51 protein-coding genes and 1 tRNA gene (2 of these 52 only partly in view) are annotated in these 56,683 nt (G+C 60.1%); 34 read left to right on the top strand and 18 right to left on the bottom strand.

The genetic code is table 11. The features are described 5' to 3' along the window. Positions 1 to 2,026, top strand: the 3' portion of a protein-coding gene (locus tag P8K07_17145; protein ID MDG1960249.1) for a hypothetical protein. The gene continues 1,880 nt to the left of window position 1, outside the view; the window shows 2,026 of its 3,906 coding nt (coding positions 1,881-3,906); its start codon lies off the left edge, out of view; the stop codon is at positions 2,024 to 2,026. A 238-nt stretch (positions 2,027 to 2,264) separates the two neighbouring features. Further along, positions 2,265 to 2,726 carry a hypothetical protein gene (locus P8K07_17150; GenBank protein ID MDG1960250.1) on the top strand — a complete coding sequence of 154 codons (462 nt, stop codon included), beginning with the start codon at positions 2,265 to 2,267 and terminating at the stop codon, positions 2,724 to 2,726. An 88-nt stretch (positions 2,727 to 2,814) separates the two neighbouring features. Here the strand turns inward: P8K07_17150 and P8K07_17155 are convergent, their stop codons facing one another. From P8K07_17155 to P8K07_17165, 3 genes are all read right to left on the bottom strand, one after another. Further along, positions 2,815 to 4,710, bottom strand: a complete 1,896-nt coding sequence (locus P8K07_17155) for a KUP/HAK/KT family potassium transporter (protein MDG1960251.1) — start codon at positions 4,708 to 4,710, stop codon at positions 2,815 to 2,817. Between the two features lie 154 nt (positions 4,711 to 4,864). After that, positions 4,865 to 5,458, bottom strand: coding sequence for a hypothetical protein (locus P8K07_17160; protein MDG1960252.1), 594 nt, complete (start codon positions 5,456 to 5,458; stop codon positions 4,865 to 4,867). A 199-nt stretch (positions 5,459 to 5,657) separates the two neighbouring features. Then, positions 5,658 to 6,029 (bottom strand): hypothetical protein, encoded by a 372-nt coding sequence (locus P8K07_17165; GenBank protein MDG1960253.1) that lies wholly within the window; start codon positions 6,027 to 6,029, stop codon positions 5,658 to 5,660. A 54-nt stretch (positions 6,030 to 6,083) separates the two neighbouring features. Here P8K07_17165 and P8K07_17170 point away from each other — a divergent pair, with 54 nt between their 5' ends. From P8K07_17170 to P8K07_17190, 5 genes are all read left to right on the top strand, one after another. Beyond that, positions 6,084 to 6,446: a hypothetical protein gene (locus P8K07_17170; GenBank protein ID MDG1960254.1), complete on the top strand. Its 363-nt coding sequence runs from the start codon at positions 6,084 to 6,086 to the stop codon at positions 6,444 to 6,446. A 122-nt stretch (positions 6,447 to 6,568) separates the two neighbouring features. Continuing rightward, positions 6,569 to 7,351: a urate hydroxylase PuuD gene (locus P8K07_17175; GenBank protein ID MDG1960255.1), complete on the top strand. Its 783-nt coding sequence runs from the start codon at positions 6,569 to 6,571 to the stop codon at positions 7,349 to 7,351. A gap of 207 nt (positions 7,352 to 7,558) precedes the next feature. After that, positions 7,559 to 8,497: a right-handed parallel beta-helix repeat-containing protein gene (locus P8K07_17180; protein ID MDG1960256.1), complete on the top strand. Its 939-nt coding sequence runs from the start codon at positions 7,559 to 7,561 to the stop codon at positions 8,495 to 8,497. A gap of 114 nt (positions 8,498 to 8,611) precedes the next feature. Then, positions 8,612 to 10,030, top strand: a complete 1,419-nt coding sequence (locus P8K07_17185; GenBank protein ID MDG1960257.1) for an FAD-binding oxidoreductase — start codon at positions 8,612 to 8,614, stop codon at positions 10,028 to 10,030. A 28-nt stretch (positions 10,031 to 10,058) separates the two neighbouring features. Next, positions 10,059 to 10,424, top strand: a complete 366-nt coding sequence (locus P8K07_17190; GenBank protein MDG1960258.1) for a DUF423 domain-containing protein — start codon at positions 10,059 to 10,061, stop codon at positions 10,422 to 10,424. Here the strand turns inward: P8K07_17190 and P8K07_17195 are convergent. After that, positions 10,368 to 11,939, bottom strand: a complete 1,572-nt coding sequence (locus P8K07_17195; protein MDG1960259.1) for a class I adenylate-forming enzyme family protein — start codon at positions 11,937 to 11,939, stop codon at positions 10,368 to 10,370. The two genes, P8K07_17190 and P8K07_17195, sit on opposite strands and share 57 nt — an antisense overlap. Positions 11,940 to 11,995: 56 nt before the next feature. On the opposite strand from P8K07_17195, the gene P8K07_17200 reads away from it, so the two are divergent. Both P8K07_17200 and P8K07_17205 read left to right on the top strand, forming a co-directional pair. After that, complete coding sequence (locus P8K07_17200; protein MDG1960260.1) at positions 11,996 to 12,808, top strand: DUF547 domain-containing protein; 813 nt, start codon at positions 11,996 to 11,998, stop codon at positions 12,806 to 12,808. Between the two features lies 1 nt (position 12,809). Beyond that, the gene (locus P8K07_17205; protein ID MDG1960261.1) at positions 12,810 to 13,076 is read left to right on the top strand and encodes a hypothetical protein; all 267 of its coding nucleotides are present in this window, start codon (positions 12,810 to 12,812) and stop codon (positions 13,074 to 13,076) included. A gap of 44 nt (positions 13,077 to 13,120) precedes the next feature. Here the strand turns inward: P8K07_17205 and P8K07_17210 are convergent, their stop codons facing one another. Next, on the bottom strand, positions 13,121 to 14,065 hold the full coding sequence (locus P8K07_17210; GenBank protein ID MDG1960262.1) for a class I SAM-dependent methyltransferase: 945 nt from the start codon (positions 14,063 to 14,065) through the stop codon (positions 13,121 to 13,123). A 108-nt stretch (positions 14,066 to 14,173) separates the two neighbouring features. On the opposite strand from P8K07_17210, the gene P8K07_17215 reads away from it, so the two are divergent. From P8K07_17215 to P8K07_17225, 3 genes are all read left to right on the top strand, one after another. Continuing rightward, positions 14,174 to 14,749, top strand: coding sequence for a histidine phosphatase family protein (locus tag P8K07_17215; protein ID MDG1960263.1), 576 nt, complete (start codon positions 14,174 to 14,176; stop codon positions 14,747 to 14,749). 108 nt (positions 14,750 to 14,857) lie between these two features. Next, positions 14,858 to 15,832, top strand: coding sequence for a hypothetical protein (locus tag P8K07_17220; GenBank protein ID MDG1960264.1), 975 nt, complete (start codon positions 14,858 to 14,860; stop codon positions 15,830 to 15,832). A 44-nt stretch (positions 15,833 to 15,876) separates the two neighbouring features. Then, positions 15,877 to 17,211 carry an MATE family efflux transporter gene (locus tag P8K07_17225; protein ID MDG1960265.1) on the top strand — a complete coding sequence of 445 codons (1,335 nt, stop codon included), beginning with the start codon at positions 15,877 to 15,879 and terminating at the stop codon, positions 17,209 to 17,211. Here P8K07_17225 and P8K07_17230 read toward each other — a convergent pair. Next, positions 17,208 to 19,040 (bottom strand): cation:proton antiporter, encoded by a 1,833-nt coding sequence (locus P8K07_17230; GenBank protein ID MDG1960266.1) that lies wholly within the window; start codon positions 19,038 to 19,040, stop codon positions 17,208 to 17,210. The genes P8K07_17225 and P8K07_17230 overlap by 4 nt on opposite strands. 73 nt (positions 19,041 to 19,113) lie before the next feature. On the opposite strand from P8K07_17230, the gene P8K07_17235 reads away from it, so the two are divergent. Further along, positions 19,114 to 21,294, top strand: a complete 2,181-nt coding sequence (locus tag P8K07_17235; GenBank protein MDG1960267.1) for a bifunctional alpha,alpha-trehalose-phosphate synthase (UDP-forming)/trehalose-phosphatase — start codon at positions 19,114 to 19,116, stop codon at positions 21,292 to 21,294. Here the strand turns inward: P8K07_17235 and P8K07_17240 are convergent. Together P8K07_17240 and P8K07_17245 are read right to left on the bottom strand one after the other, a co-directional pair. Beyond that, positions 21,291 to 21,731: an OB-fold domain-containing protein gene (locus tag P8K07_17240; protein ID MDG1960268.1), complete on the bottom strand. Its 441-nt coding sequence runs from the start codon at positions 21,729 to 21,731 to the stop codon at positions 21,291 to 21,293. The genes P8K07_17235 and P8K07_17240 overlap by 4 nt on opposite strands. Further along, positions 21,728 to 22,933: a thiolase family protein gene (locus P8K07_17245; GenBank protein ID MDG1960269.1), complete on the bottom strand. Its 1,206-nt coding sequence runs from the start codon at positions 22,931 to 22,933 to the stop codon at positions 21,728 to 21,730. The genes P8K07_17240 and P8K07_17245 overlap by 4 nt, the downstream gene beginning before the upstream one ends. Before the next feature lie 119 nt (positions 22,934 to 23,052). Between P8K07_17245 and P8K07_17250 the strand changes: the two genes are divergently transcribed. Both P8K07_17250 and P8K07_17255 read left to right on the top strand, forming a co-directional pair. Continuing rightward, positions 23,053 to 24,198, top strand: a complete 1,146-nt coding sequence (locus P8K07_17250) for an acyl-CoA dehydrogenase family protein (protein ID MDG1960270.1) — start codon at positions 23,053 to 23,055, stop codon at positions 24,196 to 24,198. Positions 24,199 to 24,245: 47 nt separating this feature from the next. After that, positions 24,246 to 24,851 carry an HAD-IA family hydrolase gene (locus P8K07_17255; protein ID MDG1960271.1) on the top strand — a complete coding sequence of 202 codons (606 nt, stop codon included), beginning with the start codon at positions 24,246 to 24,248 and terminating at the stop codon, positions 24,849 to 24,851. Here P8K07_17255 and P8K07_17260 read toward each other — a convergent pair. After that, positions 24,848 to 25,384, bottom strand: coding sequence for a GNAT family N-acetyltransferase (locus P8K07_17260; GenBank protein ID MDG1960272.1), 537 nt, complete (start codon positions 25,382 to 25,384; stop codon positions 24,848 to 24,850). The genes P8K07_17255 and P8K07_17260 overlap by 4 nt on opposite strands. Positions 25,385 to 25,622: 238 nt before the next feature. On the opposite strand from P8K07_17260, the gene P8K07_17265 reads away from it, so the two are divergent. Continuing rightward, positions 25,623 to 27,440 carry a sodium/solute symporter gene (locus P8K07_17265; protein ID MDG1960273.1) on the top strand — a complete coding sequence of 606 codons (1,818 nt, stop codon included), beginning with the start codon at positions 25,623 to 25,625 and terminating at the stop codon, positions 27,438 to 27,440. Positions 27,441 to 27,452: 12 nt separating this feature from the next. On the opposite strand, the gene P8K07_17270 is transcribed toward P8K07_17265, so the two are convergent. The 4 genes from P8K07_17270 to P8K07_17285 form a co-directional block, all read right to left on the bottom strand. After that, positions 27,453 to 28,877 (bottom strand): sulfatase, encoded by a 1,425-nt coding sequence (locus P8K07_17270; protein ID MDG1960274.1) that lies wholly within the window; start codon positions 28,875 to 28,877, stop codon positions 27,453 to 27,455. Between the two features lie 135 nt (positions 28,878 to 29,012). After that, entirely contained in the window at positions 29,013 to 29,747 is a 735-nt protein-coding gene (locus tag P8K07_17275; GenBank protein MDG1960275.1) for an SDR family oxidoreductase, read from the bottom strand. Next, positions 29,744 to 30,577, bottom strand: a complete 834-nt coding sequence (locus tag P8K07_17280) for a dihydropteroate synthase (protein ID MDG1960276.1) — start codon at positions 30,575 to 30,577, stop codon at positions 29,744 to 29,746. Before P8K07_17280 ends, P8K07_17275 begins: the two co-directional genes overlap by 4 nt. Continuing rightward, entirely contained in the window at positions 30,564 to 31,067 is a 504-nt protein-coding gene (locus tag P8K07_17285; protein ID MDG1960277.1) for a 6-carboxytetrahydropterin synthase, read from the bottom strand. Before P8K07_17285 ends, P8K07_17280 begins: the two co-directional genes overlap by 14 nt. Positions 31,068 to 31,245: 178 nt before the next feature. Between P8K07_17285 and P8K07_17290 the strand changes: the two genes are divergently transcribed. The 7 genes from P8K07_17290 to P8K07_17320 all read left to right on the top strand — a co-directional run bounded on the left by P8K07_17290 (position 31,246) and on the right by P8K07_17320 (position 38,167). Continuing rightward, entirely contained in the window at positions 31,246 to 32,454 is a 1,209-nt protein-coding gene (locus P8K07_17290; GenBank protein ID MDG1960278.1) for a glycosyl transferase, read from the top strand. Positions 32,455 to 32,571: 117 nt separating this feature from the next. Further along, positions 32,572 to 33,171: a MarR family transcriptional regulator gene (locus P8K07_17295; protein MDG1960279.1), complete on the top strand. Its 600-nt coding sequence runs from the start codon at positions 32,572 to 32,574 to the stop codon at positions 33,169 to 33,171. Then, the gene (locus tag P8K07_17300; protein MDG1960280.1) at positions 33,168 to 34,901 is read left to right on the top strand and encodes an amidohydrolase family protein; all 1,734 of its coding nucleotides are present in this window, start codon (positions 33,168 to 33,170) and stop codon (positions 34,899 to 34,901) included. Before P8K07_17295 ends, P8K07_17300 begins: the two co-directional genes overlap by 4 nt. Before the next feature lie 95 nt (positions 34,902 to 34,996). Beyond that, positions 34,997 to 36,220, top strand: a complete 1,224-nt coding sequence (locus P8K07_17305) for an amidohydrolase family protein (GenBank protein ID MDG1960281.1) — start codon at positions 34,997 to 34,999, stop codon at positions 36,218 to 36,220. A 111-nt stretch (positions 36,221 to 36,331) separates the two neighbouring features. Then, complete coding sequence (locus P8K07_17310; protein ID MDG1960282.1) at positions 36,332 to 36,979, top strand: hypothetical protein; 648 nt, start codon at positions 36,332 to 36,334, stop codon at positions 36,977 to 36,979. Further along, positions 36,976 to 37,524, top strand: a complete 549-nt coding sequence (locus P8K07_17315) for a hypothetical protein (protein ID MDG1960283.1) — start codon at positions 36,976 to 36,978, stop codon at positions 37,522 to 37,524. Before P8K07_17310 ends, P8K07_17315 begins: the two co-directional genes overlap by 4 nt. 4 nt (positions 37,525 to 37,528) lie before the next feature. Further along, on the top strand, positions 37,529 to 38,167 hold the full coding sequence (locus P8K07_17320) for a hypothetical protein (protein MDG1960284.1): 639 nt from the start codon (positions 37,529 to 37,531) through the stop codon (positions 38,165 to 38,167). 4 nt (positions 38,168 to 38,171) lie between these two features. Here the strand turns inward: P8K07_17320 and P8K07_17325 are convergent, their stop codons facing one another. Further along, positions 38,172 to 39,374: a cytochrome P450 gene (locus tag P8K07_17325; protein MDG1960285.1), complete on the bottom strand. Its 1,203-nt coding sequence runs from the start codon at positions 39,372 to 39,374 to the stop codon at positions 38,172 to 38,174. 26 nt (positions 39,375 to 39,400) lie between these two features. Further along, entirely contained in the window at positions 39,401 to 41,302 is a 1,902-nt protein-coding gene (locus tag P8K07_17330; protein MDG1960286.1) for a DUF3604 domain-containing protein, read from the bottom strand. A gap of 141 nt (positions 41,303 to 41,443) precedes the next feature. Between P8K07_17330 and P8K07_17335 the strand changes: the two genes are divergently transcribed. The 4 genes from P8K07_17335 (at position 41,444) to P8K07_17350 (ending at position 44,992) form a co-directional block, all read left to right on the top strand. Next, complete coding sequence (locus P8K07_17335; protein MDG1960287.1) at positions 41,444 to 42,364, top strand: putative 2-dehydropantoate 2-reductase; 921 nt, start codon at positions 41,444 to 41,446, stop codon at positions 42,362 to 42,364. A gap of 129 nt (positions 42,365 to 42,493) precedes the next feature. Continuing rightward, positions 42,494 to 42,566, top strand: a tRNA-Ala gene (locus tag P8K07_17340). A gap of 90 nt (positions 42,567 to 42,656) precedes the next feature. Continuing rightward, a complete protein-coding gene (locus P8K07_17345) occupies positions 42,657 to 44,282 on the top strand; it encodes an acyl-CoA synthetase (protein MDG1960288.1) in 1,626 nt (541 codons plus the stop codon). Then, positions 44,282 to 44,992, top strand: a complete 711-nt coding sequence (locus P8K07_17350; protein ID MDG1960289.1) for an SOS response-associated peptidase — start codon at positions 44,282 to 44,284, stop codon at positions 44,990 to 44,992. The genes P8K07_17345 and P8K07_17350 overlap by 1 nt, the downstream gene beginning before the upstream one ends. Here P8K07_17350 and P8K07_17355 read toward each other — a convergent pair. The 3 genes from P8K07_17355 to aat form a co-directional block, all read right to left on the bottom strand. Continuing rightward, positions 44,989 to 46,974 carry a glycosyltransferase gene (locus tag P8K07_17355; GenBank protein MDG1960290.1) on the bottom strand — a complete coding sequence of 662 codons (1,986 nt, stop codon included), beginning with the start codon at positions 46,972 to 46,974 and terminating at the stop codon, positions 44,989 to 44,991. The two genes, P8K07_17350 and P8K07_17355, sit on opposite strands and share 4 nt — an antisense overlap. A 173-nt stretch (positions 46,975 to 47,147) precedes the next feature. Further along, positions 47,148 to 47,645, bottom strand: coding sequence for a hypothetical protein (locus tag P8K07_17360; protein MDG1960291.1), 498 nt, complete (start codon positions 47,643 to 47,645; stop codon positions 47,148 to 47,150). A 101-nt stretch (positions 47,646 to 47,746) separates the two neighbouring features. Further along, positions 47,747 to 48,373 carry a leucyl/phenylalanyl-tRNA--protein transferase gene (aat, locus tag P8K07_17365; GenBank protein MDG1960292.1) on the bottom strand — a complete coding sequence of 209 codons (627 nt, stop codon included), beginning with the start codon at positions 48,371 to 48,373 and terminating at the stop codon, positions 47,747 to 47,749. 79 nt (positions 48,374 to 48,452) lie between these two features. On the opposite strand from aat, the gene leuC reads away from it, so the two are divergent. From leuC to hpnD, 7 genes are all read left to right on the top strand, one after another. Beyond that, positions 48,453 to 49,862: a 3-isopropylmalate dehydratase large subunit gene (leuC, locus tag P8K07_17370; protein MDG1960293.1), complete on the top strand. Its 1,410-nt coding sequence runs from the start codon at positions 48,453 to 48,455 to the stop codon at positions 49,860 to 49,862. A gap of 5 nt (positions 49,863 to 49,867) precedes the next feature. Next, entirely contained in the window at positions 49,868 to 50,503 is a 636-nt protein-coding gene (gene leuD, locus P8K07_17375) for a 3-isopropylmalate dehydratase small subunit (protein MDG1960294.1), read from the top strand. A 41-nt stretch (positions 50,504 to 50,544) separates the two neighbouring features. Continuing rightward, on the top strand, positions 50,545 to 51,687 hold the full coding sequence (locus P8K07_17380) for a metallophosphoesterase (GenBank protein MDG1960295.1): 1,143 nt from the start codon (positions 50,545 to 50,547) through the stop codon (positions 51,685 to 51,687). A gap of 157 nt (positions 51,688 to 51,844) precedes the next feature. Next, positions 51,845 to 53,806, top strand: a complete 1,962-nt coding sequence (gene shc / locus P8K07_17385) for a squalene--hopene cyclase (GenBank protein ID MDG1960296.1) — start codon at positions 51,845 to 51,847, stop codon at positions 53,804 to 53,806. Continuing rightward, positions 53,803 to 55,068: a hydroxymethylglutaryl-CoA synthase family protein gene (locus tag P8K07_17390; GenBank protein MDG1960297.1), complete on the top strand. Its 1,266-nt coding sequence runs from the start codon at positions 53,803 to 53,805 to the stop codon at positions 55,066 to 55,068. Before shc ends, P8K07_17390 begins: the two co-directional genes overlap by 4 nt. A 3-nt stretch (positions 55,069 to 55,071) precedes the next feature. Continuing rightward, positions 55,072 to 55,965 carry a squalene synthase HpnC gene (hpnC, locus tag P8K07_17395; protein ID MDG1960298.1) on the top strand — a complete coding sequence of 298 codons (894 nt, stop codon included), beginning with the start codon at positions 55,072 to 55,074 and terminating at the stop codon, positions 55,963 to 55,965. Continuing rightward, a protein-coding gene (hpnD, locus tag P8K07_17400; GenBank protein MDG1960299.1) for a presqualene diphosphate synthase HpnD crosses the window boundary here: on the top strand, positions 55,959 to 56,683 show its 5' portion. Its footprint extends 178 nt past the window's final position; the window shows 725 of its 903 coding nt (coding positions 1-725); it begins with the start codon at positions 55,959 to 55,961; its stop codon lies off the right edge, out of view. The genes hpnC and hpnD overlap by 7 nt, the downstream gene beginning before the upstream one ends.

The raw sequence follows: 56,683 nt of genomic DNA on the forward strand, positions 1-56,683 counted from the left end.
ACTGGGCGATGTGGTTCTCGGCCTCGTGGATGAGCTCGGCAATACGAAGATCTTCTGCCCGGCAGGTCAGGTCGCGACCGCCAATGGTGCCGCCGTTTTCCTCCGTCCCGAAGATGGTGCGAGTGCCGGAACGCCCGACTGTATGGCCGGGCCGCTCAACGGCGATGGGGATACTGCCGATACGATTGTGCAGTTGTTGCGCCGCGATCCGGGCGATCTTTCCTGGCGGGTCAGGAATCTGGAGTTGGCGGCGACTGCAGTGGATTTGTCCAGCTCCTGGATCGCCGCGCTAGCCGACGAATCCGGCCAGTTCGGTGTGGGCAATGCGGACGGGGACTCGCTTGATCAGGTCGTCCATATCCGCTCTCTGGCCGAGCCGTTACAGGCGCAGCCCTGGATCAACCTCGGCTATGCGGCTGATCGTTTGCATCTTGATGATGATATCCTCGTCTTTCGTGTCCCGGAGGCAGACCACGGAGCAGACTTGAACGAGAATGAGGAATCCGAGTCACTGCTCTTTGTAGCTGTGGCGGGGGCGGGCGATCCGCTCATGCTCGAGCCAGCTGTTGATTTTGTTCTCGGCGAAGAGGAGACGCTTTGTCCGGGGACGGACGATCCTGTGCGATTGCTCGCATATACGACACCGACACAGGAATGGTCGCCGGGCGCCGTCGCGCTCCGTGTATTTAATGCGGCACACGTCGGGGGGCAGTTTCCTGCGGTGGTACCCGCCGTGACGGGGGAGTCCGTCTACGTCTGTGATTCGGATGCATGCCATCCCGACAAGCCATTCCACGTGGAGGGGCATGAGGTTCGGTTTCTGACCGACGAGGCCATCCAGCAGGAGGATCTCGACGGTGATGGCTCCATGGATGATCTGGTCCTGCAAATTTATGATTTTTGTGCCGATCGCCCTCGCACGGTGGGTGCAATCGACCTTGCGGCTCTGGATGTAAGAAACCCTCTGTCTGAACCGAATTCTCTGGTTTCCGGTGAAGTGCTGGTGCAGCGGACCGGGCGATGCATGCAGCCCGCCCCGAGTTGTTTGATCGGCGACCCGCAGTGCTGCCCCCGAGGTTCTTCCTTGAGCCGCGTGGATCAGGAGATGGCCTGTATTTATGCCTCTCCCAGCAACTGCTCGGTCGACGCCGATTGCGGGATTGTGGCCAACGCGACCGTGTCCTGTATTACCCGTGCGGTAACGGTAGCTGTTTCGGCGGAGGATACCGACGGAGATGGTGTGATCGATGCGGTCGATAGCTGTGACGAGAATGCGCTGCTGGGCAGCTGCATCGATGGTGCACAATGCCGCAAGGCTGCCGAAGCGCTGCGTGCCCCTCCGGGAGAGGCGACCCTGCGCGATGCGCTTGGCACGCACACCGTGCTCGTGAGCTCGATAGACGCCGCTTGTCGGACCGCCGGGCTCGCCGGAGCCTCCGTAAACGACCCAGCGGCGATGGCGACTCGTTGGCGGATTCGCGAGTCCGGTTTCGACAAGGTGCGGGGCGTCCGGATCAAGGATCGGTTCGGGGTGCATGAACTGACGATCCGTCGACCCTCGCGGCTTTTGCGAAGTGCCCAGAATGCGAAATCGAAGCACACACTCAGCTCGAACGATCATCTCTGCTACCGGGTCCGCGAGAACAAGCCTGAAGCCCGCGTCCGCAGTCTGACACTCGAGGGCGTTGGAGGGGAACGGGCTGCCTATCAGGTCCGTCGCCTCCGCCAGATATGTCTCCCGGCCACTTTCGATACACAGGGCAAGGTGCCTTCGTCCGCGGCATGGGCCTGCTACCAGACGAAGACGCCCAAGGGACGCGCCAACCGGCCCTGGAGTACCGATTCCGAGGAAGTTGTGGATGGCTTCGGATCCCATGATCTTCGTCTGGGCGCCGATCGGGAGATCTGCGTTCGCGCCCGAGTGAGCCAGGCGACTCTGGCACGAGGCGCTGCGGCACCGGAGGTCTCGATTGGCCCGGCAGGCAACTCTCCGGGTGCCTTGGCATCCGGCACCGCCGCGCCCTGAACCGCGGCTCGCCACGTCGTTGCCGGTTTGCGCAAACGACTGCGCAAATGACTGCGCAAACGACCGCCCAACCTGGCGATGCTCTGCGCAACTTCATCGATCGGGCCCGGCCATCTCCCTAAAAAGCTTTTAAATCCGGTCTCCTTCGTTTTGGCACGGCACCTGCAATGTCTGCTTGGCGTAACTCAAATACGACACGAATTGTCGTCAATCGCCCTCGCGGCAGAAGGAGCATTCCATGAAATCCCTCAACCAAATCATCGCAGGACTTACCCTCGGCGCTCTGGCCATTCTGGGCAACGCATTGGTGGCAGACGCCAAATTGCTTGATGACCATTTGGCTTGTTTCAAGATCAAGGATTCCGGCAAGGCGAAGGTGGCCCTTGATATGATCGCCAATGAAGCTCAGATCCAGTACTCGATTCATGGTTGCAAGATGAAGGCGAAGGCCGACAAATTTTGCGTACCTGCAACCAAGATCGTGACCTACGGGGATCATAAGCCTATCGGTGGTCAGCGCTTGGAGAACGACTTCCTCTGCTACAAGCTCCGTTGCGAGCCGCAGGATCTCCCGCAAAAGCAGGTCGTGATCGATCAGTTCGGGCGCCGCAAGGTTGGCGGGTTCCGACCGGTCGAGATCTGCACCCCGGCCTGGAAGCTGAATCTCGACGGCTCGGACATCATCCCGGTCAATCCCTAGCCGTTGGGGAGGCAGTCTGGGCGGAGATCGCCAGGGTGTGTGGGAAAGGCCCCGGTGCGAGAAGAACTCGCACCGGGGCTTTTCTGCGTCAAAGCTCTACGGGCAGCGTGATTTCAAAGGATCGGTCCATGGGGAGTTCGAGATAGCCGACGGCGGGGAAGGAATTCTTGACGAGAGCCGCGAAGATACGCATCCTCCACCGAGCCATGCCGCCGCGCCCGAAGGCCGCAATGCGGAAGGCGTTCTGAAAATAAAAGACCGTATCGACATCAATCTTCAGATCTCGTGCGGAACCCGCGGTCAGGGCGCGTTGCGGGTCGGGTTGCTCCATGAATCCAAAAAGCGCGACCACGCGCGTAAAGCCCTGCGTCATCTCCGTGACGGTCACCCGCTCTTCGTCATCGACGCGCGATGTGTCGATCGGAAGCAGAGAGAGGAGAATCACCCTCTCGTGGAGGGCCTGATTGGCGCGCAGGTTCCGGAGAAGAGTTACGGGAACCCCCCGAGTTTCGCCGGTGAGATAAATCGCTGTTCCGGGCGTCCGAAGAATCTCCTGATCCTGAATCCGGGCAAAGAAGGACTCGGTATCTTCGTTGCGCTGGTCCAGTGAGCGCAGCAGCAGAAAGAGGCCGCGCCGCCAGGTCATCATGAGCAGGAGTCCCAACAAGGCGAGGACCAGCGGCAGCCAGCCTCCTGTGGGAATCTTGGTCAGGTTCGCTGTCAGGAACGTCAGGTCGATGCAGAGAAATACGGCGGTCAGCGCCAGGGTCCCGATGAGGTTCCAGCGCCATCGTTGTCGGGCGACCTGAAAAAAGAGAATCGAAGTGATCAACATGGTGCCACTCACGGCAACGCCATAGGCGTCGGCCAGAGATGCCGAGTTCCGGAAGCCGAGTACGATCAGGATGCTGAGGACCATCAGGGAGCGGTTCAAGCCCGGGAGGTAGACCTGTCCTTGCTGAGAACCGGAGGTATGCACTATCTGCATCCGGGGGAGAAAGCCCAACTGGATCGCTTGCTTGGTCACGGAGAAGGCACCTGTGATCAGAGCTTGTGACGCGATAATCGTGGCAACGGTAGCCATTCCGATCAGTGGGTAAAGGCCCCAGGAAGGAGCCATTTCAAAAAAGGGCTGGTTGGTCATATGCCCGGTCGCGAGCAGGTGCGCTCCCTGCCCGAAGTAGTTCAGCAGGAGTGCGGGCAGGACCATCCCGTACCAGGCCATGCGAATCGACTTGACGCCGAAATGACCCATGTCGGCGTAGAGTGCTTCGCATCCGGTCACGGTGAGAACGACGGCACCCAGAATGGGGAAAGCATCGGAACCCTGACCAAGGATGAACCGGATTGCATATACTGGATTGAGAGCGGCGAGGACTCCGGGCTGGGCTTGCAAGGCCGAGACGCCGAGAACTCCGAGCAGCAGGAACCAGACAAACATGGTGGGTCCGAAAACCGAGGAGATCCGCTGCGTACCGAATCGTTGAACTGCGAAGAGGCCGATCAGAATCGATACGGTCAGGGGAAGGACGTAGGGCTCGAACCTCGGGGTGATGACCTGCAGTCCCTCGACGGCAGCCAGAACGGAAATCGCAGGCGTAATCACGCCGTCTCCGTAGAGCAGGGCGGCTCCAAACAAACCGATCACCACGGACAGGCGACCGACGCCGTGGAAGGATTCGCGGTGGGCAAGTTTTGTCCCCAGCGCCAGAAGCGCGAGAATGCCGCCCTCGCCTCGATTGTCGGCCCGCAGGATAAAAACGAGATATTTCAGACTGACAACAAGCAGGAGCGCCCAGGTGATCAAGGAAAGAATGCCCAGGACGTCCGCTTCGACGATCGGCTGCCCTGCTTCCTGACGAAAGCATTGCCGGAAAGCGTAGAGGGGCGAAGTGCCAATGTCCCCGAAGACAACCCCGAGCGTTGCCACTGTGAGCAAGGCGAGGGTGGGGTTTTCCCGAGTTTTCGCTTTTTCGCTATCCATCTCCTGCGTGGCCTGCGTGGTCTAGACTTCCCCGGCCGGCGGAGTTTGCGCGTCGAACCACCGCACGGTGTTCACGGTCCTCATGCACTTCCTAGAGCAGGCTCGGGCGTTCGCGTCCAGTGCCCGAAGGGCTGTCGTCCTCCGGAGAGGGGGACTAGTCGGTTGCTTGGGCGACGTCGACCATATGCGCTTCGTCGCTTCGACCCTGAGCACGCAGCAGATTCGCCAGCTCCCGATGAGCCGGAATAAAGGCCGGATCGAGCGAGATCGCGCGTCGTATCAGCGATTCAGCCCGATCATTATCGCCCCCGAGCATCCAGGGAAGCTGCCCCAGCATGGCGCCGTGGGCGACCAGAGCATCCACGTACGTGGGCTGCAGGGCGAGTGCTTTTTGTACCGCGCGATGGGCGCGGTGCACGAGAAATACCGAGCGAAGGTGGTTTTTGCTGGTTTCCAATTTGCGCCCGAGAGAGCAGAAAAGCGCGAATTGCGATCGCGGATCCTCGGGAAATCTCGCGATGGCTTTCTCCGCGGCAGCCACCGCTGACTCGATGCGCGAGGCCCGCTCCTCCGGAGGCGTCGAGTCGATGGACTCGCAAATGCGGATGGCGCGAATCGCGTCGGGGGGACCTCCCGGTGTTGCGGAGTAGAAAATGTTTTCGGCGTGGGCGGGTGAGGGGAAAACTCCCGGACTCAAGGCCAGGAAGAAGAGGGGGAAACAGGTTGCGGCGAGACGCTTTATTTTCATGGGACGCTCCGTTCGGTGACGTCCTGAAGATGCAACCCTGATGCCAGCGCGGGGCCTTCCCGCGATTCGCCAGCGAACCCGGGTGATTCTCGGAAAATCAGCGTTTTCCCGCAGGGCGGCTCAAGCGGGTCCGGGCCCCAAGCTCGTGCATTTATGCGATACCGGGGCGATTCCGCATGATTTCGGAAGCCTTTGGGCCTCAGGGCGACTGGTCGGTTTTTTTTCGAAAAAGTCCCAAAATACAGGTACTTCGGCCGGGTTCGAGGGTCTGGATAAATTGCCCCCGACAAAGACGATGGATGCTCGTGTCATATGTGAACCCGCGGTTGAAGCCCAGGCCGACGCAGGCGGCCGGCAGCTGATTGGTCCACTCCTCACCGCCATAGAGTCGGAAGACGATTTCGCGATTGCCTATCGCTCGCGTGCTATGGATCTGCGCGAGCAGGAGGCATTCGCGAGTATCGGGTGGCAAGGTTTCCCTGGCTGCGGGTCGGGCTCCAGCGCATCCCAGCAGCACCATCGATGCGAGCAGAAGACCGCCGCAGACTTGTTTATGGAAGTTCTTCGTCATGAATCTTTCATCCCGATTTCATTCTGGCTCATTTTGGCCTTGAAATGTAGCGTCGTGTCCCGCAGATTCGACTACGAGATGGCGGAAAACGGAACAGTGTTGCGCGGACCCTGGCGAAAATCGTCAGTGGACCCGGCCTTGCAGCGTCCGACCTTGGCGGAGGGAGATGCGCCGGTGCGGGTCCTCCTGGGCTTCCTGACCAAGGAGTGCGCGCTCGCACTCGGCCACAGCCCCGATGCGGGAGAGTTGGCGGATTGGGCCAACCATCAGCGCGACCAGCGAGGCGTGTACTGTTTGTTCGGGCGGAAAATCAGTCGCGCGGACGCAACGGTCATTCTCAAACATCCCAAGCGCGAGGTCACAGTCAGACGGGCAAGGTTTCGCCAGCGACACCCGGGGATCCTGGGCAGCGTTTGACCCGAGGCGTTTCAATCTACATCATCGAATAAAGGACGGCATCGGATTCCCCGAGGATGGATCAGGGTCTCCGCATGTCCTAAGGGCCGGGTCGCAGACTCCGGCAATAGGGGGGGAGTTCCATGGACGAGATTTCACCGATTTTACAGGCAATATTCCGGTGGGCACACATTATCGCAGGGATCACTTGGATCGGTCTTCTGTATTTCTTCAACTGGGTCAACGCTCCTTTGCAGGCGCAGCTGAGCGCTGAAACCAAGAAAGCCGTCAATCCGGAGCTTCTGCCGCGAGCCTTGTTTTGGTTCCGCTGGGGCGCCGCCTGGACATGGGCAACAGGAGTTCTCCTGCTGCTTTTGGTGTATTACCACGGTGGCATCGTGACCGAATCCGGGGAGTTCTCGACCGGCGCAATTGCCATGGTCGCTGTGACGTTCCTTGCGGTTTTCGTCTACGACCAGCTCGTCGGTTTGGCCGCACTCAAGGATATGAGGACCCTGTTTTTTGTGGGACTCATTCTCGTGGCGGGCCTGACCTATTTGTTCAGCAGTGTCGGCGGTTTCGGCTACCGGTCGATGAATATTCATCTGGGAGCCGCCTTTGGTACCGCGATGGCGTTTAACGTCTGGTTCCGAATCTGGCCTGCGCAGCAGAAAATTATTACCTGCGTCAAGGAAGGCACGGCACCCGATGGCGATCTGGTGGCTCTCGCCGGCACGCGGTCCAAGCATAATACCTATATGTCGATCCCGTTGGTCTGGACCATGATCGGCAGCCATTCGGTTGTGCCTTGGGCGTCTTTCCCGACAAGCCAGTTGAGCTTCCTCGGATTAACGCTGATGGTCGCCATTGGTTGGTGGTTCTGCTCGATGTTCTACCGACAAAGCGCCAAGGTGAAGGGTTTCTAGACTTTTCCCTCAGCAACGAGTCATGGGCCCGTTTCACTATGTGAAACGGGCCCTTTTTTTATGGCCTCGCAATGACCTCTTGCGTCATATTAGGGTCTATAACCCCTCAAGTAAGTATAAACCCCTACCGATACCCCAAGCGTATCCTGATTGGCCGGCATGGCCGCCCAGCGGGATGCAAATGGCCAAAGGCCGGAGGTAGGGACGATGAGGGTTTTATTGGGGCTTTTGGCCATTTTCATGATGTTTTCCGCTGTTTCGGTGGAGGCGAAGGTCTGTGGTGGTGAGGTCGAATGTGGTTGTGGCGACGTATTGGTGGGCGAATCGACTCTTGGAGGAGATTTGCTCAGTTGCCCGGGTGACGGCCTTCGGCTCCGGCGAACGGCGGTTCTGGATTGTGATGGCCATGCTCTGACGGGCAAGGGGCGCGGGAGCGGCCTCGTTCTCGACCGAACCACCGGCGCGGAGGTTCGCAATTGCCTGATCTCGGGTTTCCGTAATGGTTTTCGTATCCGCGGGGGCTCGGGAAATCGCATTGAAGATAATGAGATTCTGGATAACTCTCGCTACGGCATCGATCTTTCCCAGCAGACGACCGGAAACTGGATCGAAGGTAATCTGATCTCGGCCAGCGGTGACGAAGGCATCCATATCGGCAGCGGAGCGGATCTGAACTTTGTCCTCTTCAACGATATCGAGGACAGCGGCGCCGAGAATATCTATCTCCTCGATGTCCAGCATATTTTCCTGATTGCGAACAACCTTTCCGGAAGCGGTTCGGCTTCGATCTATATGAAGCATGCCCAAAAAAGCCTGATCGTTCTCAATTCCATCGAGGATCGCGTCGTCCAGGTTCGCGGCGCATCGCATGAAAATGCGTTCGTGCTGAACCATCTGACGGGAGCCGGTTATAATTTCGAGGCTTATGAGGAAAATCAGAACCGATCGCGGGCGGCACGAGGATGGACGGCTCCCACAGCTAACCGGGTCATCGGAGGGTCAATCGACGCGACGGGCACTTGTGTTCGTTTCTCGGGTGCCTCCGGCAACCGGGTCGAGGGCGTCGCAGCGACCAATTGCAACCTCTCACGCTCGGCCTCGCGGGGCGATCTCACGGCTGGTGATAATTTCCTCGAGTTCCTCTGATTGCAGGGGATTCCCGGGGATTCCCGGGCCCTCGGAGCGGATCGTCGCCCGGAATGACAGAACCTGCCTCGGGGCCGTCGACGGGAGGGCCCCGAGAGACTAAGACTGAGTAGTATGGACCCGGTCGCGCAAGCTCTTCAGCAAATCCGCGCCCTTGTTGGCGACAAGGGGTGGATTGACGACCCGGTGGCGATGGAGCCTCACCTCGTGGAATGGCGCGGACGCTGGAGAGGGTCGTCGCCGGCGATCGTGTCGCCAGCCTCGACACAGGAAGTTTCGGAAGTCGTGAAACTATGTGCTTCGGCCGGGATTCCAATGGTTCCCCAAGCGGGGAACACCTCGCTCTGCGGCGGTTCGGTCCCGGATGAAGATGGTCGTTCTCTGGTGATTTCGGTCGATCGCCTCACGGCGGTGCGCGAGCTTGACCCCGGCAATGACACCATGACGGTGGAGGCCGGGCTGCTCCTTGCCGACGCGCAGCGCGCAGCGGCCGATGCGGATCGTTTGTTCCCGCTGAGTCTGGCTTCCGAGGGTAGCTGCCGGATCGGGGGAAATCTTTCGACAAATGCAGGTGGCGTCCATGTCCTCCGTTACGGAAATATGCGCGACCTTGTGCTCGGTCTCGAAGTCGTCTTGCCCGACGGGCGCATCTGGGACGGACTGCGTCGCTTGCGCAAGGATAATACCGGCTATGACCTCAAGCAATTATTCGTTGGTGCCGAGGGCACGCTGGGTTTGATTACGGCGGCAGTACTTCGTCTCTTTCCGCGCCCACGCGCGCGATGGGTGGCGATGGTTGCCGTCCCGGATGTCGCGTCCGCGCTGCAGCTGCTCGGTTGGGCACGAGAGACGGCAGCGGAACAAGTGACCAGCTTCGAATTGATTCCGCGTCGCGCTCTGGAGTTCGTCCTGGCACATATCCCGGGTGTCGCGAATCCTTTTGCGAGCTTCCACGAAAATTACGTCTTGATCGAACTCGATTCGAGCGTGCCGGGGGATCAGGCTCTCGCGGGAATCGGTGAAGATCTTCTGGCGCGCGCCACCGAGGCCTCGATCATCCGCGATGCGGTGGTGGCGGGTAGCGACCGTCAGATCGATGCGCTCTGGAAGTTGCGCGAGAGCATATCGGAGGCACAAAAGGGCGCCGGTGCGAGCGTGAAGCATGATGTCTCGGTCCCGATCGCCGCGATCGGAGATTTTCTGCACGAAGCGACGCAGCGAGTCGAGGCCGAGTGGCCCGGCGTGCGGGTATGCGCCTTCGGTCATTTGGGTGACGGGAATATCCATTTCAACCTTAGTGTGCCCGAGGGCGAACCCGACGCGCCCTTTCTCGAACATTGGATGGCCTTCAGTCGGGTCGTCCACGATGTGGTGGTCTCGCTCGATGGCAGCATCGCGGCGGAGCATGGGATCGGCCGCCTCAAGCGAGAGGAAATGGCGCACTATAAAAGCGACGTCGAAATGGATTTGATGCGCAAGATCAAAAACGTGATGGACCCGCAGGGTTTGATGAATCCGGGGCGGGTTCTTTGAAAAGAGCAGTCAGGAGTCGACAGAAATCATGATCGGAATCGGAGCAATCCTCATGGCCTTGGGTGTGGTTCTCGGAGCTTTCGGAGCCCATGGGCTGGAAGGGAAAATCACTCCCGAGAAATTGGCGACCTTCAAGACGGGCGTGGATTACCACCTGATTCATGCTCTCGGGATGATCGCCGTCGGGCTTCTGGCAGCCCAACGGGGTGTTTCCGGCGGCATGCTCGGCGGGGCTTTTTGGTGCCTTTTTGCCGGGGTGATTCTTTTTTCGGGGAGCCTCTACGCGCTGTCCCTCGGGGGACCGCGGTGGCTCGGTCCCGTCACCCCACTGGGGGGCTCACTCTTTATCGTGGGGTGGGTTTTGCTGGCCTGGGTCGCGACCCGATCCGCCTGAGAGGCTCCGGGTGCTCGTGGGGAGCGCACCCGAGCGGATCTGTTCGCGCAGCTCCCGCTTCAAGACCTTCCGGGAAGGTCCCAGAGGCAGCGCTTCGACGATGGCCCATTCTCTGGGTAAGCGGTTTCGCGCGAGCTGCCGCGCTGCGTGGTCCTGAAGAGCCTGCATATCGAGTTCTCCGCTCTCCACGGGTTCGATTACGGCAACAATTTCCTCGCCATGGATCGGGTGCTCGCGTCCGACGACCGCCGCGCTTGCGACGCCGTGGAATTCGACAAGAACGGCTTCGACCTCGGCCGGGTAAATATTATTGCCGCCCCGAATGATCATATCCTTGATCCTGTCCACCACGTAAAGTCGGCCGGCCGGATCGACCCAGCCGATATCCCCGGTATGCATCCATCCCTCGCGAAGAACCTGGTCGGTGCCCGCGGGATCATCGATATAACCGGCCATCACGCCGCCACCTCGAATGCAGATTTCGCCGCGTTCCCCATCGGGAAGAATTTCCCCCTGTTCGCCGAGGATCCGGATTTCGGAATCGCTCGCCGGGAGTCCCACACTGCCGAGGACGCGTGGGTCCGGAGGCGCGTTGATGGTTGCGAGGGTGGCTTCGGTCATTCCGTAGGCCTGGCGGACCGGCGCGCCAAGTCGCTCTTCGGCGCGCAAAACGATTTCGTCGGCGAGCGGCGCTCCAGCGGCAAGACACGTATGCAGGCGCTCGGGCCGCTCTCCGGGGGCAAGAACTCCCCAACGTGCGAACATCGTCGGCACCGCGGGAATGAATGAAACGTCTTCTTCGATTGCAATCTGCAAGGATTCCGCAGCATCGAATCTCGGGGTCAGCACGCATTTGGCACCGCAAAGAATCGTGGTGAGCATGGCCGTGCGGCATCCGTAGGAATGGGTGAAGGGGAGGGCACCGAGAATTGTATCGGCAGCAGAGAGTCCCAGCCCTTCGTGTGCGATCACTCGAGTATGACCCAGCAGAGTTTCCTGCGAGATCCCCGCGCCCTTGGGCTGGCCGGTGGTGCCGGATGTGTAGAGAATCATTCCGAGGCTGTCTGGACCGACGTCTGCCGGATCGAGTTCGTCACCGGGGCCCGCCAGATCTTCGATGCGCATCAGGCCAATCGAGCCGCCAGCGATTGCAATTGCCTCGCGCATCAGCGGCTCACGGGCCTGATCCACGATCGCCAGATCGCATTGCGCATGGCGCAGGCGAAACACCAGATCTCGCATCGAGGAGAGGATGGGCGCCGGCACAATGGTGGCTCCCGCATAAATGGCGCCCAGCCAGGCGGCCGGGAAGTCGAGTTGGTTGGCGGCGGCGAGAAGTACCCGTTGCTGATTCTGCAGGCCGTTTTTACGCAGGCGGTAGGCGCTGCGTCGCACCTGGCTCAGGAGTTGGCTGTAGGTCGCCGTATGCCGAGTTTCCGTGGTCCGATCGATAAAGGCCAGTTGATCCGCATGTCGGCGGGCGGCGTCTTCGATCAATGTCGCGAGGGGATTCATGCAATTCTCTGCGTCTGTCGAATGACAGGACACCCATAAGGGTCTAAAAGCAGAGTATGTGCGCTGCAAGGAGACAATGGGCCTTTGTTGTTCTGGTGCTGGCTGCCGTGATGCTGCCCGTTGAGCACTCGGAAGCGGTCGAGGCGCCCTTTGCCGCCTACGGTCGACTTCTGGGCCGCTACGTCGCGCCGGGCGAGGTGGCTGGTTTGCAGACACATTTGGTGGACTACCAAGCCTGGGCCGCGGACCCTGACTATCCTCAGGCTATCGAGGCCCTTGCAGCGGCCAAGCCTCCGGTCGGAGTTCCCGACCGCGAGAAGATCGCTTTTTGGATCAATGCCTATAATTTTCTGGCGATCAAAACCGTATTGGATCGCTACCCGATGGAAAGTATCCGCGATGGAGGAAACTTCATTTTTCCGATCTGGAAGAAGACCGCCGGCAAGGTAGGCGGAGCCGACCGTTCTCTGGATGAGATCGAGCATGAAATTCTTCGCGGTCAGTTTGCCGAGCCCCGGGTCCATATGGCTCTGGTCTGCGCCTCCCTGTCTTGCCCCGACCTACGCGTGGAGATCTATAGCGGCGCTCGATTGGATGGACAGCTCGAGGATCAGTCGCAGCGGTTTCTAGCCAACCGAGGCAAGGGTTTGCGTCCTGGGAAGGCACCGGACCAGGCGGCCGTCTCCTCGATTTTCCGCTGGTTTGAGAACGATTTTGAGGCCGCCGGCGGAGTGCCGGCGTGGATTCTTGCGCATGCGGATGCCGCAACCCGCGCCGAGGTGGTGGGCCTGCGAGACCGAGGGATCTCGTATCTGGAATACGATTGGTCGCTGAACGATCGCGCTCGAGTGAAGAGCAAGGGAGAATGATGTGCTTCCATTGGTCGCCGCAGGCATCTTGCTTTATTTCGCCCTTACCGGGTCGTCGACGCTTGCGATGCTGCTGGTGGGCGCGGGATTCGTCTGGAGTGTCGGCCTGAGCTTGCGGCTGGCCAATCAGTTGCAGAGTGGGACCGGCGGCCATGCGGAATGGGTCCGGGACGTGACGACGCGGACTGCGGCGATCCGTTCACCGGGCTGGCTGCTCTCCTTGCTTCTGGTGGTATCCGGCGTTTTGGTGCGATGGGTTTCGGGCTGATGTTCGCGCCCCCCATTGCGGGCTGAAACTTCTGCCCTCGACTCTCAACTGCGTCGCGCGACGACAACCAGAGTGCCGCCGCGTCCGACGGCGGTGGAAACCAGCGTCGCGACGACGGCGAAGGGAAAGAGAAGAGAACCCAACAACAGGCTCAGTGCTGTCTCGCCGGGCCGATCGGGTGCCCTTTTACCGGTCAGTCTCTGAAAGAGCAGGTTGGGCGTCGGGAGAAGTGCGTTCAGGGTGCTTTGCATCCATCCGAAGACATCGAACTCAATCTCCTGATGATGCACCGTTTCGACTGTGAATCCGGTTTCGCTCAGGATCTGCTGCAGAGAATGCTTGTCGAAGTGATAGAGATGTCGGGGCACGTCGAGCGCGAAACCGAAGCGTCCATGCACGCGGGCCTGCCAGCCGCCGGCATCCGGGACCGCGAGGACCAGCCGTCCCTCCGGGGCGAGTGCGCGATGCGCCTGACGCAGTTCTTCGGTCGGATCGGCGAAGTGCTCCAGCGAATGCCAGGCCGTGATGACATCGAAGGGCGGCTCGTCCACGAGAGTTTGCAGGCTTTCACTGATGTTCAGCCCGCGGCTCCGGGCGAGAGCGGCGGCTTCGCCGCGATCGGTTCCCTGCACTTCGAAACCTGCGGCCGCAGCGACGAGGAGAAACCCTCCGCTGCCACAGCCGAGGTCGAGTAGTCTCGCCGGGGATTGTTTTTCTTTCTGGACGTGGCGCAACCGCTGGCGGAAGCGAAATTGCTCGGAAAACCCATGCCGCTTGCCGTCCTGATAATATTCCGCCCCGTAGTAGGGGTCCAGATCCCGAGGGCGCGGCGCGGTATGGCCGAGCCCGCAGCGCGGACAGACCAGAACGCGAAAGCTCTCCCGTGTTTGCGGGTCGATGACAGGCGCCCAGCGCTCTGCCAGCGTGCTTCCACAGGACACGCAGTTTTCGGGCGTGATCGCCTCTGTCTCGGAACGGTTGTCGCTCATGGCCTCGGGCATTCATGCCCTGTGCCGGAGCAGGGGGCAAGAGGGTGATTCCTTGCCGGTTTCCGCGGGTCGTTCGACGGCGCTGTCCGGAAAGGGTTAATCTCCGGTATGCCGCAGCGAAATCAGGTTGTTTTGGTTCGTCATGCAGAAACCGCATGGAGCAAATCCGGTCAGCATACCTCCTTCACCGATATCCCGCTCACGGAAAATGGTCGCCGTGCAGCCCGAGAATTGAGACCGATCCTTGCCGGTTGGGATTTTTCGCTCGCCGTATCGAGTCCCTTGCAGCGTGCTCGTGAGACTGCGGAGCTCGCGGGGATCTCGGAGGGGCTCGACCTCGATCCCGGTCTGACGGAATGGAATTACGGAGAATACGAAGGCATCACGACCGCCGAAATTCGCAAGACCGTGCCGGAATGGACGGTTTTTTCCCATCCTTGTCCGGGAGGTGAGACTGGTGCCGAGGTCGCGACCCGGGTCGATGGCGTTCTCGAGCGTGCACGCGAGGCCCGCGGGCCGGTGGTGCTATTTGCACACGGACATGTCGGCCGTGTGGTCGTCTGTCGGTGGTTGGGGTTTGAGCCGTCTGCGGGTCGCCATTTTGTCTTGTCGACCGGGACGATCACGGTTCTCGGTTGGGAGCGGGAGACGCCGGCGATTCTGCGGATGAATACGCTTTCCTGACCCGAGAGCCCGCGGGACTGGCAACCGCTACAGATGTTGAGCTAATCAAGGGAGAGGCCACATGGCGTTTGGTGCTTCACCGCATGCCGGGAACGAAAGGGCAGGATCATGGCGAAGGTTTTGGGAAATATCACGGCGGACGACGATTATACGCACCCTCTGGGCGTTGAAGAAAACTTCAACGAGAGCATGTACTTCAACTTTTTCGATCCGGAGCGTCAGGCCGGCGGCTTTCTGCGTCTCGGCAACCGTGCCAACGAGGGCAAGGCCGAGATGACCACAACGCTCTATCTGCCCGACGGCCGTGTTCTGTTCATCTTCAAAAGGCCGGAAATTGCCAACAACGATGCGTTTCAGGCTGGCGGGATGCACTTTCAGGTCGAGGAGCCGTCCGAGCGTCTGCGGACGACCTACGAGGGCTCGGTTCTGGAACTCAGCGAGCCGCGACAAATGGCGGATCCCAAAAAGGCCTTTTCGGAAAACGAACTCCGCCGCGTGAAGGTCGATCTTCTGCATACCGCGGCCGGTCCGATGTATGGCAGCAAGCAGGACGATGATGAGACCGATCGCCCGGCGGAAAAGCAGTTCGGCAAGGCGCACTACGAGCAGCATATGAAGGTTGAGGGCACCATCGATCTGGGTGACGAAACCATCCAGATTGCCGGCTATGGTTTGCGCGATCACTCCTGGGGCCCTCGCTATTGGCAAGCCATCCAGAGCTATGAGTGGCTCACGATGAATTTTGGTCCCAATGCCGGAGCGATGGTTTCGGTGATCGAGCGCGATGCCGACAATATTCGCCGCGGAGGCGTCCTTGTTCGCGACGGCAGGATGGAAGGTCTGGTCGATTGCCATATCGATGCTGAATATGAGGAGGGAACGCCCTTTCATCGCAGCCTGACCGTCGCCGCTCGAACCACCGGCGGGGAAGACATCAAGATCGATGGAAAAGTCAAAAGTTTCATTCCGCTCCGGAACCGGCGTGGCGGACAGACGACTTTCATCGGCGAGGGAATGACCGAGTGGCAATGGGGCGATCGAGTCGGTTACGGTTTGTCTGAATTTCTCCGGACCGGCGATTGAAAGGTCCTCTTGCTCGGGGTTGAACGCGGGCAATCTGGAGCCCCATGAAGCCAAGCCTTGGCGAACATCCGTTTTTGGAACGGCCGCACCGCACACTCTTCGGGCTGGCGCTGCCGGTTCTGATTTCGCTGGTGGCGGAACCCGTTACGGGGTTGGTGGATACGGCCTTTATGGCGCGAGCGGGAGGCACCTCTCTCGCGGCGCTTGGCGTCGGTACGGTCCTTCTGTCGGGGTTATTCTGGGCCTTCAACTTTCTCGGAATCGGAACCCAGACATCGGTGGCGCGTGCGTTGGGATCGGGCGACGATCGGGGGGCGCGACGGGCCTCGTCGACCGCTGCCCTGACGGCCTTGTTGCTCGGTGTGGCGCTGGCTCTTCTGGCCTGGCCCTGGATCGACGCGGCGACTCGGTTTATGGGGGCCGATGCCACCATGGCGATGGAGGCGCGGATCTATCTCGAGATTCGTCTGTTTGGAGCGCCCGCAATCCTGCTCCTCCTCGCCTCTTTCGGGGCGCTGCGGGGCCTTCAGGATATGCAGACGCCGCTGCGGATCGCGGTCGGTCTGAACTTGCTGAATATTGCGCTCGATTACCTTCTGGTTTTCGGAGCAGGACCGGTTCGCCCCATGGGCCTGGCGGGCGTTGCGATTGCGTCGGTTATCAGTCAATGGGGGGGCGCCGTGCTCGCTTTCTTCGCGGCTCAAAGTCGGCTCGGGGGGCGCGCTTTGCCGGATCTGAAGTCCGTCGGGGAGCTTTTTGTTGTGGGACGGGATCTGGTCGTTCGAACGGGTTCTCTCCTCCTTTTTTTGCTCCTTGCCACGCGTGCCTCGACACAATTGGGTGAGATGGAAGGTGCGGCGCATCAGGCGATTCGGCAGTCGTGGGTTTTTGGTGCCTTTCTGCTCGATGCATGGGCCGCCAGCGCGCAGAGCCTGATCGGTTTCTTCCTGGGCGCCGGCGAGACGGGTACGGCACGGCGGGTGGCGGGGATCTCTTGTGGTTGGGCCCTGTTGACCGGTTTGCTTTTGATGTTCGCGATGCTCGGACTTGAATCCGGCGCGATATGGTTGCTGGTACCGCCCCCCGCAGAGAGTATTTTTCGGTCGGCCTGGTGGATCGCGGCGATCGCACAACCGCTGAATGCGCTTTCCTTTGTCACAGACGGCATTCATTGGGGCACCGGCGACTACCGATATCTGCGAAACGTGATGCTTCTGTCGACGGTCACGGGAGCGGTAGCCTTGATGACTCTGCCAACGGACTGGTCGGGATCTTTTGTTCTGGTTTGGTGGATCACCGTCGCCTGGATCGGCTTACGGGCTCTTTTTGGTCTGCTGCGGATCTGGCCGGGGATTGGCGCGGCCCGTTTGCAGGTCTAGCCCGAGGGGCCGGGTGGCTTCTTTTGGCTTCCGGAAAATAGCTCATCCAGAGGACTGATCTGACCCGTCGTTCGTGCCGTGTAGAGCATATCGCCGACGGATAGCTGCAGGTCGCCGGTGGCGAGGTTCACGGCGCCATTGCGCACCAAAGCCACAGCAAATTCCCCTGGGCCGTAGGGCAAGTCGCGGAGTGGTTTCAGAGCGTCCTTCCGGGGGGTAGCGATACGGTCCGTGATTTCGAGTTTTTCGAGACGCGTGAGGCGACTGGCTTCCTGAATCCCGGGGAAGTTCCCCGGGAAAAGAACGTTGCCCGGTCGAATACCCTCTTCGCTCGGCAGAGCATCGGAGCCGAGACCCAGATAGCGCTCGGCCATGAAGCTCTCGCTCGCCTTTTGCAGGGCAAGATCATTCAAGGCGTTGTTGCCGGTCAGCGCCAGGATCACATCGGCGTATCGGGCGCCGGCAGCCTCCAACGTTTCCAGAGAGAGCGCATCTCCCTCGACCGCGACCAGCTTGGCCGCGCGAGCGCGTTCGCAGAGTGCCGGGTTTCTGTCGACGTGCACGACCGGACGTCCCAGATCGGTGAGCAGGCGCCCGACCTGACGAGAGAAGGCATCCGCACCAATGATGACGGTACCGAGCAGGCTGGGAAAGTCGATCTTCAGGAGCCAGGCGACGGGGCGCGCCGTGAGGCCCTGCAGGGTGACCGTGCAGGCGACTGTGACAAAGACCAGAGCTTCGAGGGCTGCACCGCCGGGGATGCCGCTCTGCTCGAGTTGCAGGTGAAACAATCCCGCGATGGCTGCCGCCACAATCCCGCGCGGACAGATCCAGGCGGCAAATACGCGTTCCCGCAGAGGCATCTCGCTGCCGTAGGTGGCGAGGAAGACGCCCAGGGGACGTGCGATCCAGATCAGGCAGCCGACGACAATCAGGGCATTCCATCCGAGATCTTCCACGTATTCGAGCCGCAGGCCGGCGGCCAGTGTGACGAAGAGAAATGCCAGCAGAATCAGCGTGAGCGCTTCCTTGAAATTGCGCAGCTTGCCGATCCCGGGGATTTGCCGGTTGGCCATCGTGACGCCTTGTGCGACTGCGGCCATCAGACCGGCTTCGGCCGAGAGGCCGCTGGCAAATGTGGCGACCGCCAGCGTGATTCCGAGGACGGTGGGATTGATGAGGTGCTCCGGTATCCACTGGCGCTTCAGGACCGTGGCCAGCAAGACTCCGGAGCTGAAGCCTGCAGCCGCCCCGAGGCTGAGCCGCATGACTACCAGCCAGCCGGACTCGAGGAGGCCTGCATGTCCAACCACCCATTCGGCGGCAACCAGAGCAACGATGGCGCCGATAGGGTCGATCAGAACGCCCTCGCTGATGAGGAGTTCGCGCAAACGCCTCTCGATCTTCAGACGCGAGAGGAGCGGCGTGACAACGGTGGGCCCGGTGACAATCATCAGGGATCCGTAAAGCAGCGAAACAGACCAGGAGAACCCGACCGCATAGCGTGCGGCCAGGGTGCCCAGAATCATCGAGATTGCCCCGCCAAGAGTCACCAGAAGCAGAAGGCTGCGTTGCTGGCGGCGTAGTCGATCAAGATCGAGCGCCAGCCCGCCTTCGAAAAGAATAATCGTGACGGCAAGCGATACGATGGTTTCGCGGCCGCCGGCAAGCGCCGATGGGTCGAGCAGGCCGAGGAAATCCGGCCCCAGCAGGAACCCCGTGGCAAGGAGCAGAACAATGCTGGGCAGTCCCAGACGGGCAGCAAAGGCCTGAGCGAGCGTTCCGGCCATGAGAGCGAGCGCTGTGGCGCCGATGGCTGTTTGTGTCATCGCGAATTCATCCTCTATGTTTCTGCGCCGATCACAGGTACTCTTATCATGGACTCCGGTCCTGTAACTACTGATGTCGAGACTTCTCATTGTATCCAACCGATTGCCGATCACGGTTTCTCGCGATGGGGCAGATTTGCGCGTCGAGCGGAGTGCCGGCGGTCTCGCCACCGGTCTTAGCGGACCGCATTCGCGCTCGGATGCCCTGTGGATCGGTTGGCCCGGGGATGTGGCCGACTTTTCGCGACCTGAGCTGGAGGGGTTGCATCGGCGACTCGATGAGCTGCGGGCGGCACCCGTGTGGATCGAGTCCGAGGACGTCAAGGCGTTCTACGAAGGCTTCTCCAATGGCGTCCTCTGGCCGCTCTTCCATTACCTGCTCGACCAGTTGCCGCTCTATGTGGAACATTTCGACGTTTACGAAAGAGTGAACCGGCGCTTCGCCGACGAAGTCGGCAGGCATTATCGGCCCGGCGATCGAATCTGGGTGCACGATTATCAATTGATGCTTCTTCCGGCGATGCTTCGAGAGCGCTACCCGGACGCGCGCATCGGATTCTTCCTGCACATTCCATTCCCCTCGTCGGAAATCTTCCGAATCCTTCCCTCTCGAGAGAAATTGCTCGAAGGCCTTTTGGGTGCGGACCTGGTCGGTTTTCATACGGCCGGATATATGCGCCAATTCGGCTCCTCGATCTTGCGTGTCCTCGGGGTGGCCGCAGACGTGGATCGCGTCCTCTATCAGGAACGAGAGGTTCGTCTGGGCGTTTTTCCGATGGGCATCGATGTCGAAAAATTCGTGGCGCTGACCGATTCGGATGAGGTCCGAACCCGCGCGTCCGAGTTGCGCGAAAAAATGGGCGAGAAGATTCTGCTCGGGATCGACAGGCTCGATTATACCAAGGGGATCCGACGCCGTTTACTGTCCTACGAGGCAATGCTGCGCCGGCACCCGGAGTATCATGGCCGGGTCCGATTGATTCAGGTAGCGGTGCCTTCGCGAGAGAGTGTCGACGCCTATCAGGAGTTTCGGCACGAAGTGGATGCCATGATTGGACGGATCAACGGACAGTTCGGGACTGCCGATTGGGTGCCGATCCATTATCTCTACCGCAGTCTGAGCGATGAAGAGTTGGTGTCGATGTACCGGGCGGCTGATGTGATGTTGATCACGCCTGTGCGGGACGGCATGAACTTGGTGGCCAAGGAGTTTGTCGCGGCCCGTACCGACGACGACGGCGTCCTGGTGCTCAGCGAATTTGCCGGTGCGGCGAGTGAACTGGCCGAGGCCTTGATGCTCAATCCGTTCGATATCGATCGCTCTGCCGAAATTTTCGTGCGGGCCCTGGAACTTCCGGAGGAAGAGCGCCGAGCGCGCATGCGTGGCTTGCGAAGAAGGGTGCTTTCCTACGACGTGCATCGGTGGGTCGGCTCCTTTCTGGGCACCCTCGAGGAGGCAGTGGAGGGTGAGGAAGCCGTGGGGCGGATGGCGGCGGACTCTCCGGACCTCGCCAGTTTGGTCGAGAGCATGCGAGCCGCTCCGAAACTCCAATTATTACTCGGCTACGACGGCACGCTGGTCCCGGTTGCGGCCGTACCCGAACTTTCGACACCCGACGATGAGATTCTTGATCTCTTGCGGCGATTGGCTGCTCGCCCCAATACCGAGATTCATCTGATCAGTGGTGCGGCGAGAAAAACGATCGAAAATCAGTTTGGCGAGATCCCGATCGACCTGCATGCCGAATACGGATTCTGGTCGCGCGCGGCGGACAGCGACCAGTGGAAGTCGAGACCCAAGCCGGAAGATATGGATTGGTGGCAGCGAGTTCTCGACATCCTCGAGAATTTCACGGCGCGAACGCCGGGCTCTCTTGTCGAAGAAAAAACGGTAACGCTTGCCTGGCACTACCGTTGGGCGGAAGCCGAGTTTGGTGCCTTTCAGGCCAACGAAATTCGCACCCATCTGGCGCAAATCCTGAGCAACTCTCCGGCGGAAATCGTATCGGATGCCAAGGTGATCGAGGTACGGCCCTTCGGTCTGGACAAGGGTACGGTGGTCAAGCCCTTGGTGGACGGACTTGCGAACGGAACAATGGTAGTCGGGATGGGCGATGACCAGACCGACGAGGACCTTTTCGCCTCCTTGCCCGAGGGGGCTATCTCCATTCATGTCGGGGACGGCCGGAGTATTGCCACGACAAGAGTGCCGGATATTGAATCGGTTCGTCGGATGCTGGCCGGACTCCTTTAGGGAGCGGGCTGAAACAAGGGGGCGACCACGGTCGCCTCGACACCATCGAATTGCAGGGGTGCGAAGACAACCTGCAGGGGCATATCGATCTGGATCTCTTCAGGCTCTATTTCGACGATGCGGGTGGCGATTCTGACCTCGGGCGCTTCGACCGGAACAACCAGCGCGGGGACAAAGGGAATCAGGTTCTGATACTGCGGAAGAAAGGCGTGCCGCACGACGACATGAGAGAAGAGGTTGGCCCGCCCGGAGAGCTTCGTCCAGATGAACTCGGCATGGGAGCAGTCCGGGCAGTCTGCCTTCGGGTACCAGACCCAGCGCCCGCAACGGGCGCATTGCGGAATCCGCAACTCCCCTCGAGCGGCGGCCTCCCAATATTTTCGCGTAGGCTCCCAGCGGGTATCCGGGAGGGGAAAGTCCTCGCGTTGCAGGCTCATGCATCCCCCCGAACGAGAAGGAGCGTGGACGCCTGGGGCCCGGTATAACCGCCATACACGGCTACCTTTGCGTCCGGCACCTGCGCTGCGGCCTGACCGCGTAATTGTCGAACGATCTCCACCACGTGGGCGATCCCCAGAACATAGGCATGGCTCAACATTCCGCCGTGCGTGTTGGTGGGGAGACCGCCGCCATCGAAATGCAGATGCTTTCCCTCGACAAAGGCGCCGCCGGATCCTTTGGGGCAAAAGCCCATGTCTTCGAGCTGCATCAATGTGACGATGGTGAACGGATCGTAACAGCTGAAGACATCGACATCGGCAGGCGAGAGGTCTGCCATGGCAAAAGCGGCTGGTGCGGCAAAGACCTGCGGGGTCGCGGTGAAATCGCTTTGTTCGGCCCAATGCATCCCTGTATGCGAGGTGCCCAGACCGACGCCGGCCACCGTGATGGGTGTCTGTCGCAAGTCGCGGGCGCGTTCTGCGGTGGTCATCAAGTAGGCGCCGCCGCCGTCCGAGATCAGGCAGCAATCCTCCTTGCGGAAGGGGTCGGCAATTTTGGGGCTCTCGCGATACTGCTCCAGCGAAAGTGGCCGCTCGTGGAGCACGGCGGCGGGGTTATGGTTCGCATGACGACGGCCAGCGACCGCGATGGCACCCAGCTGATCTTCGGTGGTCCCGAATTCGTGCATATGTCGGCGCGCAATGGTGGCGAAATAGATGGGTTGGGGAAACCAGCCAAATGGCAATTCGAGGTTTTGCTTGAAGAGTTCGGCTGCGTGGAACTGTCCGGGTCCACCGGTCATGTCGGCGCGTTGGGTAGCCCAGGCAACCGAGAAGATATTGAGAATATATTTCGCCTGGCCCCTGCGTAATGCTTGCGCTGCCTGATAGGGAGCGGTCCCGGCCCAGACCATGCCGCCGCCCTGGTCGGATTCCCAAATTTCCTGCTGGACGTCGAAATGATCGCGGAAGGCCTGGCCATCGAATCCGTCGAGAGTGGAGTTCCACATCAGTCCGTCCACTTGATCGGGAGGCAGGCCGGCATCCTCGAGGGCACGTTCGATGGCCTGAGCGGTGATTTCACTCGGTGTCCGGCCCGAGGCACGCGTATGTTCGGACTCGCCGACCCCGGCGATCGCGACCTCGCCGCGAATCCCGTCCAGGTTCTCGGCAAATCCCCAATCCTTGCTGCTTGTCACGGAAGTCTTCTACCCTGTTTGGCCCCGTTTGCCGAGGAAGCCAGAGCCGCGATCCGGTGTCCTTTCCCACTGGAACAACAGGCGTTCAGCCCCTAAGGTAGAGAATTGAGGTAATTGATATGTTCGATCCGACACTGACAGATGAGCAAGAAGCGTTAATCCAGACAGCCCGCCGTTTTGCGGCCGAGAAAATCGTCCCGGTTGCGGCAAAATACGACGAGACCGGGGAGTGGCCTGCCGATGTCTTCCGCGAGGCTTGGGAGGTCGGCTTGATGAATGTCGAAATCCCCGAATCCCTCGGCGGGCTTGGTCTGTCTACCGTTGGGGGAAGCCTTGTGACCGAGGAACTGGCCTATGGTTGCTCGGGGATCGCGACCAGCATCATGGCGAACCATCTGGCGTCCCTGCCTTTGATGATTGCCGGAACCGACGCGCAGAAAGAGAAATACCTCGGTTCTCTGATTGCCGATCCGATTTTCGCTTCCTATGCCTGCAGTGAGCCGGAAGCGGGCTCGGATGTCGCCGGCATGCAAACTCGGATCGTTCAGGATGGAGACGACTGGATTCTCAATGGCCAGAAGCGGTGGATCACAAACGCGAGCCACGCCAGTTGGTATACGGGCTTTGCCACGACCGACCCGTCGCTTCGGCATAAGGGAATCACCGCTTTTGTCGTGCCCAAAGATCATCCCGGTGTCTCTTCCGGCAAGAAGGAAGATAAACTCGGGCAGCGCGCTTCCGATACAGCCGACGTAATTTTCGAGGACGTCCGTCTGTCCGCGGATAATCTTCTCGGCGAACCCGGTCAGGGCTTTGCGATTGCGATGGAGACGTTTGATAAATCCCGCCCGATGATCGCGGCCATTTGTAGCGGCATTATCCGTCGCTGCGCCGAGGAATCGCGAGCGTATGCGCTCGAGCGTAAAACCTTTGGCGTCCCGATTGCCCAGCATCAGGCGGTGCAGTTCATGATCGCCGAGATGGTCATGGCCGAGGAAGCTGTGAAGCTTTTGTGGCTCAAGGCGGCCTGGGAAGTCGATAACGGCATCAAGCGGACGAGCACCTCGGCGATCGCCAAGGCCTATGGTGCCGATCTGGCGATGAAATGCGCGACCGACGCCGTTCAGGTTTTTGGCGGTTATGGCTATACGAAGGAATACCCGGTCGAAAAATTGATGCGGGATGCCAAGCTCCTGCAGATCTACGAGGGCACATCGCAGATCCAGCGCGTCGTGATCGCGCGTAACTATCTGATGCGCAGCTGACCGACCGGCGGGTGTGGTCACCCGTTGGAGGTCCGTGGCCTGAATTGATGAAGACGCTTCTCCTCGACATAGGAAATGTTCTGGTGGGTTTCGACTTCGGCCGGGCTCGGCCGAAATTCCAGGCGGCGAGCACGGCGACAGGCGATCCCCTCGAGCGGTTGGCCGAGCTCAAATACGATCTGGAGATCGGAGCGATTGACGGAGATGCGTTTGTGTCGGCAGGCATGAAGACTCTCGGATTCCAGAAAAGCGCCGCGGATTTTCGTCGTATCTGGGAGGAGATCTTCACCCCGATCGATGCAATGTGGGAAGTGGTGCTGAAGGCGCGTGCGACCCATCGCCTGCTCTTGCTGTCCAATACAAGCGATATCCACAAGGATCATCTTTTCCGCGATTATTCGATTTTCCGGCACTTCAGTGGCGGGATCTATTCCTACAGCAGTCATTGCCTGAAACCCGATCCGCTCATTTTTCGCAAAGCGATCGAGGAGTACTCTCTCGTGCCGGAGGAGACGCTCTACGTGGACGATCTCGAGGATAATGTGCACGTCGCTGCCGGAGCGGGGTTTGCCGCTGTGCGCTATGATCGGGCTGCGCATGATGCCTTCCTGACCGAGGCACGTGCATTGGGGCTGAGGCTTCCCGAGGACTAGGCTCGGCCTGCGGGGACCGTAATCTTGTACCAGCGTTGATGGCTCCGGCTTGCCTCGCACCAACCTTCTCGGACGAGAAGGCCGCCGCCGGCTTCGATGGTTCGAGCCGAGGCCTGATTGGCGCCGTCGCAAGTCAGAGCGACTTGCTCCAGTCCGATCAGGCGTGCCTCGTCGAGCGTTCTTGCCAGCAGCGCCCCGGCGACTCCCTGACGGCGAGCAGATGGCGCAACGGCAAAGCCGATATGACCGCCAATCTCTTCCAGTGCGGGCGTCATGCGGTGGCGCAGGTTCACGACGCCCAGCAACCTGCCGCGGGCCTCCCAGAACCAGGTCGAGGCCGGTACGCGTCCGGGAAGCAGTTTGTCCTCGTCTCGCGCGGCGGACAGAAAGGCGATCGCCTCGTCGATCGATGCGGTGCGTGGGGTGAAGTAGGCGTGGAGCTGATCGGGGTGGGCGTCGAATTCGCCAAGGAAATCCTCCAGAGCCCGCCGATGCCTTTGCTGCAGAACTACCAGCTTTCCGGCCGCCGCCATCAAACCGGGATATCCGGCAGTTTGGCCGGGTGCAATGCCACTGGATCTTGTGGCGCGAGATGCCGCTTGCGAGCCGTATCGCTTCTGAGGGGCTCGTCGCGCTTGCCGACGCGGGTCGGATAGAGTTTCCTCATGGCGTGGGTTGGCCGTCATTGCGTGAATCGGAGGTTGGGATGCGAAATAAAGCGTCCGGGGGTGATTGCGCGCGGCTCGCGACGAAGCCAACGCGAGGACGGTTATGCTAGGCGGGCTCGACCTCGCGGTCTTCCTCGTTTGTCTGGCGGCCGTGATGGGCATCGGTCTTCTCGCCGGTGGCCGCGGTCAGACCTCGGACGAGTATTTTCTCGCAAGCCGTTCCATGCCGTGGTGGGGGGTGGCCGGTTCTGTTTTTGGTACGAATGTGTCGGCAAACCATCTCGTCGGCATGCTGGGGGTGGGTTTTTCGATCGGCTTTGCGCAGAGCCATTTTGAATTGGGCGCCGTTTTTGCGCTCTTGGCGCTGGCCTATCTGCTGCTGCCGGTCTTTGCCGGCCTGCGTGTTCATACGCTCTCGGAGTACCTGGCCCTTCGCTATGATGAGCGCGCGAGTCTGCTGTACTCGGTTACGACGCTTTTGTTGATCGCAGCCCAGATGACAGCCTTGTTCTATGTCGGCTCGCGGTCGATGTCGCTTCTGCTGCGCGACTCCATTCTCGACCCGGGATATGTGGGCGGCGTGGTCGCGCTGGCGACCATCACCGGCGTCTACACGATCATCGGTGGGATGCGGGCGGTGGTCTGGACGGATGTGATTCAGTCGGGTCTGCTTCTGGTTTCGGGAATTCTCGTGGCGATTGCGACCTTTGCGCAGCCCGAGATCGATGGTTTTTCCGGTCTGCTCGCCAACGATGCGGCAGTGCCGCGACCCGAACAACGCATGCACCTCTACCTGCCGGCGGATCATGCATCCTTGCCATGGACCGGTGTGTTTACCGGGCTGATGGTCCTGCATCTCTCCTTCTGGTGCACCAACCAGTATATCGTCCAGAGGACGCTCGCCGCGCGCAGCCAGCAGCAGGCACGCTACGGTATTCTTGCGGGTGGGTTTCTGAAGCTTCTGGTGCCCTTTTTTTCGATCGCCGGCGGCGTGGCTGCCGCGCAATTGGTAGCCGCGCGGATGGGGGATGTGCAGGTGGCCCCTGATGAAGCCTTTCCGGTTCTGATGAGTCTGGTGCTTCCCGCTGGTCGCGGTCTGCTCGGGCTGGTGGCGGCAGGCCTGCTCGGCGCGATCCTCTCGACGATCGACTCGATGCTGAACTCGGCCGCAGCCCTGTTTTCCTTTGATATCTACCGCAAGCATTTGCACCGCGAGGCGCAGGACGCGGATCTTGTTCGTCTGGGACGAATCGTCGTGGTGTTTCTGGTTTCACTGGCGGCTTTTCTTGCCGCGACGACCTACGACCCGAACTCACAGGGGAATTTCTTCCTCCAGCTATCGCGCCAGCTATCTTATCTCACACCGGGGCTTCTGGTGGCCTTTCTGATGGGGATGTTTTCGCCGCGCGCAACCGCTCGTGGTGCGTCGGCAGCGATCCTGACAGCACCGATTGTCGGCGTGGCTCTGGAATGGGCCTATGCCGCGCAGGTCGCAGGCGCCTCGACGCTGCCAACGTTCGGGTATGAGCTCAATTTCATGCATCGCACGTTTTTGACGGCCTTGGCCTGCTTTACTGTTCACGCCCTGGTCAGCCGGACCACCCAGCGCGACCCGGCAACCGACGCCTATCTTTTCACCACGGTCACCGGCACGACCACGGCCCATCTGCAGAGACTCGCTCGCTGGTGTGTGTTCTATTTGCTGGGCAATTTGTTCCTTGCGGGGTTCCTTGCTGCGGGTTGGCTCCGGGCGGGTGTGGCAGGCGTTCTGGCGGCCGGCTTCACGCTGGCTTTGTTCGCGGCCTATCTCGGGCAGAGCCCGGATGCAGAGAACGGCGGGCCTGTCTCGTTGCGCGATGATCGCTGGCTTGCTGCGCTGCTGACGGCGGCGGTGACCTTTGTGCTCTATTATTTCTATTGAGCGGGTGCGCGGTTATTCGATGTAGCCCAGAGCGCGCAGCTGTTCGCGGTAGCGTGGATTTGTTGATGCCGAGTTCTTTGCTGAGGTCTCGGCGTTTTGCACTCTTTCCCATTCCTCAATGGCCATCCTCTGCCAGCGGCTGGCTTCGGGATGATCGGTTGGTGAGAGAGGTTTGGTTTCGAACGGGTCCACGGAGCGGTCGAAAAAGAGATCGGGAGCCTCTGTCCGCAGGATATAGCGCTTGTCTGCATCGTGGATGGTCATGACCTCTCCCTCCGTCCATCCCAACTTGAGACGCTTTGTGGATGCGGGTCGTCTTTGCGCGAAATTCAGACGGACCGGATACTGCGAAGCATCACCACCCGTCAGTCCGAGCAGGGAATAGCCCTTGCCTAGGGGCCATTGCGCTCCCGCGGCCTCGGCGATCGTTGCAGGAAGGTCCACGAGGCGAACGAGTTGCGGTACGCGGGTTCCGGGGTGTTCGAGATCAGCCGCGTAGTAGATCAGCGGCACGTGGAGTTGTTCGTGGTGCAGGTAGCGCCCATGCCCCATGCGTCCGCTCGTCAGAAGCCCCTCGCCGTGATCGGAGGTGACGAACCAACGCGTTTTCTCGGGGCCACAGAACTCGGGCAGGGCGCTGTGGAGTCGCTCCAATTCGCCGTCGACGTAGCGGATGCGCGTGTCGTAGTCGGAGACAGATGCGATCAGTTGGGGCAGAATACGCGTGGCCAACCGGGGTGGGACGCCGTGGTCCCGGTTGAGGATTTGTTCCCAATCGGGAGGTGATTGGCTGTTTCTTGCCAGCGCGTTTTTAGCGGCCGCATAATGGGGATCAGGTTCCATGGTCTTGTCGGCCGGCTGCATTTCTTGAAACTCATGGACGTCAAAGAAGTGCAGCCATAGAAACTTCGCTTCGTTTTTCGGGATTTTCTTGAGCCACGCCAGCGCATCATCGACCAGCCGGTCGCCGCGAGTGTACCCGGATTCGTTGGCCGTAAAATTTTCGAAACCCTGACCGATCTGGCGCAGCCAGCCGACGCTTGAAAATGCGCCCGTGCGATAGCCGGAATTTCGCATTTCGGTGGCGATCGTCAGTGTGGACGCGTCGAGTCTGTCGCCGTTTTTTCGAACCCCATGCTCGGAGGGCGACAACGAGGTGAACAACGAGGCATGCGAGGGTGCCGTGTGTGAAGACGCGCTGAAGGCCTTCTCGAAGACCACGCCGCGCTCGGCGAGTCTCGTCAGAAAAGGAGCCGTGGCTCTCGGGTAGCCATACATCGGGAGATGATCGGCTCGAAGGGTGTCGATGGTCACGGCAATGATGCAGTCCGCAGAATTTGAATTGGCTGTTTTGGGCTGCTCGGGTTGGCAGGCGAGACAAGATGCGAGCAGGAATGCTCCCAGGGCGCTTGTGAATGGGTGTCGGAATGCTGGCACGCCTCAGTATGTTGCGCTTTCTCGGGATGGAGTCCAGTCCCGTCTGCGGGGCTCACAAGCCGCAGGGGGACCGAGAGTTTTGGCGGACCTGAATCCCGCAATATCGCCGGGCACCAATCCAGGAACTAAACGCCCTCAGATCAGATAGCCGCCCGAAACCTTGATGTTGGTGCCGGTGGTATGGGCGGCGGCGTCGCTGCAGAGATAGAGCAGGGCACCGACCAGGTCTTCGCTGGTCCCCGGGCGGCCCGCGGGAATGCGCTCCAGAGGGACCTCTTTTTCCGAGTTCGCAAGAACGCCAGGCGAGATCGCATTGACAGTGATGCCATGCGGGGCTTCGTTTTTAGCCATGGATTTCGTCAGCACCCAGGTGGCTGTCTTGCCGATCTTGTAGGGGGTCGCAAAGATCACGGGTGCCAGCGCGTCGGCGTCGGCGTCCAGAATGTTGATGATGCGTCCAAAGCCGCGAGCCCGCATGCCGCAGGCCGCTGCGCGCGAAGTGTTCCACGTGGAGGTCACCGTACCGTCAATGCAGCGCTGCCAATCCGCAGGTGTGATTTCGTCGAGCGTCTTCCAGACAATGACGCCGACGTTGTTCACCAGAATCTCGATCGACCCGAGTGCGGTTTCGGCGGCCTGAATTGCGTTGGCGGCTTGGTCCGCTTGTGTCAGGTCGGCCTGAACGGCGAGAGAGCGGCGTCCCATCGCTTCGATCTCCGAGACGACGTTGTGGGCGGCTTCCTCGTTGGTGTGGAAGTGAATCGCGACGTCCGCTCCCGAGCGGGCGAGGCCGAGTGCCAGATCGCGCCCGGTGCGGTGGGCGGCTCCGGTGACGAAGGCGTTTTTTCCTGACAGCGGCGTATCGCTCATGAAGTCTCCGCGGCGTTGTGGCGCAGGAGTGCGCGCAAGGTGGAGGGATCGTGCGTGCGGATATAGTCGGCGCGCGCATGGAGGACAGAAGACGCCATCATGATGCGTGCCAATCTTTCGGGTTTGCGGGCGGCATAGAAAAGCAGCGGGCAGCCCAGCGCGCGGAGTCGGTCCGCTTGCCAGACGATCTCGAGTTGCCGGTGGATTTTTTCGAAGTCATCCGTCTCGGGGTGAATGATTCCCAGATTAGGGTCGATGATCACGTCTTCGATCCCGGCACGATGGGCTTCGGCTACCCGTGGTTCGAGTGATTCCAGAATCGCCCCGACGGCATCTGTCGGCGCCGCGAGACGCGGGCGAGTGCGCATTTCATAGGCATTGCCGTAGGGCATATGCGTGAGGATCAGAGAGGCCTTGGCTCCGGCAATCGCTGCGAGCATTTCGGCCGAGGCATGTTGCCCGGTGAAGTTTATGACGTCTGCTCCCCAGTCCACGGCGGCGCAGGCGGTGTCCGGCGACCACGTGTCGATCGAGAAGGGAATTCTATTTTCGCGCAAGCGCCGGGCGGCAGGTTCCAGGCGCCGTTGCTCCTCCGGGTCGCCGATCTGCGGCGCATCGGGAGTAATCGATCGGCCACCGAGGTCGATGATGGAGGCGCCATGAGATTGAAGATCGAGAGCTCGAGCGAGGGCTTCGTCCGGGGTGTGCGCGATTGAATCCTCGACCATGGATTCCGGCGAGAGATTCACGACACATAGAAGTTTCGGGGCATAAGGTTCCGCAGCGGGGCGATTGCCGACCTCGGCCGAACGAGACTCAGCGGTTGTCATCACTCCGGTACTCGCAGACACCGCTTTGCCCGCTGGTCTCCGAAATCGCGACGCGAAGGCGACGAACCTGCGTCGCGCCGAATTTTTCCACCAAGCGTCCCCTCAGAGTATCGCTGAACCAGGTCGCCAGGTTTTCGACAGAGGTATTATTGATCGGGAGGTGCACGACCTCGGGACTTGGGACGAGGTAGCGACAGTCTCGATAGACCACGCTCGTATGATTATCTTCCAACTCGGTAATCTCGAGTTCGGGATGCTCGGACGGCAACAGCCAATGTTCATCGAGAGAGTCGCAGAGCTCGCGGATGACCGGCTTGGCATCAATGAAGTCGATGACCAGCCCCTTCTCGCTGAGGTCGCCCTCGATCTCGACGCTTACATGGTAATTATGACCATGCAGTCGCTCCTTGGAGCCATCCGGAAAGATCAGGAAATGTGCGCAGGAGAACTTGAAGTACTCCTTGCTCAAGGTGATTGCCCAGTTGTTCATTTTGGTCTGACGCTTCGATTCCGAGCTTGGCGGGACGTAGTTTCAAGGTCCTGACAGCGATTCCCTGCTCAACGGCAAAACTACTCCGAGCCATACGGATCCGCAAGCCGCACCTTCGGGGCTGGCCTTGCCTGCCTCACAAGCGCGGGTTTTTATTTTGCGGTAGAGTTTTTCCGGCATGTCCGATTTTCACCAGAATGGCGCCGTCACGACCCTGCACGATCTGGGCGGCGGGAATCGTGCGGCCCTCGAGGGACTCCTTGCCGAAGCAGCTCTCGACTACAAGATGGGCTTGGTCCTGCCCGTGACTGCTTCCGATTTGCGGGCCGAGCCCTTTGCGCGAATTGTCGAATCCCTGCGTGGGGTCAACTACATCGATCAGATTTGTGTCGTGCTGGGGCAGGCTCCGGCCGAGCAGGACTATCTCGATGCGCAGAAGTTGGTAAGTCCCCTCGGGCCGCGGGCGCGAGTCCTCTGGAGCAGCGGCCCTGTCGTTCAGGCTGTCTACCGGGAACTCACCGAAGCCGGTTTCCCGCTGGATGTGCCGGGCAAGGGGAGATCGGTCTGGACCGCGTTTGGCTACCTGATGGCAGATCCGCGGCTGAAGGCCTTTGTTCTGCACGATTGCGATATCGTGGACTACGACCGCATTTTGCTGGCTCGCTTATGCTTGCCCATGGCGCATCCCAATCTGGATTTTGAATTCACCAAAGCGTTTTACCACCGCAGTTCGGACCGCATGTATGGTCGCGTGGCGCGCCTTCTGGTTTCGCCGCTTTTACAAAGTTTGATTTCCGTATTGGGTAGCGATCCGTTCCTGCTCTTTCTCGAGAGCTTTCGCTATCCGCTCTCCGGTGAATTCGCGATATCTTCGGCTCTCGCCCGTTCCAATCGGATCCCCGGTGATTGGGGGCTGGAAATCGGCACGCTGGCCGAGGTCTTCCGCAACACCGCAGCCAAGCGCGTCTGTCAGGTCGACCTGGGCATTACCTACGACCACAAGCATCAGGATTTGTCGCTGGCAGACCCGGGACGAGGTCTGATGAAAATGGCTGCAGATATCGTGGGCACGGTATTTCGCACGTTGGCGAGTCGCGGTCAGGTGATCGATGCCACTCTCGTCTCCACGTTGCGGGCCGCCTATCTGCGCTGCGCGCAGGATCGAATCCGACAGTATCATGCCGATGCTGTGGTCAACGGGCTTGTCTATGACCGTCAGGCAGAGGAGCAGATCGTCGACGGCTTCGCTCGCCAGATGGCCACAGCCGGAGAGGCCTTTCGGGCGGACCCCCAGGGTGGGGCGGCGATCCCCAACTGGGCGCGTGTGCTGACCGCCTTCCCGGATCTGCCGGCCCGGCTACGAGCCGCGGCGTCCGATCCGGCTTGATTCTCGCGGGTCTCCACTAGAGTGGAGGATTCTCCTGAATGCCGGAAAATCTATTGAATTCATTGGATTAAAATAGTTTCCTTGATAATTTCCATGGAAAGTATATAAAAGTGGAGGATGAAGTCGTTTCGAGAAATCGGGAAGTATTGGCGCTCGGAGTACCCGGACCGAAAGTTCGAGAGGGTGAGGCCTTTGCTGCTTCTGTCGCGGCTTTCGTTTTTGATGCCTGCTTTTCAGAAGGACGTGCTTGCCCCGCACGGTTTGTCCCCCAGCGATTACAGCATTCTCGGCGCGCTGCGCCGAGCCGGTCGCCCACGCCAGTTGCAACCCGAAGATCTCTATAATGCTCTGGGCTGTACCCCGGGGGGCCTGACCAAGATGATCAACCGGTTGGAAGGACGGGGTTTGGTGCAGCGCACCAATGATCTCGAAGATGGACGTCGGGCGAGAATCCGACTGACCCCCAAGGGTGCGGCGCTCGAGCGCAAAGCCTTTGCCGATTATAGCGAGAGCGCCGAGCAGGTAATGTCGAATCTCTCCGATGATGAAATCCAGAAGGTCGATTTTGCGCTGGGCCTTCTGACCGCAATTTTCGATGCCCCGGATGCGGGAGGCGCCGCGGCTCAGGCGAGATCGGCAAGTCTTGCCGAAGCCAGAGCAGCCTTGCGCGATACCCCCTCCACCAACGAGGGCGATGACAGGATGGAAGCCAGATGAGATATGATTTGCTCATTACCAATGGATTGGTAGTTGACGGAACCGGTTTGCCGCGTCGCCGTGCCGATGTCGCGATTCGCGATGGCAAAATTGCCGGGATCGGTCAGTTCGACGAGTCGCTCGCCGACAAGGTGATGGATGCCAAAGGCAGGATAGTCGCGCCGGGCATCATCGACCCGCACACCCATTATGACCCGCAGCTCACCTTTGATCCCTACGCGACGTCGTCCTGTTACCATGGGGTGACGACCGTCCTCGCGGGGAACTGCGGTTTCTCGATCGCGCCGGTCAAGGCCGAGGATCGCGGCTTCATGTCGCAGATCTTTACGCGGGTCGAGGATATGGCCCCGGGTGCTCTGGAAGGAATTCCATGGAATTTCGAGAGCTTTCCGGAATTCCTGAAGAGTCGCGAGGGCCACCTCGGGGTCAATGCTGCTTTCTATGTGGGGCATTGCAACGTCCGTCGCTGGGTGATGGGCGAGGACAGCAATGCTCGGGAAGCAACGCCGCAAGAAATTGCCGATATGCGCGTTTTGGTTCGTGAGGCGATGGAAGCCGGTGCGGCGGGGTTGTCCTCGACGCATGCCCCGACACACCTGGATGCCGCAGATCGCCCCGTACCCAGTCGGATGGCTTCCAAGGATGAACTGCAGGCTCTCGTCAACGAAGTTGGACTTTGTAATCGCGGTTCGATCTCTTATTTGCCGTATAGCTCGATCGGTGGACTGGACGAGGCCGATGGGGACTATCTGATCGACCTCGCCTTGAGCAGTCGCCTGCCGGTGATCATTCAGGGGTTGGGCGCCCGCAGCAAGGTGGATGCACCGACAGCGACGTGGGAGAACTCTCGAAAGTATCTGGAGAGCGCGCGGCACCAGGGGGCCGGCGTCTATTCGATGCTGATGGCGCGTCCCTTTAACCGTCGATTCAGTTTTGCCGAGGGAACCGGCCTTTACGATGGTGTGCCCGCTCTGGCACGGTTGTTCGGAGAAGCGGATACCGTGGCGGCACGCACGGCCATGTTGCGAGATCCCGAATACCGGGAGACGATCCGCGAGGCCGTGGAAAATCCGAACGCGGATCCGGATAAAGGCTCCACGTTACCACCGCCACATTTCGATGCAGTGCATATTTATGCTGCTGCGACGCCTGAGAATCAGGAATTGATCGGACGTTCACTGGCCGAGATCGCCCGGGAAAAAGGCATCAAGCCGATGGACCTGATGGCCGACGTGGCGTTGTCGGAAGACCTCGCCATCGAATTTATCTGGCGGACCGAAACCGAGGAGTGGAAAGACGGCACTCATGTCGCTTCCATGCACCCGAATATGATTATCGGGACATCCGACGGCGGTGCGCATCTGGGGCGGGATGACGGCGCTGAATTCACCTCCTATTTCCTGCAATATTGGGTGCGGGAGTGGGGTAAATGGGAGCTGGAGGAGGCCATTCGGCAACTGACGCAGCAGCCGGCGGCGCTGCTCGGATTGACCGGCCGCGGAATGCTTTTGCCGGGCTACGCGGCTGATATCATGATCTTTGACCCTGACCGGATCGGTCCGGGGAAAAAAGAATTCGTGAATGATTTCCCCAACGGAGTTGGTCGCTGGTCGAGCCGTCCCGAAGGGGTTCATGCGACGATCGTCAATGGCGTGCCCATCGTTATCGATGGGGAACTGGTCGAGGGATGCGGTTACCCCGGACACGTCGCTAGTCCGGCCACGGCCTGAAAATAAACGATGTGGTCCTTCCGAGGACGGAGTGGGGAGCCCCCCGCAGAGTGTCGACGGAGAGTCGATACGGTGAGATTTGAGGAGTGTGAGCAATGAGTACTGTGACGCCAGAAGAGCATGAACTGCCTGATATCATTTCGGTCGATGATCACGTGATGGAACCCAAGACTCTATGGCAGGACCAGTTGCCGCCGAGTATGCGGGCGGCAGGGCCTCGCGTATCAAGGGAAAAAGTCAAACTTGATTTTGTTGGCGGCCATTACGGGTTGGAGCGTAATGCCGACGACGGAGATTGGTGCGATGTCTGGCTCTTCGAGGATCTGGCGACGCCGACCGGCCTGCTGCACGCACCGGCGGGGATCCCGCGCAGCGAGCAGCGCAACGTGCCGGCGATTTACGAAGATCTTCGTCTCGGGACATACGACCGGGATGCTCGCCTGGAAGATATGACCCTGAACCATGTGGACGTGGCGATCAACTTCCCGAATATATTCCCGCGCTTCGCAGGCCAGGGTTTTGCCGAACGCGCCGACAAGGAACTCGGCCTTCTATGTTTGCAGATCTACAATGATTGGATGATTGACGACTGGTGTGGTGGGGCGGCCAAGGGACGTCTGATTCCCCTGACGCTGGTGCCCCTCTGGGATCCGCAGCTGGCGGCAGCGGAAGTGCGACGCTGTGCGGCCAAGGGCAGCCACGCGATTGCCTTCAGCGAAAACCCGTCCAAGCTCGGATTCCCGAGTCTCTATACAGGGGAGTGGGATGTCCTCTGGGAGGCTTGCCAGGAGACCGAGACGACAGTCTCGATGCATATCGGATCGTCGTCCTCGATGCCCAGCACCTCGCCGGACGCGCCTCTCGCGACGAGTATGTGCCTCTACGCACAGAATGCTCAGGCCTCGTTGGCTGACTGGATCTTCTCGCAGACCTTGACGCGTTTCCCGAAGATCAAGATTTCCTATGCGGAAAGTCAGGCGGGATGGGTCCCCTTCCAGCTCGAGCGGATGGATGCGGTTTGGCGCGACGGCGTGGGTGGTGTGGAATTCCCGGTCGCCCCGAGCGAGCAAGTCAAAGGACGTGTCTGGTCGTGTATCTTTGATGATCTGACGGGACTCAAGAATCGGGATGAGATCGGCATCGATATGATCGTATTCGAGACAGACTATCCACATTCGGATGGGACGTTCCCCGACTCACGGAGGATTGCGCGAGATCTGTTCGCGCAGGCCGGCATGAATGCCGAGGAGTGCCAGAAGGTCCTGCGCAGCAATGCAATCGAATGCTACGGGCTGGACCGTTTCGGCGTAAAACCCTGAGCGTTTGCGCGACCGGGGCGCTCTCGTTTGGCACGATCCAATCGAGAGCCGCCCCTCTTTGCGCGTTTGGGATTGCGGTTTGGTTGGAGGCTGGGTAAGACGCGCCCTCCGATGGGTTTTCTCTCTGCAAGTTCTACAATCGTTCGGCTGCACGCCGCTCCTCCCGCAAAGGTCGACCGTGAGACGGTTCTTGCCGGAGTCTCGCGCCGCGCATTCCGTGAAGAATCCGATACAGGTCTCCCACACGAGGAGGTCTTTGGCTGGGTCGATATCCATGACCCCATGGAGACCCGATTCGACACAACGGACCTGTTTTTTCAGCAATATCTCCTGCTCGGGTTCCGTTATGACCGGCGCACGATCCCGACCAAGCTCGCGTGGATGGAGCGCCGGCAGGCGGAGCGAGAGCGCCGGGAAAAAGACGGTCTCGATCGACTCTCATTGTCGATCCGGAGAGAAATTCGAGACGAGGTGGATGCGCGCTTGCTCCAGAAAGCTCTCCCGACGCCTCGGCTCTTTGAATGCGCATGGAATCTCGATACCGGAGTGATTTATTTCACCACCCGCACAGGACCGGTCATGGAAGCTTTTTCGACGACTTTCCGGGAAACCTTCGGTCTCACGCCGACTCCGATGATTCCCTACCTCACCGCGGAGCATATCGGGCTCGATGCGTCCGTTCTGGCAAGTTTCCGCGCGAGTGCCGAGACGGAATTGACCGGAAACCAGGCTGGGGCCGACGCAGGAGAAGATTCATGAAAGAGGAATTTCTTGCGGTCGTGGAGACCAAGCGCCATCTCGGGCGGGAGTTCCTCACCTGGCTGGTCCACCGGATCGAGGAGGAGGGAACCAAGCTTGATGTCGACGGGGAAGTTATCGAAATCACGCTGGGCGATCGCGTTCTTCTGGCGGGTGGCGGCGAGAGTCCTGCTCGACTCACCATCTTCGACGAGGGAGACCTCCGGTTGGAACTTGGGGCAGGTTTGCAGCGAGGCAAGCTGATCGACCGCGCGCAATTGGCGGTTGCCCGCGGGGAGCGTCGCTTCGAGCTGACTTTCGATGGGGGCCTCTTTACGTTTGATGCGCTGCGCCCCCCGAAGCTTGGTCCCCGCGATGACTCGTTAAAAGACGACCCCCGTGCGGCTCAGGAAAACGATCTTTTTTTGCGGCTCGCCGATATCGATGAGGTTGCCGGTGTTTTTGACCGCCTCTTTGCGGAGTTCGCCCGGCTGCGGGTGTCGCCCGCGTGGGGTGAGGCTGCGTTGCCGGAACTGCGCCGGTGGGTGGCTGAACTGGGCGTGTGATGCCATGAAGCATTCGCGGCTTTCGGGTGGCGTTATGGCGCTGTGCTCGGCCTTGGCAAGCCTGCTCGTGCTCGGTTGCGCCGGTGCTCCGCCGCGAGAGCCGAAAGACGTATGCGCCATTTTTCGGGAACGCCCGGATTGGTACGAAGCTGCGCGAGACTCCTATCGGAAGTGGGGTGTTTCGGTGCCCCTCCAGATGGCGGTGATCCAGAGGGAGTCGTCGTTTCGCTCGGATGCACGTCCGCCCCGTAAATGGTTTTTGGGGTTCATTCCGGGCCCTCGTGCCTCGACCGCCTACGGATACGGGCAGGTTCTCGATGGCACCTGGGATCGCTACCAGAGGGCGACGGGCAATGGTGGTGGCGATCGCAATGACTTCGAGGACGTGACCGATTTTATCGGTTGGTATGGCAGCGTCGGGCAGGCAGGTCATGGGATTTCCGCGCGCAGCCCGGAAGCTTTTTATGCCTCCTACCATGTCGGCCACGCCGGCTATAAGCGAGGCCTGCACCGGAATAATGCGACCGCCCAGCGAGCGATTCGCGATGTTCGTCGTCTCTCCGGAATCTATGCCGACCAATACAAGCGTTGCCGCGTCGAACTCGACGAACTGATCGACAGCCCCTGGTGGTGGCCCTTCTAGGTTCTCACGCCAACTCGACCGGCATATGCTCGATGCCGGTGATGAAATTGGAATTCCTCCAGGGGAGTTCGGCATCCGGGACCAGATTCAGCTGAGGTGCGCGGCGCAGGACTTCTTCGAACATGACGCGGATCTCCAATCGGGCGAGGCTGGCCCCGAGACAGAAGTGAGCGCCATAACCGCCGAAGGCGAGATGGTCGTTCGGCTTCCGCGTGACATCAAAGTCGAACGGATTGTCGAAAACTTCTTCGTCGCGGTTCGCGGATGGGTAGAGCAGCATGACCTTCTCGCCCTTGCGAATGGTCTCGCCGCGCAGCACCGTATCCTCGGTCGCGGTTCGTGCCATATTCTTGATTGGCGTAACCCAGCGCAGCATTTCTTCGACCGCGGTCGGGATCTTTGAAGGATCGTCGGCCAGCAGCGCGCGCTGTTCCGGGTGCAAGAGCAGCTGGTGCATCCCGCCGGTAATGACGTGCCGCGTGGTCTCGTCCCCGCCCACCAGAATGAGCAGGGTTTCGTGCAGCAGGGCCTCAGCGTCAAGACCTTCGCCGTTGAGACGACCATGCACGAGAATGCTGATCAGATCATCCTGCTCGGGTTTGCTGCGTCGATCCGCAACGGTTTTCTCGTTGAAGGACTGAAACTCGGCGAATGAGATCGCGGCTCGCTCCAGTACTTCCGGCGGTGCGGTGAACGAAGTCCCTGTCACCATATCGTCCGACCAGCGCAGGAGCATGTCACGGTCTTCGGGTTCGACGCCGAGCATATCGCCGATCATGATCATGGGGAGTGGGGCGGCGACATCCATTACGAAATCACAGCTTCCCTCGTTGCGGACCTTGACGAGCGCACGATCGACGAGGTCCGCACAGATTTCCCGAACCTTGTCTTCATGGTTGGCAATGCGCCGAGGCGTAAAGCCCTTGTTCACGAGCGCACGCCGCTGGCGATGTTCCGGGTCGTCCATATTGATCATCGATGGCAGTGGCGGGGAGTCGGGCCGCATCCCATCGCTGTTGCCAAAGATTTTGGGACTCTTGGAGATGTTCTGGACATCCTCATGTTTGCTGATGCCCCAGAGCTGACTGGCCTCATCCCAGAAGACCGGCGCTTCTTTGCGCATCCACGTCAGGTGAGGGTGGGGGTCGTTGGCCCAGAAGAGGCCGTCGAGCATATGGATGGATTCGTTTTTTGGGTGGTTTGGCACGGCGCGGGTCCTTCTTCCTGTGATTGTCAGCTGTTGCTGGTGGGTTTATACCAGACCGGGGAAGTATACGCGCGCTCCTGCAGCCACCATGGGTAGCGTTGCTCCGGCGCGTCGACGCCGAGAGCGATAAAGTCGAACATCGAGTGTCGTGGCGTCGGGATTTCGAGGACGCGCACGTAATAGAAGGCTTTCTGGGTGGGGTCGAAATCCGGATCGGTCCAGGTGGCTTCAAGTTCGGGCGCACCGATCTCGTTGCTGTATGTGCCGCGTTTCGGGTCGACGGTATTTCCCACCGGAGGGAGTTCGCCCGCCGCATCAAGTTCTCGATCCCCTGACCAGGCGATGTCGTAAATACGTTCATGAGCTTCGCCACCCGCGGTCCAACCCTTGATGATCTGCACGCGATCGAGGTTGGCACTTTTGGGGTCCTTGAGCACGTGGACGGCAAAGCGCGGTTGGGCCCCGGTTGGGGCATCATGGAGTTCGCCGCCCATGGGGACCGAGAGGCTGTCGGGGATGGCTTCTGCGTGGACCTCCGCGTTCTCGTTTACCGCGCCCGCGGTCGTTGACCAGTCGGCCTGCAGGCGGACGACCATTCGCGGCCCGGTGGTCGCATAGACCTCCCGCCGGCGGAACGCTTCCAGAATCGCGGTGCGACTATTATCCTCGGCCCAAACGGCAGCGAGTCCGGCTGCGGACATGACCCAGCCATTTGGTCCGGGCGTGCCGTCCGGGCCTCCTCGGGTGCTCCATCCCGAGTCCTTTGTCTCTGGTGTGGAGTCACGGGCCATTTTGCCCCAGAAATTCGGTTCCTCGGCAGAGGAGACGCCGGAATGGGAGTCCGTCGAGCCGATGACGCCGAATTGATAGGGATTGAAGCCGATCTTTTCCTCGATCATCAGGCCTCGCTTCAAGGCGCTCCGAATATAGTCGCCCTTATGGGCTTTGTAGGGCGGCGGGTTCTGCTGGATATAATGAGGATAGGTCTCGAAGTCGGCGAATGGATCCTCTGGCGACAGGTTGGAATGGGTTTCCGAGTCGCCCTTGATTTGGGTGATCTCGACAACGGGTTCGTGGCGCAGGCGTTTCTCGGCCAGTTCCCGGGTATAGGCGCCGGACTTCAGCATGGTGTCGCCGAACATATAGCCCTTGGAAATATTGGAATTGTGAGGGATCGCGACAAACTCCGCGCCGGTCGCCGCGTTGGTTTCGTCAAGAAAGGTCCAGAGGTCTTCGGCATACATGCTTTGGCCGGAGCTGAAGGGAAGAAACTTCGCCGCCACTGACGCATCCACGTCGGTAAACACAACGCGATGCAGGTTGGCCCCCGCGGGAATCGAGCTCCACTCCCACCCGATCAAAGTCGTGAAGGTGCCGGGGTCATTGTGCCGATCAGCGGTGGCGATCGCGTCGAGCCAGGTGTTGCGGACAATCAAGGCGCCGTTGGGAACAGGCGGAATTTGCTGCTCCTTGGCGGCCTCTTCCACATTTTGGGTATCCGGGAGGAAGGAGGCGAAGGTCTCCATGCCGGTATCGTCTTCAATCACCCCGCGGATCCACCACTCGCCGATATAGGCAGTGATCTTGTCGACGACGCCGAGGCCTTCGGTGGGCGTTCCCTTCTCCACGATGGTTCGAATCACACCGAGGAGTTCGGCATGGTCAGCGATGACCAGAAAGTCCAGCGGCGTCTGAATCTGGACGCGTGCCCGGTGGTAGGGATGAATGACGGGAAGTCCTTTGGCGAAGTTATAGGCCGTCTCGGGATCGGCGGTATTATTGCGGTTCAGATAGGCGTCAAACGAGTTGGCGGTATGAAGGTGGGTGTCACCCCATAGAAGTTTCTTTTCCTCGGCCCTGGCGCTCGGAGAAAGCATGAAAATTGCTGCGAGCAGCAGCATTCCGCAATAGAAATTTTTACGACTCATCCTTCGTGTTTCATCGAACTCTGGCCGGAAAGTAAATCCCCAGCCTCGATCTTGATGAAATTGGCCTTGAACAGGGCTGGAATCGACGCCCCGCAGCGCTCCGGGGTGAAGTCACGGCCCTCCGTCCGTTAGAGTAAGGAAATGACAAGGCGATATACGGTTGTGGGCACGGGCGCCCTCGGGGGCTATTACGGAGCGCGCCTTCATCACGCCGGCCTGGCAGTGCGCTTTCTGCTGAATTCCGACTACGAATACGTGCGCGAGCGAGGTTTGCGGGTCGAGTCGCCAGAGGGCGATTTTTCCATTCCTCGGCCGGAGGCTTTTGGGTCGGCATTGGAACTGCCCCAGACCGATGTGGTGCTGCTCTGTCTCAAGACGACGGGTAACGATCAGTTGGTCGATCTCCTGCCTCCGGCGGTGGGCTCGGGGGCGGCTGTCGTGGTCATGCAGAACGGTCTCGGCGTGGAGGCCGAGGTCGCGGCGCTGGTGCCGGGCAATCCGGTCCTCGGGGGCTTGTCGTTTCTGTGTTCCAATAAAATAGGCCCCGGACATATCCGCCACATCGATTATGGCCAAGTTCGGTTCGGCGCATTTTCTACCACGGGTGCTTCGGCCGGAGTGACGGCTGAAATGAAGGCGATCGGCGCTGACTTCGAGGCGGCAGGAATTCCTGTTGTCCTGGAGGAAGATCTGAATACCGCCCGATGGAAGAAGCTCGTCTGGAATATTCCTTATAACGGGCTCTGTACCGCGTTCGATTTGCCTACCGACGGCATCATGGGGCGTCCTGACCTCGCCGACGAAGTTGCCGTTTTGATGGCCGAAGTTCTTCGGGCGGCGGAGGCCTGCGGGGCCGAGATCGCGCCTGAATTCGCGGCGAGCATGCGCGCGGATACCATCCGGATGGGAGCCTACTTGCCCAGCATGCTGATCGACCGTCGTGAGAGCCGGCCTCTCGAACTCGAGGCGATCTACCGACGGCCCCTGGCTGCGGCTCGGCAAGCAGGCGTAGCATGCCCCCGGATCGAAGCGCTGGCGACTCGCCTGCAAGACCTGGTTTAGGAGGCGTTGCTGGCCCCGGAGGTTACCGGAGATTGACGGTGAGGTGCGGGTGCGCTTCGCGTAGAGGTTGAAGCAGGGGCTACCCGTTGGTAGATCCAACCATTGCGGCTCTTTTTGGGGCCGTTTTCCGGGGCAGTAGCTCAGTTGGGAGAGCACCACGTTCGCAACGTGGGGGTCGTGGGTTCAAATCCCATCTGCTCCATTCGGGAAAGCGGAAGGCGCCTTTGGCGTCTTCCGCTTTTTTGGGCCTTTTTCGCTTGAGGGTCGGCGCCCGGAACGGTTGTATATGGCCATGCAAATGAATCTGGCGGATCTGTTCGAAAACGCGGTCGACCACTTTGGGGACAGGGAATATCTTCTCTGCGAGGGCAAGTCCCGCACCTACGCCGAGATGGAAGCTCGGGCCAATCGATTGGCGCATGTGTTGCAGAAAGCCGGCATCAAGCCCGGCGACCATGTCGGCATCTATGGCTACAACTCGGTGGAATGGATCGAATCCTTGTGGGCGATCTTCAAGATCCGGGCGGTCTGGATCAATATCAACTACCGCTACGTCGAGGACGAACTGCGCTATATTGTGGGCAACGCCGACCTCAAGGGTCTTATCTATGCCCGAGAGTTCGCGCCCTTGGTCGCCAGCGTACAGGATTCCATGCCGGATGTCGGCCCTCTGATTTGTATCGAAGACGGGTCCGCCGCAGACCCCTCGGGTCTGGAAGCGCAGGATTTTGAGGCCGCGATGGAGAGCAGCCACCCTGAGAGGGACTTCGAAACGCGCTCGCCCGATGATCGCTACATTCTCTACACCGGCGGCACGACCGGCATGCCGAAGGGCGTCGTCTGGCGTCACGAAGATGTAATCTTCGCGCTCGGCGGCGGGATCGACCCCAACACAGGGGAACGTATCGAGAAGCCCGAAGATATGGTGGCGAAAGCCGGCGATACCCCGATGGTCTTTCTGCCGATCGCGCCCTTGATGCACGGGGCGACCCAATGGGCCTGCATGAGCCAGAGTTTTGTCGGCAATAAAGTAATCCTGATCCCGAAATTTTCACCGGATCTGGTCTGGGATCTCGTCGAGTCCGAGGGGATCAATTCCATGATGATTACCGGAGACGCGATGGGGCGCCCGATGGTCGAGGCGTTGGCGGCCGATCACAACCGGGATCTTTCGAGCTTCTTTTTGTTGACCAGCAGCGCGGCCACGTTCTCCCCGTCGGTGAAAGACGAGTTCTTCGAGCATTTTCCAAATCTGATGATGATCGATGCCATCGGCTCCTCCGAGAGCGGCAACAACGGGATGATCTTTGTCGAAAAGGGAAAGACCGCGATGCAGGGCGGGCCCCGGGTGCGAAAGCTCGGTGCCACAGAGGTGCTCAACGAAGAGGGCCACCCCGTAAAGCCGGGGTCGGGCGAAATCGGCAAATTGGCACGCGGCGGCGATATCCCGGTCGGTTACTACAACGATCCTGTGAAAACGGCCGAGACTTTCAAGATTTTCCACGGCAAGCGCTACGCGATGCCAGGCGATTTTGCGCAGGTGGAGGCCGACGAGAGCATCACACTTCTGGGACGAGGATCGGTTTCGATCAACTCGGGTGGCGAGAAAATCTTTCCCGAGGAGGTCGAATCCGCGGTCAAAAGTCATCCCGAAGTCTTTGATTGCACCATCGTAGGGGTGCCCGATGAGCGTTGGGGCGAGCGAGTTTGCGCAGTCGTGCAGCCTCGCGAGGGTTGCCAACCGGAATTGACGTCCGTCCAGGAGGCCTGTCGGACCAAGATCGCGGGCTACAAGGTCCCGCGCGAGATTCATTTTGTGGCACAAATCGTGCGCTCGCCCAGCGGCAAGCCCGACTACCGTTGGGCTAAGGCGACAGCGTTGGAGATGGGTGGGGCGACCGGAGCCTCGACCACCTGATGTGTGGCCGCTATCTGCTTACTTCGCCGGGCGATATTCTGGCGCAGGCTTTTGGGGTCATGATCCCAGAAGTATCGTGGACAGCCCGTTATAATATCGCACCGGGAACTCAGGTTCCCGCTGTTTGGCAGAGTCCGTCTTCGGGGCGCTCGGTCGATTCCATGCTGTGGGGCCTGCTTCCCCGATGGCGTCCGACCGAAGACAGCTCTGCGCGCCTGATCAATGCGCGTTCGGAAACGGTAGCGGAAAAGCCCTCCTTCCGGGCTGCGTTTCGGGAGCATCGGTGTCTGTTTCCAGCCGACGGGTTTTATGAGTGGCAGAAGGCCGCTGGCGCAAAGGTTCCGCAGTTGATGCGGCGCCCGGACCGACAGCCATTTGCCATGGCCGGCATCTTCGAGTCGAGGGTGTCGCCTGCAGGCGAGGTGATGATGTCGGGTGCGATACTCACGACTCGGGCCAATGATGCGCTGCAGGAGATCCACGCCCGAATGCCTGTCGTATTGGAGCCGGAAATCTGGGAAGAATGGCTCGATCCGGAGAGTTCCGTCGAGACGCTTGCCCAGCGATGCGGACCCGTCAGCGATGACTACTTCGAGATCACGGCGGTGAGTGATCGGGTCAACCAGACGCGCAATGACGATGTCTTTTGTCTGGAACCGGCAGGTTCTTTGCGGGGTTCTGCTTCGGGCACGCAAGGCGGCTTGTTCTAGTCGCGCTCGAGCTTTTCATAGACCCGGAGCAGACGTGCCTTCTCGGCCGCATCGAATTGCGGGTGATCGGCGGCCGATCGATGCAGCACATGGAAGGCATTCGCCGCTGTTGCTGACTGTGGTTCCACGGCGGAGGCTACTTTCCGGGCAATCGCGACTCCTCCGCGGACCGGGCCGCGCACCAGCCCGACGAGGCCTTCGCCGAGCCCGCGGGCGAGTCCAAGTGCACCGCCTTCATGTGCCCCATCGATCGGGCTGCGCACTGCGTCTCGCGCAGCTCGGAATAGCTCGCCAGCCGCATGGCCCAGGCCTTGCTCAAGTCCCTCCGCGAGGTTTTGCGGGGGACGAATCCCCCAGTCGACCCATCGCCATGGTGTTCGATCGTGCCCTTGCCGCTCCTCCGATTCATGAACCAGGGCGTCACAGCTGAGGCATAAGGCGATCCGACAATCTTCGCAGTAGCGTCGTGCCAAATGTCCAGCATCCAGCTGGCAAGCCATGGGCTCGAGCGGCAGGTGGCGGTGGAAAGCATCTACAGCTGCCTGAACCCCGTTCTCCTGTTGGATGCCGACCGAAATTTCCTCGGCTCGTTGATGAGCTTCGTCCGATTGGCAGAAGCGAAAAGCGTCGGCGAGTTTTTCCGGTCGGAGGTCGGTGAAGGGGATTGGCTCAGGCCCGGCACCTGCGCGCGCGACGCAGGAGCCCCAAAAATACTGATCGCCAAAGAAGGGAATCACAACGGTCGGAAGGCCTGCGCGAAGGCCCGCGGCTACTGTGCCTGCGCCGCCATGGTGACAGATCCCGGCGAGGTGCGGGAACAGCCAGTCGTGCGGGAGATCGCCGACGACGAGCACATCTTTTTCGACAAGGCCTTCTCCGAGGCCGGCCCATCCTTGCGAAAGAATGGCTCGAATTCCCGCGAGGTGAATCGCTTCTCGGAGGATAGCGGTTGCTTCGGCCGGGTTCTCGATCATGCAGGACCCGAATCCGATATAAAAAGGCGGGGGTCCCTCTTCGAGGAAGTCGGTCAGTTCGCTGGGTGGATCGAAACTGGCGGCCTGCTCCAGAAAGCAGAATCCGGCAATGTCGACAGCATCGCCCCAGTCGGCCGGTTTCCCGACGAAGGCAGGGCTCCAAAGATAGGTGGTCGGGACCTCGTTGTCCTGAAGGAGGCTGGCGCCTCCTTCCCCCAGAAGAATCGGCTCGATTCCGAGGGTGTTCTCGCGAAAGCGATTGATCAGATCTGCGGATCCCGCCCAGGTGAGAAAGTCGATGGTGAGAAACGAAAGCCAATTTTCCACAGGGCCATGAGCGCCTTGTCCCATGTTCGCGAGTGGATGACTGAAGGCGGTGGTGGGCGTCCAGGGCATGGTGAAGATGATTTGCAGGGGAGCGTGCAAGGCTTCCGCAACGTGAATGTGGCCAAAGCACGGCGGGTTGGCGATGATGGCATCGGCCACAAAGGGCGCGCGATCGGGGTGGGTGGGGTCCGTGGCAATCGCGGCTTGCCACGTCGATTCGAGAATCTCGGTGATCATCTCGCGCTTCCGCGGAACATCCTCGCGAAATTGTTCGACGTTGGTCGGCAAAACGCTGCCGCCCGTGCGCACCATATAGGCAATCAACTCTCGCGGGTCTGCGGCCAGCGGGAAAAACTCGATGCCGGAGGCTTCGACAAGCTCCCGAAACTCTTCGTGCGTGGCGAGTCGAACGCGGTGGCCGCATGCCATTAATTCTTTGCCGATCGGAATAAAGGGCTGGACGTCGCCGCGGGTGCCGACGACCAGAATCAGAATGGCGAGATCGGGGACGGTTTCGGGTATCGGTCGTTGCTCCGGATCGACCAGAGTTGCCTCGTGCTCGCGCAGCCAGGAGGCGGCCGCTTCTTGTTGTGGGTCGATATCGGTCTGGAAATCGAGATCAACTCGCCCCGTGGTCTGCCTCTGGGCGGCGGACAATGCATGGCGGAGATAGGCGCGCATGCGAGCTTGCGTCCAACGCCTCGTCCACCAGCCACGATCCCGTTGGGGCCTGTTGATTTCCGGTGGTTCCATGGGAAGGCCTTTTAATCAGAACGTCGCGGGAAAGAGAACCGTGAATTCACACGATCTCGACGCGTTTTCGGGGCTTTTCACGGAGTCGTGGGCGCGGGAATTCATGGAACCGGGGCGACCTCCTCCAGCCAGTCGCGTTCAATCTCGATCTCCGCGATGGCCATCTGCCAGAGCCAGATGGGCGCTGTGTGTTGGGGTTTTTCTGGTCGCCGCGATAGCAGAAGGCGTTTCCGGTGTCGGAGGTGCGCGACGTCGTTCCGGCAAATAATTCCAAGGGTATGGGCTGTCGGCTGTTCGGTAGCGCAGAGCACTCGTGCCCGGCGAACATCCAGCGCCCGGGCACGCGCTGGAGGCAGTCGGAGCCATTTGTCGAGCGCGCGCCGACCCGCCGGCGTTATGATCAGACCCGGCCGGTGCTCATTGCTTTGGAGCAACTCCATCGCCAGGCCTTCGACTTTCAGCCGGCAGAGAGTGTTGCGGATCTGGCCTGCTGCCAGCGGGCGGAAAAGCGCAATCAGCGGAGCTACCGCTCGGTAGATCTCGGCGATACTGCGCGGATCGTTTTCCAGGGCGGCCAAGGTGGCATAGCGAATCATCATGCCGAGAGAGTGGACTTGATTCGCCTCGACAACGAGTTTGTATCGTTACGCGTGGTGCTGCCGGACAAAGGGCGAAAGCGAAAGTTGCGTTCGCTCTCGTGCTAGGGAAAGAGCTTGCGGTCGGCCGCCAGAGCGGTCGCGAGCTCCTGTAAAAAGGAATCCCGCGGGATTTCCTCGGCACCCATTCGCTCGAAATGAGGTGTCATCACCTGACAGTCGATCCACGTGCAGCCCCGTTCCTTGAGATGATCCACCAGATACAAAAGGGCGAGGCGCGATGCATCTGGTTCCAGATGAAACATGCTTTCGCCCGAGAATGAGCCACCGCAATCGACCCCGTAGAGGCCGCCGACCAGATCCTGGCCCTGCCAGGCCTCGACGCTATGGGCCATTCCGAGATGGTGCAGCCTCCGGTAGGCGTCGATCATCTCGGGATTGATCCAGGTGGCGTCCTGCTCCGGCCGCGGGATGGCCGCGCACTGCTTGATGACGCTTTCGAAATCATGGTCGATGGTGAAGCGCAGGCTCGATTTTCTCCGGGCCCGCGTCAGATTCCGTCCAATATGCAGATTCTTGAAACGCAGGATGGCTCGATCCAAGGGACAGTACCAGAGCAGGGGCAGCCCCTCGGCGGGCCAGGGGAAGATTCCCTGCCGATAGGCCTGCAGCAGGCTCGTTTCGTCGAGCGAGCCCCCTACGGCCACGATATCATCTTCCATCGAGATCATTTCTCCGGTAAATCCTAGCGGATTCTGGCCTCGAAGGCTCTTTTTTGCGCCCTTCGCGGTGGATGGCTATCGATAGGGCATGGGTAGAAGTCTTCTCGATAAAGTATGGGATCTGCATACCGTCCGCGAAATGGAATCCGGACAGACGCAATTATTCGTCGGACTCCATTTGATCCATGAAGTCACCAGTCCCCAAGCCTTCGCGATGATCCGTGAAGCGGGTTTGCCGGTCGCCTTCCCGGAGCGCACGTTTGCAACAGTCGATCATATTATTCCGACAGATGATCAGACCAGGCCGCTTCGCCACGGACAGGCCGAAACCATGATGGCTGCTCTGGAGAACAATACAAAAGAATACGGCATCGAGTTTTTCGGTCCCGATTCCGGGGCGCAGGGCGTGGTTCACGTGATTGGCCCGGAAATGGGTCTGACCCAGCCGGGCATGACAATCGCGTGTGGGGATAGCCACACGAGCACGCACGGGGCCTTCGGCGCCGTGGCCTTCGGGATCGGTACCAGCCAGGTCCGGGATATTCTGGCGACGCAATGTCTCGCGATGGAACGCCCCAAGACCCGCCGCATCGAAGTGCAGGGTGAATTGCGCCAGGGTGTTTATCCCAAGGACGTGGCCTTGCACATCATCCGGAAGCTGGGCGTGAAGCATGGAGTGGGCTACGCCTACGAATACGCGGGCGATGTCTTTGACGCCATGAGCATGGAAGGGCGGATGACCGTCTGCAATATGTCGATCGAGGGTGGCGCGCGTTGTGGTTACGTCAATCCGGATGAAAAGACTTTTGCCTACCTCAAGGGGCGTCGCTTCGTCCCGTCGGGCGAGGATTTTGAAAAGGCCGTAGCGTGGTGGCGCGAGATCGCCTCGGATGCAGATGCCGCCTATGATGATGTGGTTTCGATCGATGCCGCCGAAATTTCTCCGACCGTAACCTGGGGAATCAACCCCGGACAGGCGATCGGGGTAGGCGAGCATATTCCCGAAGCCAACGATTTCTCCGAAGATGAAAAGGCTGTGGTGGTCGACGCCTACGACTACATGCACTGGACTTCGGGCGATGCCATCCATGGCACGCCGATCGATGTTGCCTTCATCGGATCCTGTACGAATGGTCGCATCGAAGATCTCCGGGCAGCAGCGGCGATCGCTCGGACCGGCAAGGTTGCGCCGGGCGTCAAGGCTCTGGTGGTGCCGGGCTCGCAAGAGGTGGCTCGTCAGGCGGAATCCGAAGGGCTGCACGAGATCTTCAAAGCCGCTGGGTTTGAATGGCGCCTCGCCGGATGTTCGATGTGTCTGGCAATGAATCCGGATAAACTGCAGGGCGATCAGGTCTGCGCTTCCTCGAGCAATCGTAATTTCAAGGGTCGCCAGGGCAGTGCGACCGGTCGGACTCTTTTGATGAGCCCGGCGATGGTCGCAGCAGCGGCGATTTCCGGTCGAGTAGCCGACGTCCGGCAGGTCCTTTCGGAGGGATGAGTTCAATGACGGAAACAGAGAAATCCGGATTGCGTCCGGTCACTGGCGTCACAGGACACCCGGTGCCCCTGCGCGGCAACGATATAGATACCGACAGGATCATCCCGGCACGCTTCATGACGGCGATTACGTTTGATGGAATGGGGGAACTCGCTTTCTACGATGTTCGTTTCGATGCCGACGGCAACGAGGTCGAACATCCGATGAATGATCCGAAGCATCGTGCCAAAGGCCCGCAGGTGGCGGTGGTGAACAAGAATTTCGGCTGCGGTTCATCCCGAGAGCATGCGCCTCAGGCAATGCATCGCTGGGGCGTTCATGCGATCGTCGGCGAATCCTTTGCCGATATTTTCTTCGGGAATTGTGTCGCACTAGGGATCCCCTGTCTGACTCTGGACACAGCCGATATCGAAAAGCTGATGGCCGCTGTCGAGCAGGAGCCTGCTCAATCGTTGGCTGTCGACGTTGAGAAAAATGAGGTCCGGCACGGAGAAACCGTGTATTCCGGAACGATGCCGGCTTCTGCGCGCGAACAATTCCTCAGCGGGAATTGGGACGCTACCGGTGCCTTGCTGTCGGCCCTGCCCGAGGTGCGATCGACGGCTGCCAAATTGCCTTATACGAGAGGGTTCGCGGGCTGACACGGTTTGGTGTCACGAAGCGTGCATAGTACGACTCGGATATGATCCGAACGAATATACGCGCGTTTCTCTGGCTCTCAATTCTCTTGCTTGTGGGGGCCTGCGGGGCCAAGCAGCGACTCCCGGGCCCGAACTTTCCGGCAAGCGGCGCGCCCTTTATCCGAGCCTCGCTGCTCGACGATCCCGCCGTTCTGAAGCCGGAGGGATTGCGTTACCGAATGATTTTGATCGGCGATACGGGAGACCCTGCCGAAGTCGAGCCCTCCCATGAGGCCCTGCGAGTTTGGGGTGATGCGGTCGCGGACCGGACGACGGTCTTTTTTCTCGGAGACAACCTTTATTTCAGCGGATTGGAAGATGATGACCGTGAGCGGGGCGAGGGCATTCTCCGCCAGCAACTTGAGGCCACCGCGGCGCAAAAAGTATTCGTGCCGGGGAACCACGACTGGGGTGGCTTGAACCCGACGCGTGCTTCAGTGCTCTATAATCAGGAGGAGTTTATCGAGGAGGCTGGCGCAATGTTTCGACCGCGCGGCGGTTGTCCCGGCCCTGCCGTGGTCGAGTTGGCTCCGGGGAGCGGCTCCGCAGGCGCCGGCGCGGTGGTCGCTATCTTGCTGGATACGCAATGGTGGTGGGTTCCGGAAGAAAAGCGCTCGGACTGCCCGGGCCGAAATACGCCTGCGGAAGTTGTCGCCGCGCTGGATCAGGCTCTGGAGGCTCACGCCGATGATATCGTTCTCGTGGCCGCGCATCATCCGATGGCTTCGGGCAGTTCTCACGGCGGTATGAGCCGAGGGATGGCCGCCGATCTGGTCGAGAATGCCGTTATCTCGCTGGGTTTGTATCTGCAGGATATCCAGGACCCCGATTATCAGACGATGATACGGAATCTTTCCAGCGCTTTGCGGCAACACCCACCGACGGTTTACGCGGCCGGCCACGATCATGCGCTGCAGATTCTTGACGGCGGGGAGCTCGCCGAAGTTCAGGTCGTCAGTGGCGCAGGGTCCGAGGCCAAAGTCAGCCCGGTGACCCATTTGTCGGAGACCATTTTTGCTCACGCGCATACGGGCTTTGTGTTGGTCGATATCCTGGGCGCGGCGGATGCCCCCAAGGTTCTTCTTCACGTGATCGAGCCGGGGCAGCAAAACCCTGTTTTTACTTGGGAAATTCCCCAGGAATAGCTCTGGATCGAGCCTCGTCTCGAGCCGGCTCCGTCTCTCGGCCCCGAGATGATCCTGACCGATCGGTCGGGGATTTGACATGCTTTCTCGTGGGCTGTAATTCGCCTTCCTGACCGATCGGTCGGGGCAGCGCCTCGGTTCGTGGCGGGGGGGGATCATGGCGTTTGCGGTTGCAGGACATTCACAGGCAAAAATTTCGCCGGGGCTTCTCGCTCGGGCGCGCGAGGCGGTGGAAAAGTCTCGAGAATTCTTGCTGCGCCGGCAGGCCGTCGAGGGGCATTGGCATTTTTCGATGGAAGCCAATGCGACGATGGATGCGCAATATATCTTCTTCAACCGCCTGCACGGCAGAGAGAAGCCAGCCGAGGAAAAACGTCTCGGCCTTCATTTGCTTGCCACGCAGGGGGCCGACGGCGGTTGGCCGCTTTTCCACGGTGGCCCCGGACACCTATCGGCCAGCATCGAGGCCTATTTTGCCCTGAAGCTTCTGGGGTATTCCCCCGAGGATGAACCTCTGCGGCGGGCGTGCGAGTTCATCCACGGACAAGGGGGGCTTGCGCAGGCTCAGGTCTTCACACGCTTCTTTCTGGCTTTCTTCGGCCAATTCCCATGGGAGGGTGTGCCCGCTCTCCCGCCCGAGATCATGCTCTTGCCGGATCGGTTTCGGTTCTCGATTTACAATATGTCGAGCTGGGCGCGTTCGACGGTGGTGCCCTTGCTCATTCTCGGCCAACACCGTCCCCGTGTCGTGATCCCGGCCGAGCAAGGCTGCGCGGAATTATGGGTTGGCTCCGAAGTAGCTGACGATTTTTCGTTTCCACCGGCGGAAGAGACAATTTCGTGGAAGAATTTTTTCGTGCAGGCAGACAAGGTTTTCCGCTTGCTCGACCGCCTGCCGACCTCGTGGCGTCGAGCCGGGCTGGAGCGGGCCCTGCATTGGGTTCTGGAGCGCCAGGATTGCAACGGAGGTTGGGCCGGGATTCAGCCGGCCATGATCAACTCGGTCCTCGCGCTGCGGGCCATGGGATGCGCCGCAAATCACCCGGCGGTCGTCGCGGGTCTTGAGGCCATCGATGATTTTCTCGTGGAACGAGACGGACACCTGCTTTTCCAGCCCTGTGTTTCGCCCACCTGGGATACCGCATTGATCGTGCGGGGATTGCTTGACGCGGGCGAAAGTCCCGACTCGGAGGCGGTCACTTCGGCGGTGCGCTGGCTTGAAAAGGCACAGATCCGACGGGAGGGGGATTGGGCGGTGAAAAGGCCCGATCTGCCCGCGGCGGGTTGGGCCTTTGAGTACGCCAACGATTTCTACCCGGACGTGGATGATTCAGCAGTCATTCTGATGTCGCTGCACCTCGCCGGTCGCGCCGACACGGATTGCTTCCGGGATGGCTATGCCTGGACTGTCGGGATGCAGAGTCGGGATGGCGGTTATGGTGCGTTCGACGTCGACAACGACAACCACGCATTCAACGAACTACCTTTCGCTGACATGAAGGCCCAGATCGATCCGCCGACCGAAGATCTGGCCGGACGCCTTCTGGAATTGATGGGGCAAACAGGATCCTCGGCGGAGGAACCCCGACTCGTCGCTGCCCGGCGATTTCTTCGCAAAACACAGCAGCCGGACGGTTCCTGGTGGGGGCGCTGGGGCGTTAATTATATTTACGGAACCTGGTCGGCTTTGCTCGGTTTGCGCGCGGTGAATGCGCCCGAGGACGAGGATATGCTGGCCCGCGGTACCTCGTGGCTCAAATCCGTGCAGAACGAGGACGGCGGCTTTGGCGAAACTTGCGCCTCCTACAAGGACCCCGATCTGCGATCGGAGGGCGCAAGCACGGCCTCGCAGACGGCATGGGCGCTGATGGGAATTCTGGCCGGAGAACAGCAGTCGGGCAAAGCGGTCGAGGATGGCATCGATTTCCTCTGCCGCTCCCAGGCTGACGACGGAAGTTGGCCGGAACCTGAATTTACCGGGACGGGTTTCCCGAATCATTTCTACCTTCGTTACGACGGCTACCGTTGTTTTTTCCCCTTGATGGCTCTGGGGCGGTTTGTCGCGATGGCTGAGGACAAAACTCCCTCTGCGTATGCAGGGGCGGAGCAAGCACAATGAAGATTGGTATTGATAGAATTGGGGCCTATGTGCCTTCCGAAGTTTTGCGAGCCGAGGTTCTTGCCGAAGCGCGGGATATTCCGCTCGGGAAGCTCAAGGATGGCCTTGGCGTCCATGCGATGGCCGTCGTCCCGCCCTGGGAAGACACCGTCTCGCTCGCAGCCAATGCGGGCCTTCGCGCGCTCGGCGACGACGTCGCCGCTGAGGAAATCGGGTTGTGCATTGTTGGCACCGAATCGGGGGTCGATCACTCCAAGCCTACTGCAATTTTCGTTCACGAATTATTGGGGCTTCCTTCGAATTGTCGGACCTACGAGGTCAAACACGCCTGTTTCGGAGGGACTGCGGCTCTGCTCACCGCGATGGACTGGATCGCTTCGGGATCGGCACGGGGGCGCAAGGCTTTGGTGATCGCGAGCGATATCGCAAAATATCCTCCGGGGTCGGCGGGCGAACCTACGCAGGGGGCCGGTGCTGTGGCGCTGGTTGTCTCCGAGAATCCGGCGCTGGTCGAAATGGACCGAAGCACGACCGGCGTGTTCGCAGGGCAGGTCCATGATTTTTGGCGGCCTCTCGACCAGACTCAGGCGATTGTTGACGGCAAGTACTCGGTCGACTGCTACCTCGAGGCGCTGGAGCATGCGTTTGCCGACTATGCCCGTCAGCAGGAAAGTGAGGATAACGGAGAGCCGCTGTCCGATCGATTCGCGCGTCTCATTTTTCATGCTCCGTTCCCGCGAATGGCATCGAAGGCGCATACCCGAATGGTTGTGGATGATTGGCAGTCTAATTCGGCTCGGTCCGCCCAGCTCCCGGAAGATCTGACCGAACTGGTGGAGAAGGATGCCGGGGAGCGTGTGGACCCAACTTTATGGGCCACCCGTTTGATCGGGAACACCTACACCGCATCGATGTATTTTGGTCTCGCCGCAATATTGGAGCGAGAGGCGGCCGAGCTGGAAGGCAAAACTCTCGGATTCTTTTCCTATGGCAGCGGGTGTTGTTCGGAATTTTTTGCGGGCCAAATTGTTGAGGGTGCCTCCCGCGTTGCCGAGAAAATTGGTCTCGGCGAATTGCTGGAGAGGCGCAAGGAAGTATCGATGGCCGAATATGAGCGGCATCATGCGAAGTCGGATTTGCGTGCGACGGAAAACCCCGAGAAGCCGGGCAGCCATTTCGCCGGACCAATTTATTTCGCCGGAACCATCGACGAGAAAAGAACATACGCTTCGCACGGTCGTGGGGCCTCGGTGGCGCGGTGATTTGTGGATGAGCTAGGCAAGGCCTACGCCCGCTGCGAAACCATCGCTGCGGCGCACTATGAGAATTTCCGGATTGGGTCATGGCTGATGCCCCGCGGAAATCGTCGTCATCTCGCGGCTCTCTATGCGTTCGCTCGCGGAGCTGACGACCTGGCAGATGAGCCGGATGCCCCGGTGGACCGCCTTGGTGCCCTGAATCGATGGGAAGATGAGTTGGATCGAGCAATCGCAGGGGAGAGCGACGAACCCGTGTTCGTGGCGACCGCCCATACCTTGCAGGTGAAGGATCTGGATATTTCCCACCTGCGCGATTTGTTGCGCGCCTTCCGCTACGATGCGGCCTTCGTCCCTTACGCGGATTATCAGGCCCTTCGTGCTTACTGCGGGAACTCGGCCAATCCGGTCGGCCGACTCGTCTTGCGATTATTTGATGTCCGCGATTCAACAGCTGATGCTCTGTCCGACGAAGTTTGTACCGGCTTGCAGTTGGCGAACTTCTGGCAGGATCTTTCGGTGGATCTGCCCCGCGGTCGAAGCACACTCCCCCTCGCCGATCTGGATGCCTATCCGGGAGCCAGGCTTGCCTTGCAATCGGGAGAGGCCAATCCTGCGTTTCGGGAGTTGATGGAACTGGAGATCGGTCGCACCCGGCGTTCTCTTTTGTGCGGCTACGAACTCGCGTCCATTTTGCCGCGGAGGGCGGCTTTTGAAATTCGATGTTTCACGGGTGCCGGCCTTGCGATTCTGGACAGTATCGCGGCGGGAGTTGAGGATTTATTGAAGCATCGCCCGATTGTTCGGAGTTGGGATCAAATCCGGATTTTCACGGGAGCCTTGTGGCCGCCGCGTGAAATTCGTTCGGCAAAAATTGCCCTCGCAGAGGTAGAAAGATGTTGAGTGAAACAGTAGCAGTCGCGTCTCGAACAGGACTGGAACAGCTGGAATCTGATCTTGCGGTTTGTCGGGATGTTCTCAAGCGGAGTCAATCCAGCTTTCGCTTCGCTTTCCTCTTGCTCCCTCGCACGGAAAGAGATGCCCTGTCCGCGGTTTACGCCTTTTGCCGCGCGGCTGACGATATTGCGGATGAAGCTGGCGCGACCAGCTCGCAAGATCGCCTCGATGCGTGGCGGCGCGAGGTTGACCGGGCCTTCAACGGCCAGCCGGCCCATGCAATCGGCCGAGCTCTCTCATGGGCGATCGCCACATTCGCGCTGCCCCGGCAGCCTTTTGATGATTTGATCGATGGTGTCGTGACGGATCTCACCGTCGATCGCTACGAAACCATCGAGGACCTCGAGCTCTATTGCTACCAAGTGGCGTCGACCGTCGGTCTTCTCTGCGTGCGGATCTTTGGAGTCCCTCTCGGGCAAGCAGACCCCTACGCGATCGCGTTGGGGAAGGCTTTTCAAATAACAAATATTCTCCGCGATATCGGAGAAGATGCAGAACGTGGGCGTATCTATCTGCCGCTCGCAGATCTGCGCGTGCACGGCTGCTCCGAGGAATCAATTCTGGAAAGGCGTCGCACGCCGGAACTCGAAGCCGTGATCCGGATGGAAGTCGCTCGAGCTCGAGAATTTTACGCTCTGGCCGAATCACTGAAGCCGCGCGACCC

The organism is Candidatus Binatia bacterium (genome assembly GCA_029248525.1).
GTDB lineage: Bacteria > Desulfobacterota > Binatia > UBA12015 > UBA12015 > UBA12015.

What these genes read in the sequence shown, in the direction of transcription:
- P8K07_17165 (MDG1960253.1), bottom strand. Translation starts at nt 6,029, where the DNA reads ATGACGAAGAACTTCCATAAACAAGTCTGCGGCGGTCTTCTGCTCGCA.
- P8K07_17285 (MDG1960277.1), bottom strand. Translation starts at nt 31,067, where the DNA reads ATGAACAACTGGGCAATCACCTTGAGCAAGGAGTACTTCAAGTTCTCC.
- P8K07_17150 (MDG1960250.1), top strand. Translation starts at nt 2,265, where the DNA reads ATGAAATCCCTCAACCAAATCATCGCAGGACTTACCCTCGGCGCTCTG.
- P8K07_17225 (MDG1960265.1), top strand. Translation starts at nt 15,877, where the DNA reads ATGAAGCCAAGCCTTGGCGAACATCCGTTTTTGGAACGGCCGCACCGC.
- P8K07_17300 (MDG1960280.1), top strand. Translation starts at nt 33,168, where the DNA reads ATGAGATATGATTTGCTCATTACCAATGGATTGGTAGTTGACGGAACC.
- P8K07_17345 (MDG1960288.1), top strand. Translation starts at nt 42,657, where the DNA reads ATGCAAATGAATCTGGCGGATCTGTTCGAAAACGCGGTCGACCACTTT.
- P8K07_17185 (MDG1960257.1), top strand. Translation starts at nt 8,612, where the DNA reads ATGGACCCGGTCGCGCAAGCTCTTCAGCAAATCCGCGCCCTTGTTGGC.
- P8K07_17320 (MDG1960284.1), top strand. Translation starts at nt 37,529, where the DNA reads ATGAAGCATTCGCGGCTTTCGGGTGGCGTTATGGCGCTGTGCTCGGCC.
- P8K07_17155 (MDG1960251.1), bottom strand. Translation starts at nt 4,710, where the DNA reads ATGGATAGCGAAAAAGCGAAAACTCGGGAAAACCCCACCCTCGCCTTG.
- P8K07_17265 (MDG1960273.1), top strand. Translation starts at nt 25,623, where the DNA reads ATGCTAGGCGGGCTCGACCTCGCGGTCTTCCTCGTTTGTCTGGCGGCC.
- aat (MDG1960292.1), bottom strand. Translation starts at nt 48,373, where the DNA reads ATGATCTCGATGGAAGATGATATCGTGGCCGTAGGGGGCTCGCTCGAC.
- P8K07_17350 (MDG1960289.1), top strand. Translation starts at nt 44,282, where the DNA reads ATGTGTGGCCGCTATCTGCTTACTTCGCCGGGCGATATTCTGGCGCAG.
- P8K07_17220 (MDG1960264.1), top strand. Translation starts at nt 14,858, where the DNA reads ATGGCGAAGGTTTTGGGAAATATCACGGCGGACGACGATTATACGCAC.
- P8K07_17275 (MDG1960275.1), bottom strand. Translation starts at nt 29,747, where the DNA reads ATGAGCGATACGCCGCTGTCAGGAAAAAACGCCTTCGTCACCGGAGCC.
- P8K07_17235 (MDG1960267.1), top strand. Translation starts at nt 19,114, where the DNA reads ATGTCGAGACTTCTCATTGTATCCAACCGATTGCCGATCACGGTTTCT.
- leuC (MDG1960293.1), top strand. Translation starts at nt 48,453, where the DNA reads ATGGGTAGAAGTCTTCTCGATAAAGTATGGGATCTGCATACCGTCCGC.
- P8K07_17250 (MDG1960270.1), top strand. Translation starts at nt 23,053, where the DNA reads ATGTTCGATCCGACACTGACAGATGAGCAAGAAGCGTTAATCCAGACA.
- P8K07_17330 (MDG1960286.1), bottom strand. Translation starts at nt 41,302, where the DNA reads ATGAGTCGTAAAAATTTCTATTGCGGAATGCTGCTGCTCGCAGCAATT.
- P8K07_17355 (MDG1960290.1), bottom strand. Translation starts at nt 46,974, where the DNA reads ATGCGCGCCTATCTCCGCCATGCATTGTCCGCCGCCCAGAGGCAGACC.
- P8K07_17280 (MDG1960276.1), bottom strand. Translation starts at nt 30,577, where the DNA reads ATGACAACCGCTGAGTCTCGTTCGGCCGAGGTCGGCAATCGCCCCGCT.
- P8K07_17310 (MDG1960282.1), top strand. Translation starts at nt 36,332, where the DNA reads ATGGGTTTTCTCTCTGCAAGTTCTACAATCGTTCGGCTGCACGCCGCT.
- P8K07_17390 (MDG1960297.1), top strand. Translation starts at nt 53,803, where the DNA reads ATGAAGATTGGTATTGATAGAATTGGGGCCTATGTGCCTTCCGAAGTT.
- P8K07_17290 (MDG1960278.1), top strand. Translation starts at nt 31,246, where the DNA reads ATGTCCGATTTTCACCAGAATGGCGCCGTCACGACCCTGCACGATCTG.
- P8K07_17315 (MDG1960283.1), top strand. Translation starts at nt 36,976, where the DNA reads ATGAAAGAGGAATTTCTTGCGGTCGTGGAGACCAAGCGCCATCTCGGG.
- P8K07_17160 (MDG1960252.1), bottom strand. Translation starts at nt 5,458, where the DNA reads ATGAAAATAAAGCGTCTCGCCGCAACCTGTTTCCCCCTCTTCTTCCTG.
- P8K07_17240 (MDG1960268.1), bottom strand. Translation starts at nt 21,731, where the DNA reads ATGAGCCTGCAACGCGAGGACTTTCCCCTCCCGGATACCCGCTGGGAG.
- P8K07_17295 (MDG1960279.1), top strand. Translation starts at nt 32,572, where the DNA reads ATGAAGTCGTTTCGAGAAATCGGGAAGTATTGGCGCTCGGAGTACCCG.
- P8K07_17230 (MDG1960266.1), bottom strand. Translation starts at nt 19,040, where the DNA reads ATGACACAAACAGCCATCGGCGCCACAGCGCTCGCTCTCATGGCCGGA.
- P8K07_17195 (MDG1960259.1), bottom strand. Translation starts at nt 11,939, where the DNA reads ATGAATCCCCTCGCGACATTGATCGAAGACGCCGCCCGCCGACATGCG.
- P8K07_17380 (MDG1960295.1), top strand. Translation starts at nt 50,545, where the DNA reads ATGATCCGAACGAATATACGCGCGTTTCTCTGGCTCTCAATTCTCTTG.
- P8K07_17190 (MDG1960258.1), top strand. Translation starts at nt 10,059, where the DNA reads ATGATCGGAATCGGAGCAATCCTCATGGCCTTGGGTGTGGTTCTCGGA.
- shc (MDG1960296.1), top strand. Translation starts at nt 51,845, where the DNA reads ATGGCGTTTGCGGTTGCAGGACATTCACAGGCAAAAATTTCGCCGGGG.
- P8K07_17260 (MDG1960272.1), bottom strand. Translation starts at nt 25,384, where the DNA reads ATGGCGGCGGCCGGAAAGCTGGTAGTTCTGCAGCAAAGGCATCGGCGG.
- P8K07_17360 (MDG1960291.1), bottom strand. Translation starts at nt 47,645, where the DNA reads ATGATGATTCGCTATGCCACCTTGGCCGCCCTGGAAAACGATCCGCGC.
- P8K07_17200 (MDG1960260.1), top strand. Translation starts at nt 11,996, where the DNA reads ATGTGCGCTGCAAGGAGACAATGGGCCTTTGTTGTTCTGGTGCTGGCT.
- P8K07_17175 (MDG1960255.1), top strand. Translation starts at nt 6,569, where the DNA reads ATGGACGAGATTTCACCGATTTTACAGGCAATATTCCGGTGGGCACAC.
- leuD (MDG1960294.1), top strand. Translation starts at nt 49,868, where the DNA reads ATGACGGAAACAGAGAAATCCGGATTGCGTCCGGTCACTGGCGTCACA.
- P8K07_17210 (MDG1960262.1), bottom strand. Translation starts at nt 14,065, where the DNA reads ATGAGCGACAACCGTTCCGAGACAGAGGCGATCACGCCCGAAAACTGC.
- P8K07_17215 (MDG1960263.1), top strand. Translation starts at nt 14,174, where the DNA reads ATGCCGCAGCGAAATCAGGTTGTTTTGGTTCGTCATGCAGAAACCGCA.
- P8K07_17305 (MDG1960281.1), top strand. Translation starts at nt 34,997, where the DNA reads ATGAGTACTGTGACGCCAGAAGAGCATGAACTGCCTGATATCATTTCG.
- P8K07_17180 (MDG1960256.1), top strand. Translation starts at nt 7,559, where the DNA reads ATGAGGGTTTTATTGGGGCTTTTGGCCATTTTCATGATGTTTTCCGCT.
- P8K07_17255 (MDG1960271.1), top strand. Translation starts at nt 24,246, where the DNA reads ATGAAGACGCTTCTCCTCGACATAGGAAATGTTCTGGTGGGTTTCGAC.
- P8K07_17335 (MDG1960287.1), top strand. Translation starts at nt 41,444, where the DNA reads ATGACAAGGCGATATACGGTTGTGGGCACGGGCGCCCTCGGGGGCTAT.